The 57,671-nt window shown below is 50.2% G+C and carries 45 protein-coding genes and 1 pseudogene (1 of these 46 running past the window's edge); 23 read left to right on the forward strand and 23 right to left on the reverse strand.

Annotated features, from left to right (window positions below; translation table 11 throughout):
• The 12 genes and pseudogenes from J1778_RS14140 to tssB form a co-directional block, all read right to left on the reverse strand.
• Window positions 1-278, reverse strand: a pseudogene (locus J1778_RS14140) (hypothetical protein); the annotation flags it as partial.
• Between the two features lies 1 nt (window position 279).
• Window positions 280-1,968, reverse strand: coding sequence for a hypothetical protein (locus J1778_RS14145; protein WP_238484728.1), 1,689 nt, complete (start codon window positions 1,966-1,968; stop codon window positions 280-282).
• Between the two features lie 211 nt (window positions 1,969-2,179).
• The gene (locus J1778_RS14150; protein ID WP_217173704.1) at window positions 2,180-2,902 is read right to left on the reverse strand and encodes a hypothetical protein; all 723 of its coding nucleotides are present in this window, start codon (window positions 2,900-2,902) and stop codon (window positions 2,180-2,182) included.
• Entirely contained in the window at window positions 2,889-5,537 is a 2,649-nt protein-coding gene (locus J1778_RS14160) for a glycoside hydrolase family 19 protein (RefSeq protein ID WP_238484729.1), read from the reverse strand. Before J1778_RS14160 ends, J1778_RS14150 begins: the two co-directional genes overlap by 14 nt.
• 16 nt (window positions 5,538-5,553) lie before the next feature.
• A complete protein-coding gene (locus J1778_RS14165; RefSeq protein ID WP_217173705.1) occupies window positions 5,554-7,941 on the reverse strand; it encodes a type VI secretion system Vgr family protein in 2,388 nt (795 codons plus the stop codon).
• On the reverse strand, window positions 7,938-10,592 hold the full coding sequence (gene tssH, locus J1778_RS14170; RefSeq protein ID WP_217173706.1) for a type VI secretion system ATPase TssH: 2,655 nt from the start codon (window positions 10,590-10,592) through the stop codon (window positions 7,938-7,940). Before tssH ends, J1778_RS14165 begins: the two co-directional genes overlap by 4 nt.
• A gap of 162 nt (window positions 10,593-10,754) precedes the next feature.
• Window positions 10,755-11,246: a type VI secretion system effector Hcp gene (hcp, locus tag J1778_RS14175; protein WP_101079103.1), complete on the reverse strand. Its 492-nt coding sequence runs from the start codon at window positions 11,244-11,246 to the stop codon at window positions 10,755-10,757.
• Between the two features lie 32 nt (window positions 11,247-11,278).
• Window positions 11,279-12,820: an OmpA family protein gene (locus tag J1778_RS14180; RefSeq protein WP_238484730.1), complete on the reverse strand. Its 1,542-nt coding sequence runs from the start codon at window positions 12,818-12,820 to the stop codon at window positions 11,279-11,281.
• A 136-nt stretch (window positions 12,821-12,956) separates the two neighbouring features.
• Entirely contained in the window at window positions 12,957-13,631 is a 675-nt protein-coding gene (gene tssL, locus J1778_RS14185) for a type VI secretion system protein TssL, short form (protein ID WP_217173708.1), read from the reverse strand.
• Window positions 13,628-14,977, reverse strand: coding sequence for a type VI secretion system baseplate subunit TssK (gene tssK, locus J1778_RS14190; RefSeq protein ID WP_217173709.1), 1,350 nt, complete (start codon window positions 14,975-14,977; stop codon window positions 13,628-13,630). Before tssK ends, tssL begins: the two co-directional genes overlap by 4 nt.
• A gap of 15 nt (window positions 14,978-14,992) precedes the next feature.
• The gene (tssC, locus tag J1778_RS14195) at window positions 14,993-16,540 is read right to left on the reverse strand and encodes a type VI secretion system contractile sheath large subunit (protein ID WP_217173710.1); all 1,548 of its coding nucleotides are present in this window, start codon (window positions 16,538-16,540) and stop codon (window positions 14,993-14,995) included.
• A 31-nt stretch (window positions 16,541-16,571) separates the two neighbouring features.
• Window positions 16,572-17,066: a type VI secretion system contractile sheath small subunit gene (tssB, locus tag J1778_RS14200; RefSeq protein ID WP_217173711.1), complete on the reverse strand. Its 495-nt coding sequence runs from the start codon at window positions 17,064-17,066 to the stop codon at window positions 16,572-16,574.
• An 864-nt stretch (window positions 17,067-17,930) separates the two neighbouring features.
• On the opposite strand from tssB, the gene J1778_RS14205 reads away from it, so the two are divergent.
• Together J1778_RS14205 and J1778_RS14210 are read left to right on the forward strand one after the other, a co-directional pair.
• Window positions 17,931-19,478 (forward strand): methyl-accepting chemotaxis protein, encoded by a 1,548-nt coding sequence (locus J1778_RS14205; protein WP_217173712.1) that lies wholly within the window; start codon window positions 17,931-17,933, stop codon window positions 19,476-19,478.
• A 206-nt stretch (window positions 19,479-19,684) separates the two neighbouring features.
• Window positions 19,685-20,218, forward strand: coding sequence for a GNAT family N-acetyltransferase (locus tag J1778_RS14210; protein WP_217173713.1), 534 nt, complete (start codon window positions 19,685-19,687; stop codon window positions 20,216-20,218).
• Window positions 20,219-20,282: 64 nt separating this feature from the next.
• Here the strand turns inward: J1778_RS14210 and J1778_RS14215 are convergent, their stop codons facing one another.
• Window positions 20,283-21,830: a methyl-accepting chemotaxis protein gene (locus J1778_RS14215; RefSeq protein WP_217173714.1), complete on the reverse strand. Its 1,548-nt coding sequence runs from the start codon at window positions 21,828-21,830 to the stop codon at window positions 20,283-20,285.
• Window positions 21,831-22,239: 409 nt separating this feature from the next.
• On the opposite strand from J1778_RS14215, the gene J1778_RS14220 reads away from it, so the two are divergent.
• Together J1778_RS14220 and ovoA are read left to right on the forward strand one after the other, a co-directional pair.
• On the forward strand, window positions 22,240-23,364 hold the full coding sequence (locus J1778_RS14220; RefSeq protein ID WP_217173715.1) for a tyrosine-type recombinase/integrase: 1,125 nt from the start codon (window positions 22,240-22,242) through the stop codon (window positions 23,362-23,364).
• Between the two features lie 147 nt (window positions 23,365-23,511).
• Window positions 23,512-25,653 carry a 5-histidylcysteine sulfoxide synthase gene (ovoA, locus tag J1778_RS14225; RefSeq protein ID WP_217173716.1) on the forward strand — a complete coding sequence of 714 codons (2,142 nt, stop codon included), beginning with the start codon at window positions 23,512-23,514 and terminating at the stop codon, window positions 25,651-25,653.
• A 458-nt stretch (window positions 25,654-26,111) separates the two neighbouring features.
• Here ovoA and J1778_RS14230 read toward each other — a convergent pair whose 3' ends face one another.
• Window positions 26,112-26,279, reverse strand: a complete 168-nt coding sequence (locus tag J1778_RS14230; RefSeq protein ID WP_120163809.1) for a YhfL family protein — start codon at window positions 26,277-26,279, stop codon at window positions 26,112-26,114.
• 504 nt (window positions 26,280-26,783) lie between these two features.
• Here J1778_RS14230 and J1778_RS14235 point away from each other — a divergent pair.
• The 4 genes from J1778_RS14235 to J1778_RS14250 all read left to right on the forward strand — a co-directional run bounded on the left by J1778_RS14235 (window position 26,784) and on the right by J1778_RS14250 (window position 30,312).
• Window positions 26,784-28,292: a tannase/feruloyl esterase family alpha/beta hydrolase gene (locus J1778_RS14235; protein ID WP_338019644.1), complete on the forward strand. Its 1,509-nt coding sequence runs from the start codon at window positions 26,784-26,786 to the stop codon at window positions 28,290-28,292.
• 172 nt (window positions 28,293-28,464) lie between these two features.
• Entirely contained in the window at window positions 28,465-29,082 is a 618-nt protein-coding gene (locus J1778_RS14240) for a TetR family transcriptional regulator (RefSeq protein WP_217173718.1), read from the forward strand.
• A complete protein-coding gene (locus tag J1778_RS14245) occupies window positions 29,075-29,410 on the forward strand; it encodes an SMR family transporter (RefSeq protein WP_217173719.1) in 336 nt (111 codons plus the stop codon). Before J1778_RS14240 ends, J1778_RS14245 begins: the two co-directional genes overlap by 8 nt.
• Before the next feature lie 35 nt (window positions 29,411-29,445).
• Window positions 29,446-30,312: a helix-turn-helix domain-containing protein gene (locus J1778_RS14250; RefSeq protein WP_217173720.1), complete on the forward strand. Its 867-nt coding sequence runs from the start codon at window positions 29,446-29,448 to the stop codon at window positions 30,310-30,312.
• 92 nt (window positions 30,313-30,404) lie between these two features.
• On the opposite strand, the gene J1778_RS14255 is transcribed toward J1778_RS14250, so the two are convergent.
• Window positions 30,405-31,184, reverse strand: a complete 780-nt coding sequence (locus tag J1778_RS14255; protein WP_217173721.1) for a (S)-acetoin forming diacetyl reductase — start codon at window positions 31,182-31,184, stop codon at window positions 30,405-30,407.
• Window positions 31,185-31,408: 224 nt separating this feature from the next.
• Between J1778_RS14255 and J1778_RS14260 the strand changes: the two genes are divergently transcribed.
• From J1778_RS14260 to ompC, 3 genes are all read left to right on the forward strand, one after another.
• Window positions 31,409-31,822, forward strand: a complete 414-nt coding sequence (locus J1778_RS14260; RefSeq protein ID WP_217173722.1) for a hypothetical protein — start codon at window positions 31,409-31,411, stop codon at window positions 31,820-31,822.
• Window positions 31,823-31,980: 158 nt separating this feature from the next.
• Window positions 31,981-32,169, forward strand: a complete 189-nt coding sequence (locus J1778_RS14265; RefSeq protein ID WP_217173723.1) for a hypothetical protein — start codon at window positions 31,981-31,983, stop codon at window positions 32,167-32,169.
• Window positions 32,170-32,771: 602 nt separating this feature from the next.
• Window positions 32,772-33,887, forward strand: a complete 1,116-nt coding sequence (gene ompC / locus J1778_RS14270) for a porin OmpC (RefSeq protein ID WP_217173724.1) — start codon at window positions 32,772-32,774, stop codon at window positions 33,885-33,887.
• Window positions 33,888-34,234: 347 nt separating this feature from the next.
• Here ompC and J1778_RS14275 read toward each other — a convergent pair whose 3' ends face one another.
• Window positions 34,235-35,455, reverse strand: a complete 1,221-nt coding sequence (locus J1778_RS14275; RefSeq protein WP_217173725.1) for an amino acid deaminase — start codon at window positions 35,453-35,455, stop codon at window positions 34,235-34,237.
• A gap of 201 nt (window positions 35,456-35,656) precedes the next feature.
• Between J1778_RS14275 and J1778_RS14280 the strand changes: the two genes are divergently transcribed.
• The 5 genes from J1778_RS14280 to J1778_RS14300 all read left to right on the forward strand — a co-directional run bounded on the left by J1778_RS14280 (window position 35,657) and on the right by J1778_RS14300 (window position 40,642).
• Complete coding sequence (locus J1778_RS14280) at window positions 35,657-37,087, forward strand: N-acyl-D-amino-acid deacylase family protein (RefSeq protein ID WP_217173726.1); 1,431 nt, start codon at window positions 35,657-35,659, stop codon at window positions 37,085-37,087.
• Window positions 37,088-37,155: 68 nt separating this feature from the next.
• Complete coding sequence (locus J1778_RS14285; protein ID WP_217173727.1) at window positions 37,156-37,551, forward strand: RidA family protein; 396 nt, start codon at window positions 37,156-37,158, stop codon at window positions 37,549-37,551.
• A gap of 151 nt (window positions 37,552-37,702) precedes the next feature.
• Window positions 37,703-39,193 carry a sodium:solute symporter family protein gene (locus J1778_RS14290; RefSeq protein ID WP_217173728.1) on the forward strand — a complete coding sequence of 497 codons (1,491 nt, stop codon included), beginning with the start codon at window positions 37,703-37,705 and terminating at the stop codon, window positions 39,191-39,193.
• The gene (locus tag J1778_RS14295) at window positions 39,190-40,053 is read left to right on the forward strand and encodes a 2-dehydro-3-deoxygalactonokinase (protein WP_217173729.1); all 864 of its coding nucleotides are present in this window, start codon (window positions 39,190-39,192) and stop codon (window positions 40,051-40,053) included. Before J1778_RS14290 ends, J1778_RS14295 begins: the two co-directional genes overlap by 4 nt.
• Window positions 40,040-40,642 carry a 2-dehydro-3-deoxy-6-phosphogalactonate aldolase gene (locus J1778_RS14300; protein WP_217173730.1) on the forward strand — a complete coding sequence of 201 codons (603 nt, stop codon included), beginning with the start codon at window positions 40,040-40,042 and terminating at the stop codon, window positions 40,640-40,642. Before J1778_RS14295 ends, J1778_RS14300 begins: the two co-directional genes overlap by 14 nt.
• A 28-nt stretch (window positions 40,643-40,670) precedes the next feature.
• On the opposite strand, the gene J1778_RS14305 is transcribed toward J1778_RS14300, so the two are convergent.
• Window positions 40,671-41,534, reverse strand: a complete 864-nt coding sequence (locus tag J1778_RS14305; protein ID WP_217173731.1) for a MurR/RpiR family transcriptional regulator — start codon at window positions 41,532-41,534, stop codon at window positions 40,671-40,673.
• 384 nt (window positions 41,535-41,918) lie between these two features.
• Between J1778_RS14305 and J1778_RS14310 the strand changes: the two genes are divergently transcribed.
• On the forward strand, window positions 41,919-42,404 hold the full coding sequence (locus J1778_RS14310; RefSeq protein ID WP_217173732.1) for an RrF2 family transcriptional regulator: 486 nt from the start codon (window positions 41,919-41,921) through the stop codon (window positions 42,402-42,404).
• Between the two features lie 87 nt (window positions 42,405-42,491).
• Here J1778_RS14310 and oqxB read toward each other — a convergent pair whose 3' ends face one another.
• Window positions 42,492-45,644 (reverse strand): multidrug efflux RND transporter permease subunit OqxB, encoded by a 3,153-nt coding sequence (gene oqxB, locus J1778_RS14315; protein ID WP_217173733.1) that lies wholly within the window; start codon window positions 45,642-45,644, stop codon window positions 42,492-42,494.
• Window positions 45,645-45,660: 16 nt separating this feature from the next.
• The gene (locus tag J1778_RS14320) at window positions 45,661-46,881 is read right to left on the reverse strand and encodes an efflux RND transporter periplasmic adaptor subunit (protein WP_420804085.1); all 1,221 of its coding nucleotides are present in this window, start codon (window positions 46,879-46,881) and stop codon (window positions 45,661-45,663) included.
• 361 nt (window positions 46,882-47,242) lie between these two features.
• On the opposite strand from J1778_RS14320, the gene J1778_RS14325 reads away from it, so the two are divergent.
• The 3 genes from J1778_RS14325 to J1778_RS14335 all read left to right on the forward strand — a co-directional run bounded on the left by J1778_RS14325 (window position 47,243) and on the right by J1778_RS14335 (window position 49,447).
• Entirely contained in the window at window positions 47,243-47,599 is a 357-nt protein-coding gene (locus J1778_RS14325) for a helix-turn-helix domain-containing protein (protein ID WP_217173734.1), read from the forward strand.
• Window positions 47,600-47,978: 379 nt separating this feature from the next.
• On the forward strand, window positions 47,979-48,740 hold the full coding sequence (gene kduD / locus J1778_RS14330; RefSeq protein ID WP_217173735.1) for a 2-dehydro-3-deoxy-D-gluconate 5-dehydrogenase KduD: 762 nt from the start codon (window positions 47,979-47,981) through the stop codon (window positions 48,738-48,740).
• Window positions 48,741-48,808: 68 nt separating this feature from the next.
• Window positions 48,809-49,447 (forward strand): RpiB/LacA/LacB family sugar-phosphate isomerase, encoded by a 639-nt coding sequence (locus tag J1778_RS14335; protein WP_120508856.1) that lies wholly within the window; start codon window positions 48,809-48,811, stop codon window positions 49,445-49,447.
• A gap of 97 nt (window positions 49,448-49,544) precedes the next feature.
• Here J1778_RS14335 and J1778_RS14340 read toward each other — a convergent pair whose 3' ends face one another.
• Both J1778_RS14340 and J1778_RS14345 read right to left on the reverse strand, forming a co-directional pair.
• Window positions 49,545-49,865: a cupin domain-containing protein gene (locus tag J1778_RS14340; RefSeq protein ID WP_217173736.1), complete on the reverse strand. Its 321-nt coding sequence runs from the start codon at window positions 49,863-49,865 to the stop codon at window positions 49,545-49,547.
• Window positions 49,866-49,868: 3 nt separating this feature from the next.
• Window positions 49,869-51,050, reverse strand: coding sequence for an oligogalacturonate lyase family protein (locus tag J1778_RS14345; protein ID WP_217173737.1), 1,182 nt, complete (start codon window positions 51,048-51,050; stop codon window positions 49,869-49,871).
• Window positions 51,051-51,333: 283 nt separating this feature from the next.
• Here J1778_RS14345 and proP point away from each other — a divergent pair, with 283 nt between their 5' ends.
• A complete protein-coding gene (gene proP / locus J1778_RS14350) occupies window positions 51,334-52,836 on the forward strand; it encodes a glycine betaine/L-proline transporter ProP (RefSeq protein ID WP_217173962.1) in 1,503 nt (500 codons plus the stop codon).
• A 122-nt stretch (window positions 52,837-52,958) separates the two neighbouring features.
• On the forward strand, window positions 52,959-54,440 hold the full coding sequence (gene amyA / locus J1778_RS14355; protein WP_217173738.1) for an alpha-amylase: 1,482 nt from the start codon (window positions 52,959-52,961) through the stop codon (window positions 54,438-54,440).
• 68 nt (window positions 54,441-54,508) lie between these two features.
• Here amyA and J1778_RS14360 read toward each other — a convergent pair whose 3' ends face one another.
• On the reverse strand, window positions 54,509-55,696 hold the full coding sequence (locus J1778_RS14360) for an energy-coupling factor transporter transmembrane component T family protein (protein WP_217173739.1): 1,188 nt from the start codon (window positions 55,694-55,696) through the stop codon (window positions 54,509-54,511).
• Between the two features lie 620 nt (window positions 55,697-56,316).
• Here J1778_RS14360 and J1778_RS14365 point away from each other — a divergent pair.
• Window positions 56,317-56,922 (forward strand): helix-turn-helix transcriptional regulator, encoded by a 606-nt coding sequence (locus tag J1778_RS14365; RefSeq protein WP_217173740.1) that lies wholly within the window; start codon window positions 56,317-56,319, stop codon window positions 56,920-56,922.
• 78 nt (window positions 56,923-57,000) lie between these two features.
• Here the strand turns inward: J1778_RS14365 and fbaB are convergent, their stop codons facing one another.
• On the reverse strand, window positions 57,001-57,671 hold the 3' portion of the coding sequence (fbaB, locus tag J1778_RS14370; protein WP_217173741.1) for a class I fructose-bisphosphate aldolase. Its footprint extends 379 nt past the window's final position; only the last 671 of its 1,050 coding nucleotides appear in the window; its start codon lies off the right edge, out of view — the gene reads right to left on this strand; it ends in the stop codon at window positions 57,001-57,003.

Consider the following 57,671-nt stretch of genomic DNA (forward strand, 5'->3'; position numbering starts at 1 on the left):
CTAAATGTGTCGTTAATGTAATTCAGTGTTGCGTATGCTGTATAATCATCTATCGAACGACCAGAGAGAACGATTGACGGACTGCCATTGAAGAAGCTAAACATAACTATTGGATTACCAGTAAAGTTTTCTTCAAAGTACAGCGTTTTTTTATCGTTTCCGATTTTTGCATAAATTTGTTTATTATCTTTATCATAACCATAGGAGACAGTAGATTTCGCAGCATAGGAAAATTGAAAAAACATAATAAAAATTGAACTAATGATTATTTTGAGCATACTAAAACCCTTGTGGAGCAGAAGATGTTTCTTCTAATATAAGTTGAAATTTTTCGGCGTATGAAGCTATTAGTGATTTTTGATCATTTCCATTGATTATTTTCCTAGCATTTAGATAATCAATAGTAGCTTCATTCATGTAATTTGAAAGTTTCCTTCCTGTAAATACACCATTTTCCATACCCCAAATCATTACTGGGACAGCATAGTTAAAATCTCCTGCAAGATCCGGAGTTGCAACGAAATTAACTCCGTATTTAACCATCGCTTTTCGGTAATTTATCTTCCACGTTAAGTGTACACAGCCCCGCCCCCGATATTTAAAGCCATCTCCCTCTACTGTATTCTCATTTGCCTTCGCTGCATCCTTTCTGACTTGTGTATCAGCTCTTACAGGGTCATATTTGTTAAAATATTCTTCATTACCAACCTCTGGTTGCTCACTAAAATATTCCTGGTCTGTAAAGTGGTATGTTTCATGCCTGGTTGTGGCTAGCATGTATGCCAGCTTATATAAGTTAGGTTTATACTCAAGTTGTTCGGCATAAAAGGAATTTAATCGTTTTACTATTTTCCTCAGATTTTCTTTAGAGACTGATTTTAATGGGGGAGTATTAGGGGAGAATGAGGAATGTAACCTTTCATATTCCGCCATAAATTCATCAACTCGAATTAATTCTTGCTTACCAACTAAAGCCCCCATAAACATCACCGGATGCATATGCCAGGGTGTTGGCCCCATGCCTGCGACTTTCTTCATCCAGATCATCTTATCCAGAAAGGCCTCGGTGTATTTTTTCCATTTCGAAGCATCGGGTTCTAGTTTTTCCAGATATCTCGTCCACTTCGCATCCGTTTTCTCGTAATACCATTCGCTGGGATGCTGCACTATCAACTGATAAAGCCGGTCGCGATAGGCCAGGTTATGCACGGCATTGCGGTATTCGTCGACGGAGTAATACCCGTCGTGGTTCTGGTCGATGACATCGAGCAGCTGTTTGTATTTGTGGCTGGCCAGCGCGTTGCTGAACGCCGGGTCATCCTCTGCCGCGGCTTTGAGCTTTTCAAAAATTCCTTTCACCACGTTCTGCGGCTGGTTCTCGGCATCCAGCAACTGAAAACTTTCGGGGTCGTCTTTGATGATAGAAAACCCCAGTTTGCCGAGGTCAAATTGTGACAACTTTTCGACGGAGGATGCGGCCAGGAAGCCGCCTTCCGGGCGTATCTGATAATGTGTTGGTATTCCGTCTGCAGACACGGCCGGTACGTTAGACAATGTCAGTATTCCCGGTGCTTTTGTTTTGCGCGAGCTTTCTGCCATAGCACCTTTTGCATCTTTACTGAAAAGCTTCGCGTCTGCCGGATACTTCAGGAAGGCAGGACTCTCGCGACCGGCGGCTTCCGGATTGGTGAGAAAACTGGCCACTTTGCTGTCGCTCGTCAGGCATTCAATGTGCACCATATACCGCGAACGGAAGCCGGTCTCGGTGGGTATCTGAAAGAACCCCAGGTGACCGAGCGCCGCGCCGGCCTGAATGGCGACTGGCGTGGCCGGTATTACTACTTCATCAAATTTTGGCGCTGCACCCGCTGGCGCGGCAACGGCCTCGAGGTTATCACCGTCGGCGACGACCCAGACGCGCTCACCACGTTTGAGCGGCGTGCCTGCGACATCAGCGGTCATGGTCATCAGTTTGAATATCCGGTTATCCGGTCGGGTTATTGTCTGTGCGGCATTCCGTCGTCAGAAACACCTCATATTATCCTGCAGAGATTGTGAATGAGATAAATTTTAAAACTCCAGTTAACCTAATAATATTATCACAGTTCACTTTCCCTGTTAAATGGATGCTCCTTAATCAGGTTTGTCTATCAGAGCAAACCAAGATGCGGTAGATGCTTTAGTCTTCAATGGAAAAATCATTATAACTTATCCAACCTTCGAGGTTTTTTCCACTTTTCATTAAATAACTTATTTTATAATAATTCCCGTCAGGGCTCATATCTATTAGGTTGAATACATCACCCTTTATAAGATATGACTTTGACTTATTGTTTGGGTTGCTTGTTTTAAAAAGCATAGACTTTTCTGTAGAAATCACTCCAGTAATCTTAATCCGTTTGGTGAAATCATAGCCATCCTTTAGTAGAAGTGTATTTTTGGGTTTATCATTTTCATAAAGCGTTCTTTTGACAATATCGCATCCTATACATTCATCCCGTATAAACAAACTCCAACTTCCATTGTTTACTTCATAAATATCCTCATGCCACTTTGCGCCATCTTTCCAAGAGCTTACAACCTTCCCATTTACAACTGAATAATTGCAAAAAGGATTTTTATGGAAATTAATGGGGTAGTTACTTATCCCTTGCTCACTAATTGGGAAAAGTACTGAGCATTTATTTACGTCATTTGTCGTTGTTGCTACGGCATAGCGTTTATTCAAAATGGTTGTAACTTCTAAGTTTTCATATCCTTCGTTGATAGTGTTTTTAAATGATTCTGGCGTATTAAATCCTGAGCACACTTGTAAATTACAATTTGATGATAATGCAATGGAATAAGATGAATAAATAAATGCGGCCCCAAAAAAAACACGAAAATACTTATTTCTCATCATTCAATCCCCAATGGTTTTTTATTTTTTCGAAATACATTTTTCTTTCCTCCAAGCCGTTGTCACCACCATTTACAGACTTGGTGATTAATGTGACATTGTTTTTTTCATTTGCTATTAATATGTTTATATCGCCTTGAGCATTATACTTTTTATGTATCCCTCCATTTTTTCTCCAGAACCAGCAGGAAGCTCTAATTGCATACTCTTTATTTTTTGCAATATCATCAGGGGAGCTTACAAAATTAATCCCCGCATAATCTGAAAAAATTCGATAATTTTTCTTCCATGTTAATTGAATTAACCCTCTGCCCCTATATTTGGGGCCGTCTCCTACCTCGGTATTCTCATAAGTTGCTGCATCTGGATGTCTTCCCAGATCATAATTACTCCCGGAACCATATTCTAATGTTGTATCGAAGTGAGCAGATTCGTGTAGACACTGGGAAAGAAAATGAGCCTTTTGATATGGTTCGACTATTTGATATTCTGTCATGATTGAGTTTAACGAGGAGATAAATTCATTTTTATCAATCATATACATATCAGGATGATTATTTTTAAAGGATTCGGCGAATACTTTTCCGCCACTCTTACCCGTGAACCATGGATTCTTATGCCCCAATAGTAACTCAACTAATTCCACTGTGATCTGATAGTTCCCAGAGGGCTTCAAAGCACCCATAAACATCACCGGATGCATATGCCAGGGTGCTGGCCCCATGTCGGCGACTTTCTTCATCCAGATCATCTTATCCAGAAAGGCCTCGGTGTATTTCTTCCACTTCGAGGCATCGGGTTCTAGTTTTTCCAGATATTTCGTCCACTTCGCATCCGTTTTCTCGTAATACCATTCGCTGGGGTGCTGCACTATCAGCTGATAAAGCCGGTCGCGATAGGCCGGGTTATGCACGGCATTGCGATATTCGTCGACGGAGTAGTATCCGTCGTGGTTCTGGTCGATGACATCGAGCAGCTGTTTGTATTGGTGGCTGGCCAGCGCGTTGCTGAACGCCGGGTCATCCTCTGCCGCGGCTTTGAGCTTTTCAAAAATTCCTTTCACCACGTTCTGCGGCTGGTTCTCGGCATCCAGCAACTGAAAACTTTCGGGGTCGTCTTTGATGATAGAAAACCCCAGTTTGCCGAGGTCAAATTGTGACAACTTTTCGACAGAGGATGCGGCCAGGAAGCCGCCTTCCGGGCGTATCTGATAATGTGTTGGTATTCCGTCTGCAGACACGGCCGGTACGTTAGACAATGTCAGTATTCCCGGTGCTTTTGTTTTGCGCGAGCTTTCTGCCATAGCACCTTTTGCATCTTTACTGAAAAGCTTCGCATCTGCCGGATATTTCAGGAAGGCAGGACTCTCGCGACCGGCGGCTTCGGGATTGGTGAGAAAACTGGCCACTTTGCTGTCGCTTGTCAGGCATTCAATGTGCACCATATAGCGCGAGCGGAAGCCGGTCTCGGTGGGTATCTGAAAGAACCCCAGGTGACCGAGCGCCGCGCCGGCCTGAATGGCGACTGGCGTGGCCGGTATTACTACTTCATCAAATTTTGGCGCTGCACCCGCTGGCGCGGCAACGGCCTCGAGGTTATCACCGTCGGCGACGACCCAGACGCGCTCACCACGTTTGAGCGGCGTGCCTGCGACATCAGCGGTCATGGTCATCAGTTTGAATATCCGGTTATCCGGTCGGGTCACTGTCTGCGCGGCATTATCGGTTTCCATGGTCATCTGCGTGTTGACAGGCAGCAGCTTACCGGCCGGTTTTCCCCATTTTTTGTTCTGTCCGCTGACGACGGTTTCGAACACCACATCTTCACTGCAGCGGTAGTAATTTAAGGCTGTTTTGTTTTTGTATACCGCCGCCGTGGGAGGCGTCACGTTATAAGCCGGCGAGCACTGGCTCCACCAGGGTGGAGGACTTGCTCCGTTACTTTCGGCCATTTTCAGAAAACCGCCGTCGGAAACGGTCCATACCAGCCTGCCATCCTGCATTTTGACCTGGCTGAACTGATGATTGTCACTGCTCCTGACCATCGTCTCATCACACAGTGTCACGACGTTCCCGGCGGAAAATTTTCCGGCCACCTTGTTTGAGGCAACATCTTCTTTTGTGAGATAGAACTTAACGCCGCCTTTGGTGATGCGCTGCCGCGGGTCGGTCTGCGACGCATAGGCGGAGTAGGGGGCAAGATGCATATACAGCGTATAAAAAGTCAGGCCGCTGTCTGCTGTGGTGCCCGGCTGAACATAATGGCGCACCAGGACAAAAGAGCCGGAGAGATAAAGCGTCCCTTCCTCCCAGGGGATGGTCGGGTACTCCTTGCACACGCGGAACGCGACGATATCACCGTCGGCCATGCAGCGCAGGTGTTGCTCCCCTTTATGGGGGGCGGGTGCATAAGCCAGCTCTGGCGGAGCATTGCCCGTCAGTGCACACCAGGGTGCGGTGGTATCGGTGATATGAATACCGCCGTGCCACATGCCTTTCCCCCCGACCAGGTACAGGCCGGAAGCCTCTCTGTCCAGGCTCTGCAGCAGGTCGGCGGCGGTGGAAAACTCAGTGCCGGTGGCACTGGCAGGAACAGGAAAGCTAGTTTTGGGGATGACGGGCGGTGTTTTTTCAGCCATGTTTAACAGCTCCTTGTTATTCAGAGGCAGGATTGCCGGTATTCTGGCTGTCCTGCTCATTCTGCTCATCCGGGTTGCTCTGATCGTTCGTGGAGTTAAGAGACAAGTTCACTTTACTAAAGCTGGATACGTGATAACCCAGCACAGCCCCCACCATCGGCACCAGGTAGTTCGTGCACTTAATCGTCATATCCCCGGAAGACCCGTGCTCGATTTTACTGGCTTCCAGCGTCAGATAAGAGCCGCCGCCGTTGAGGGTCAGTTTTTTCGGAGTGGTAATGATGATTTCATCGTCCGAGCTGGTGATGGTCAGGGTTTGTCTTGCGGTCAGGGACATGGCGTTGTTTTGTGCCTGGATAGTGACCTGTCCCTGATTGGCAATCAGCGTGGCATCCTGCTTATGTACAAACATGCTTAACGCTTCACCTGCGCCGATGAACAAGTTTTTCATGACGCCAACGTCGGCATTGTTACCGGCGTTCACCATCAGGTTCTGTCGGGCTGCCAGCTGTAAATGCTCACCGCTGGTAAGCGCCACGCCCATCGGGGCGCTGGCTAAAATGGCCGCGGACTGCAACTGCGTCAGGCGGTTATCGACAAAGCTGAGCTGCTTTTTAATATCTGATGCCAGCGCGGTAGCCTGCGTGGCGGCATCACTAAGAGCCTGCATCTCATTGTTGGCCTGATGGATTTGACCGAGGGCCGGATCCATATCCAGCACTTTTCCCTGTGCCTTGAGTTGTTCTTCTGCACTGACAAATATCCCTTTGCCCGCGCGCATCACGCCGTGTTCATCCGTCCTGATTTCAAAACCGGCACCGCGCTGTGCGCGTTCCGCATCCACCAGATGCCCCATGTTCAGCTGCGTTTTGCCAAACTCGGTGGCGAGTTTGATGTGTTCCTCTGAGCGTTTGTCTTCCATCCGAAGCTTGTTGAAAGACGGAGTACGCAGTACGTTGCGCGTATGGTTGTCGTCGGTGACATGGTCACTGTGTGCTGAATCATGGAGGGCATACGCGATATAAGGCCGGTCACAGTCGCCGGAATCGAAAGCGATGGCAACTTCAGTACCATCGAGTAAAGGTGCGTGCCAGCCGTAGGTATCACCGGCGTAAGGTTTTGCCATACGTAGCCACAGATATGCGTAACCCTGTTCCTGTTCGTCGCGGTCAAAATCGAGCTTCACGCGGTATCTGCCCTGATTATCCAGCCAGGAATAGATATCGCCTTTGGTGGCGCTTTCAACCCGGGCAGGAAGGGTACCGGCGATTACCGGGCGTTCTGGCAGAACAGGGCGGAAGCAGAGGGTTTCACTGTAAGGCTGACCGGTCAATTGTGCGGTGAAACGACTTTTGCGCGAACCGTAGGTTTTTATCCCCGTCAGCAGGATGCCTTCATTTAAAACAGAAGGAAGTGTGCCATCGACTTCCAGCACCTGACCCGATGCCAGATGAGGGCAACTGCTGTGGCCGATGACGGTCTTCTGAGCATTCAATATGCGCTCATGACGCAGGCGGGCATAAAATGCACCGGTTTCTACCCCATCTTCTGATCCGGATTGCAGGAAAGGTTCCGCGTACTGATAGACTTCGCCAGTGGTGGTTTCATCACTTCCTGCCGCACTGGCAGTGGTGTTCATCGGACTTAATGCTTCCCGGTAGTTGTAATCACGGGTGGAAACCTGTTGCGTGACGACCTGATGCTGCGTGCTCAGCCCCCAGACGCTTTCGGTACCGCTGTCGCTCATGCCCGCCTGGTTGCGTAAGGGTAAACGGACTCCAAATTTATATTGTTGCTGGCTGTCGGCAAATATGATGACGTCATGCTCAAGGCGGGTGTCCATCTCGAGATGCCAGTAAATTCCGACTTCAGCCAGTAAACGCTGGATGAAAGCTAAATCTGTTTCCCGCCACTGGGTGATAAGCTCACGTGCCGGGTATGATCTGGAAAGCTGGAATTCGAAGTCCGGGCCTTCCAGACCGTGTGCCCGAAGAACCTTTTCAACCACTTCCTGCACTGACTGATTTAGATAAAGTGCGCACTTTGCAGTGTGGTCCAGTAAGGCTACGCGCGGAACCAAAACCAGCCGGTAAATCGTCTGATCCGCAGAGGTAGAGATACGTGAAAAATGTTGAATCACACCGTGTACAGCCCGGACCGGCTCCGCAACGCCTGCAATATCAAACACGGGAGCCTGCATGGTAAAGGTAGCCGGTTTGAGAACCAGTTGTTCAGCGGTTAAATCGGTGGCCGTGCTGGTGACATGAATAATATATTCAAAGGGTTTGCTAAGTTGCTCTTCCCCTTCGAAGCGCAACACGTCGAGAAAGGCCGGACTTTGCAAAACGTCCAGACGATAGCGGGACTGGTTTAGCAATCTGTTGATAACATCGGAGGTGCTCATTTCTGTTCTCCGTCAAATTCCAGTGTGATCCCTTCGTCCTCATCCCAGCCCAGTGCCAGCGCCGTGGTGCGTTGTTGCGCTGCCATGCGTTGCAACAGTTGCTGGCTCAGTACCGGCAGGATTTGCTGATTGAGCAGGCTGTCGATGTTGCGCGCGCCGGTGTCCGGCAGCAGGCAGGCGGCGACCAGCGTGTCGTACAAACTTTCTTCTATGGAGCAGGTCAGGCCGTAATGTTTGTTCAGACGTTTGGCGATTTGTGCCAGTTTCATCTCAACGATAGTGCGCAGGGCAACGGCGTTCAGCGGACGATAAATCAGCGTCTGGAAGCGGGCGAGCAGGGCGGGCTGGAAATGATCGCGCAGGATCGGGCGCAGCAGTTCCTGTAAATCGCCGTCGGTGGCTTCCGGCTGTTCATCCAGCAGTTGCATCAGAGGGTCACTGCCGAGGTTAGCGGTCATCAGGATCACGGTATTACGGAAGTCGATTTCGCGGCCTTCACCGTCGCGCATAAAGCCGCGGTCGAACACCTGATAGAACAGGTTGATGACGTCGCGGTGCGCTTTTTCCACTTCATCGAGCAGGACGACGCTGTACGGACGTTTACGCACGGCTTCAGTCAGAATACCGCCCTGGCCGTAACCGACGTAGCCCGGAGGCGAGCCTTTCAGCTGGGAAACGGTATGCGCTTCCTGGTATTCACTGAGGTTGATGGTGATCAGTGATTTCTCGCCGCCGAACAGGCAGTCGGCAAGGGAAAGGGCAGTCTCGGTTTTGCCTACGCCGCTCGGGCCGACCAGCAGGAATACGCCGAGCGGGCCGTTCTCAGAAGTCAGGCCGGTTTTGGCGGCGCGCAGGCGTTGTGCCATGTCGGTCAGCGCAGGATCCTGCCCGACGACACGTTTGCCCAGATGGTTTTCCAGTTGCAACAGATCCGTCTGTTCGTCTTTCAGCAGACTGGTCAGCGGCACGCCGGTCCAGTCGGCAATGACCGTTGCAACGGTGCGCACGTCTACATCCAGAGACAGCAGCGGCGTGCTGCCCTGCAACTGCGCCAGCTGGTGTTGCAGCGCATGAATCTCTTCCTGACGGCTGATGTCCTGACGGATCTCCAACAGCTGATGGGTCAGGGTTTTTTCGGCTTCGTACTGAGTTTCAAGCGAAGAAAGCTGTGTATTCAGCTCGTGATCCAATTCGCCGATTTTCTCCAGACGGTCGCCGTGGGTCTGACTGCCGAGGGCGATATCTTCCAGTAATGCCTGCTCCTCCATTCCCAGTGCGGCTATCTGCGCCTTAAGGCGGGTCAGCTCTTCCGGCAGGGTATCGAGGCTCATGCGTACACGCGCGGACGCAGTATCGAGCAGATCAACGGCTTTGTCCGGCAACTGACGGCCGGTGATGTAGCGGCGCGAAAGGCTGACGGCGGCTTTGACGGCTTCGTCGGTGATGTGAACGCCGTGGTGCTGCGCGTAGCGGGACTTCAGGCCACGCAGCATCAGGCAGGCCATCTCGTCGTCCGGCTCATCAACTTTCACAATCTGGAAGCGGCGCTCAAGGGCCGCGTCACGTTCAAAATACTGTTTGTACTCAGACCACGTGGTGGCGGCGATGGTGCGCAGTTCGCCACGGGCGAGCGCGGGTTTGAGCAGGTTAGCGGCGTCGGCGCCACCGGCCTGATTACCGGCGCCGATAATGGTGTGGGCCTCGTCGATGAACAGCAGCACCGGCGTCGGCGATTGTTGTACGGCATCGATAACATTTTTCAGACGCTGCTCAAACTCACCTTTCACACCGGCACCGGCCTGTAACAGACCGAGATCTAATGTGCGCAGGCTGACGGTTTTCAGGCTGTCCGGCACGTTGCCTTCGGCAATGCGTAACGCGAGCCCTTCCACCAGCGCAGTTTTCCCCACACCCGGTTCACCGACCAGAATCGGGTTGTTTTTGCGACGACGGGACAGAATATCCACCATCTGGCGGATTTCATTGTCGCGGCCAAATACAGGATCAATCTGACCCGCTTTGGCTCTGGCGGTAACGTCCAGCGTGAATTTATCGAGCGCGGCCTGCAATGCTTCGCTTAACGACTGACCGGTGACATCAGACTCTGCTTTATGTGTCGCTGAGTTTTCAGAAAGCGCGGAAGATGTGCGGCTAAGGCTTTCCTGTTGTTGCAACTCAGGACGCTCTTCTGACAAGTCATCCAGCACTGGTTTGAGGCGACGGATATGTTCTTCGCTCAGGCTGAACAGTGGCCACAAGCCTTCGCAGCGCAGCAGGCGCGGTTGCGCCATTAGCGCTTCCAGCAGATTGACACTGCGAATGCTCTGGTTGTCATCCTGCAGCGATGCGGCCAGCCAGCCCGCTTTCATCAGTGATTGTAAATCCTGAGAAAGTTGCGGTCGCGAATGCACGGAACGTGGCAGAGCGTCGAGGTGTGCCAGCAGACTTTGCCATAAGACATCCATATCCCATTCGTAGCGACGGGCCAGCACGGTAATGTCGCCTTCGCCTAACTCGAGTAACTTCAGTAACCAGTGCTCGACGGTAATTTCTGCATGTGCGCGCGTCTGACACAAGGTAGCGGCGGCTTCCAGCGCTTTGGCACAATACGGGTTGAGACGGCGAAGTAATACGGCTGACTGTTGTTCCATGCTGAATTCCCTTTTTTAGGTACGCTACCGCCCTTAGCCTTTCCCTTTGCAGGATACCCAGGCCCATAAGGTCGATGTCCGGTTGTGTTTTTGTTTGCTCAACCGCCAGGCAGCGGCTCAGGAAACAAAAACAGCAGACGGCGAAACGTCTGCTGTGAGGTCTTAGGCGGTAGTACGTTCGTTCCAGGAATCGGAATGAATGATGTTGCCGTCTTTGTAGGTCCAGGTGATTTTTTCGTAACGCAACTCGATAGCTTCGAGGTGGTTGTGTTTCTCTTTAGCCGGATCTTTGATGTCGTGCATTTTTGGCGCGACTTTTACCAGCTTGACGTTTTCCAGTTTAGTGTTGAAATACTCCACTTCCTGGCCCGCGTCATTGATGCGATACCATTTGAACTCAGCAGATTTCAGGGTCTGGCCAGTGGTCACCGCTTTGTACAGGTACGGGCTGGAGGAATCGATTTCTTTGGTAAACAGGAACGGGGTGTGAATACGAGTACCCGTCAGTTTGCCGGTGTTGTTATCGGTCGGGATATACAGGTTGTGCTCCTGTGCAACCACTTCGATGCTGCCTTCGCGATCTTTAACGTCTACGGAGCCTTTAATGTCCGCACCACCGTCGTCTTTCAGCCACAGATAAACAGGAATTGCCATGGGTAGTTCTCCATTTCTAGGTTAAGCATCCATCAATCATTTGATGAACTTGAGGTTGCTGTTGCCTTGCAGGCGTCTGCCTGTGGCACCAGACTGATTTCGACACGACGGTTAGCCGCACGGCCTTCCGGTGTATCGTTTGTTGCAATAGGGCGTGTTGCGCCGTAGCCCTGTACGGCAAAGCATGTCGGGGAGACATCGCTGGTTGAGAGCATCCAGTCACGTAATGACTCGGCACGTTTGAGCGACAATGTCTGGTTGGCTTTCGCGTCACCGGTAATGTCCGTGTGTCCGGCCACCACAATCAGCCAGCCTGGCCTGGCCTTGATATCCACAAGCGCATTCACCAGCATTTTGAGTGAGCCCGGTTTAAGCTCGTACTGGCCCGTGTCAAATAGTGACAAGGCGTCGAGACGCACGGTTTTAGCTGTGTGTTTCTCAGCCGGTGGCGGCGGTGGAGGGGGAGGAATGTAACGATCAATTTCCTGCTGCAGAGCCAGCCAGAGTCGTTCACCCTGATAAAGTCCTAAACCCAGCCGTAAAGGCTCGCCCTGGCGGTGATAACGCTCAAGCAACTGAGCATCCAGTTTCAACACGGCAACGGCTTGTGCTTTCGGAACGTAATTGTTCATAGGAATGATCAGATAGCGCTTCAGATCCATACCGATACGCGTAATGAGCCGGTGGTTGTTGTTAACTACAAAACCAATGGCCGTTACCGCAAAACACATCATGAGAATGACGGCGATTACCGGTGCCAGTCCGGCCCTGATATGTCGGGTAGTGCCGGACAGCAGCGGTAACAAGGGATCGGGAAAAGGCAGAGTTGCCACGCTCTCTGATTGCAAGGGCATCAGCGCATTCAGTGTGGTACGCCGCGTCAATGCTGCAGACCAAAGGTTATCGGGCACACCCGACACGGCGTCAAACCTGACACCCACGGCCACGGGAAGAACCGGCGTGCTCAGGGTTTGAGGATGCTGCATTTCATCAAGCACAACGTCCCGAAGCCATGAACAGGCTGCCTCAAGACAGATAGCCTGAGACTGGCGAGCGGGCTGCATATTGATGTCTGACGAACTCAACCAGTCACTCAGCAGTGTTGCGCCTTCATCGTCGTCCCTGACGATCATTTTTCCGTCGGCAGCGCCCACAAACCAGGGCGATGCCGTTCCGTTCAGCCAGCAACTGACCAGCACGGGAATGCGGCATCCGATGCGCTTTTGCAAACGATAAAACTGCTGACGCCAGCTTTTAATCGCGGCACGGCAGACAGCTTCATCGGCATGAATTTCCGGCGAAACGCTGTACAGTACGGCCATCTGGCGGATCCAGCCGGGACGTTGCGATAGCACCGCATCAACGAAAATGGATAACGGTTTTGCGATGTCTGTTTTGACATAACAGGCAAGTGGGGTAATCCGTACCGTAGTTTCACCAAACAGCGCATCCAGCTTGTCACCGCAAACAAGAACGACCGGCTGCGAAAACGATATCTCTGGCAGGTTTTCCAGTCGTGTCGTCTCATCGATGAACACATCATGGCGCCTTCCCCACAGCATCAGTCCAGCCATTAAGGTCACTGTGATGAGGGTAATGACTGATTTTGTGGAGGCGCCAAATGGGCTGAATCCCCAGCACAACAGAAGTGCCAGACCCCCCGTCATCCCAGTCAGGCAGTAAACTGATAAACGAGAACCGATGCGCATATCAGAACTGCCCCGGCAATTGCTGATGAAACAGATGTTGCAGCCAGACATGCCCACCCCACCAGACACCGGACACAACCACAATAGCAACCAGAACCCAGAACCAGAGTGAGCGTAATATTGCCCCGCCACGTACCCGTCCTGTTTTACTCAGCAATGCTCCCGGGAGCATCACGTTGAAGGGAGTGACCCGCCCGGCAAGTGCGGCGAGGGTTTGCTCACGTTGATGAGGGTTGATGGTTTGAGCGCTATATTGCCCCTGAAAACCCAGCAATAAGATCCGATGAAAACAGGTCAGCACGGTGATATCGGGTGCCGGTTGACGCAGCACAGAGCGGATACGTTCATATAACGCTTCACCTGCCTGAAGAGAGCCAAAGAAACGCGCCTGTAACGGTGCCCGCTGCCAGGCAATATGTCCGTTATCAGGCGCCTTGTCCTCGCCCTGTCGACCGAGTGCGGTTTCATCCAGCAATGCACATTGGGCATAAGTGATATGTTCAACGCTTTCGCTATCGTAACCTGCCAGCTGTAATTGGTCCTGAACTCGCTCTACCTGTGCGCGGCAGCGCTCGTATAAAGCCTCGCCTTCTTCTGCAACCACTCCATTACGTAATTGCACAACGGACAGCCAGGTATCGGCCAGCAACTCATCAATATCTATTTCATTTCTCATGACCGAAGCACCGCATAGAGTTCCAGTTGCAGTTCACCGAGAAGTTCCGGTACATAGAACATGCACGTACCCGAATCCAGCATGGCCTGCGCAGAGGGATGTTTGAGATCCAGGGCGAAATATTGATTTTCCAGCCGGAGAGGGATTGCCGCAGGGACATGGCTTAACGCGATCAGCGGCACGCCATTAAGTGCGATATTGACAATATTATTGACATCGTCCGGTGCCCCGACTTTACACAAGGCAGGAAACTGGGAAATCAGCTGATAAGCGGGCAGTGTTGAGCGCACTGACAGGTAGAAGTCAGCGTCTTCACGCAGGCGACTGTCATTAAGAGGCGCTTTCCACTGCTGGCCATTGATCTTGTGCATTTCCAGCGAGATAACGCGTGAAGGAAGGCTGGCTTCCAGTAGCTCCCCGATCAGGTCAAGTAAAGGCGGGAAAACGGTCTCTGGTGACGCATGGTCGTATGCCGGTATCGCTTCGATATCATGTTCCAGGGAAAACGTCAGAAGGCTCCCCGCCAGTTTCGATAATTCAAACCAGACTTGTTCAGGGTGTCGCGCCGGGTTTTTAACCAGTTCAGATAATGCTGAAACATGCGTATTGAGGGCATTAAGCAGCCAGAACAATGACACATCTGCGACGGCGAAATCGGCCATACGCTGATTGCTCTCACGACGCATCCCCATCAGGCGGCGGCGTTTAGCCTGCAATTGTGTGAGAATTTGCTCCATGTCCAGGACCAGCCCGTGATGAGCGGACATTGCCAGCAACGGAGGAATAAATGTACTGTCATTTCTCCAGCCGCCTTGACCGTCGCGAACCAGACGTAATACAGGACAGATCAGGTATTCCTCGTTTTGTTCTGTGTCAAAGCGCAGAGACAAAGCATAACGGGCCACAGCCATGGACTCTTCTTCCAGACCGAATGCATCCTGAACATTTACCCATTCCTGACGATAACGGAGCGGGCGATCCCCCGCATTGTCAGTGAGTTGTACGTTGCTGCTGTTTGCCTGCAATAACGGCATCGCCAGCATCACCGTTAGCTCATTGACTTGTGCCGGAATATCCTGAGATAAATCCCGGGCAGGGGGGAGAAGATCGCTGCTCCTGGTATCTATCAGAGAACCGTCAGGCAGACGCACGGTCAGCTGTAGTGCTTGCAGGCGTCTGACACTTAGCAAGCCTTCATCAAATTCAGCTGTGGCTACGCCCCAGGGATTAACAACGGACAGGTGGGCAACACATTGATTACTATGTGCTTCCCATAAAGCCTGCTGCTGGAACTGCTGAGGGGACAGCAATGCCCCCTCACTCCATAGTGGTCGATAAATTTTCATTACCACTCCGGCCTCTTACGCTTTCGCTTTAGGCATCTGAGAAACCAGAGACAGGTTCACGTCCATGCCTTCGACCTGGAAGTGCGGTACGGCGTACAGTTTCACGCGGAAGAAGCCCGGATTGTCTTCGATATCTTCAACGGTCACTTTTGCGTCACGCAGCGGATGAGAAGCCTGAAGGTCATCGCCAGGATCGGTCATTTCAGTGACCAACGTGCGGATCCAGGTGTTCAGTTCCAGTTCCAGCAGACGACGGTCTTTGGTGGTACCGATGTTTTCACGCTGAATCAGCTTCAGGTAGTGTGCGATACGTGACAGCAGGAAGATGTACGGCAGACGCGCATTGATGCGGCTGTTTGCGGTGGCATCGGCAGTGTCATACAACGCCGGTTTCTGCGCGGAGTTGGCGGAGAAGAAGCAGGAGTAATCGCGGTTTTTGTAGTAAGACAACGGGATGAAGCCCAGGTTGGCAAATTCAAACTCGCGGGTTTCAGGGATCATCACTTCTGACGGGATTTTCACCTGATTGCCGGTGCCGAGGTCATACAGGTGAATGGGCAGGTCAGTCACCGCACCGCCAGCCTGCGGGCCACGGATTTGCACGCACCAGCCATTTTTGATGAAGCTTTTCACCATGTTGGCAGCGAACGCGAACGCAGCATTGGTCCACAAGTATTTCTCGTGATCCGGGCCTTTCACTTCTTCGACATAGTTGAAACTGCGAACCGGAACGGTATCCGGGCCATACGGTAAACGACCCAGTACGCGCGGCATGGTCAGACCGATATAGCGGGAATCGTCGGAATCCCGGAAGGATTTCCACTTGATGTATTCGGCACGGTCAAAGTAGTTACCGATATCTTTAATCGCGGCCACTTCTTCCATGGAATCTTTCAGGAAGAATTTAGGACCCACAGCGCCAACGAATGGCATATGTGCGGCAGCGGACACTTTTGAAATGTTACGCAGTAATGCGACATCCTGAGCTGACGCATCAAACTCGTAGTTGGAAATTACAGAACCAATTGGTTCGCCGCCCGGTGTGTCATATTCCTGAATGTAAGTGTGACGATACAGGCCGCTCTGGATGATTTCAGGGCAATCTTCGAAATCCTGACGCAGATCTTCTTTTGAAACGTCCAGTACTTCGATTTTCACGTTCTGGCGGAAATCGGTGCGGTCAACCAGGAACTTCAGACCACGCCAGCCGGATTCCACGCGCTGAAAATCAGGGTGATGCATCACAGCGTCGAGCTGACGGCTGATCTGATTGTCCAGTTCTGCAATATGGTGATCGAGCAGCGTTTTATCCAGACGCTCAACGGTATGGCCAGATTGTTTCAGACGCTCAAGGAAGACCTGAACGGCTGCCGTCACGCGCTGATCGGCGGTCACATCAGCCAGGGCAGCGGTGTCCTGGTAATCATTCAGGTCGCCCAGTGAAGTCACCGGCGTCAGATTGATTTTATCAAACAGGGAAGCGTAAACGGTGCCCGCTTCAGGGCGTTCAAGAACAGTAGTCTGGCTTGTAGAAGAGTTTTCAGTATTGACTGACATAAGCATTTTCTCGCATTAATCCGTTAAGTGGAGGCTGTTATGCCTTAGGTGCCAGAGCGTTCAGTTCACTGCGAAGCTCATTGCTCAGGGACGGATCTTTAAGAATGGTTTCGAGTTCTTTGCGGAACGTTGCGTTGTCCAGAAGATTGGATTTGAGATCGCGCAGCAGATTGCGCATGGCCAGCATGGCACGCAGTTGAGGGATCTGACGGGCAACCTGCTCTGGCTCGAAATCTTTCATTTCGTTGAAATTCAGAGAAACGTTTTCTTCGCTATGATCGCCAGCCAGCGTGTTTTCAACGGTCAGATTCAGGGAGGGGCTAAACTCGGCCAGAACGCTGTTAAAGTTATTTTTATTAATGTTAACTTTTTCGCGTTCAGACAAAGGTCGGTCTTCTTTGCCGTTGCTGTAGTCACCCATCACCATTAATTTTAAAGGTAATTCGACTTTCTTCTGCGCGCCGCCGGTATGGAGATCTAATTTAATATTAACGCGGGCTTTGGGTATTTCTTCCTGAAAACTATTAGACATGCCTATCCCTTACTGTGGAGTGATAAACGCTGCCAATGAATCTGAAAAATACATTGAAGCTGGCAACCCTGCCATAAAATGTGTCCATGTCGCATCATAATGTGCGAATAATCTAGGGTCACAAGCGAGTCGATATTTTCCGAAGCATTTCGCAGTGTGTTTTGAATTTACCTGAAAAGTAAAATTTCAGATAAGTACCTGTCATTGGTATTTTAGAAACATTAGTGATTCCATTGAAAACCATACTTTGTAACTAAGTGTTACTTATATGGTGGTTATAACTTACAGATCATCATATTGAAATATAGGAATTTTCTACTCATACCCGCGCGGGCCGCATGGGATAAGGGCTTGAGCCAGATCGCTTTGCAGAAATAATTTTAGAAGTGCGGATTTCTTTAGGATTAATAACGAAAAAAATGCAGGAAATATCTGAGAGAATTTTCTCTCATGAAAGATTTTGCATTTTACAACACGAATGACTCATAGGATTTTTCATCTTTTTTTACAGTGTAATTCATGAAATGAATAAATTTTAATTTTGTGAAAAAATCGGCATGAGTCTGGTGTAATTATATTTGATATTTAATTAAGAATTTTCCTGTGATAATGAATACCTCACAGTTTTAATGCGAGAAATTTGGAGCCATTTTCATTTACGCAAAAGTGTTTAAAAAATTTTAGTTTTGTGCTCTGCGGATAGCAGAACCCGCCTCTTGAGTGGAAAGAACTATTAGATATGACTAAAAATTTGATGGCAGGATGATCATCATTGGTCAAATTTCTGATAGGACGAAGCAGTTATTAAACCTTTTAAGCCAAATGCCGATAAACAGATCCTTGCCCTGTTTTGAGAATCTATCGATGTCGCTTAAAAAGTCCTCCTTACTTGTTCTTGTAGTTCTTTTTGCTTTATTTTTCACCAGTATGTTGTCAAATATCTGGTTGTTGACCCAAAGTAATCATTCTCTGGATGACGTCAACAAAGAGATCCGGGTCGTCCTGTCTGTGATTGATCCCATTAATCATAGCCGTACCTCACGCGTACGCGTAATGGAGTACATGAAGGAAATCGAGAACAGCGATGGTCAGCAAAATGGCGCAGCACTTGATAGTGTCAGTGAAGTTATCGCGAAGGCCGATGCTGCATTTCAGGCTTATATCGAGGCACCGAAACTGCCCGGCGAGGATCAACTGGCACTGGTGTATCGCACCACGTATATGGAGTATCGTCAGAATGGTATACAGCTGCTGATTGATGCTGCGAAAGCGGGTGACCAGGCGCGGTTTAAAGCACAAATCCCGACAGTGGTGAAACTCGACCGCCAGTACGAGATTGTACTGGATAAAGTGCTGGCGCTACACGAGCAGTACGCAAGAAATCTCAACAATGATGCGCAGGACAATTTTAAATTTGGTATCGGGTTAACCATCGGGTTTGGTTTGCTATTCCTGATCATCATTATTGGTGTGGTGATATTGCTTAAGCGCTTCGTCCTGACGCCACTTCTGAATTCACGCGACCATTGCCGCCAGATTGCTGAAGGCTATCTCGACACTCCCGTGCCGGTTAATGCCCGTTCACGCAGCGAAATTGAAGAACTGATGCAGTCCATTGAGCACATGCGACAGTCGCTAACGCGCATTATCGGGCAGGTGCGGGATACCAGTCATACTGTTGCCCATGCGTCGCAGGAGATTTCCGCCGGTAACATTGATCTGGCTTCCCGTACTGAGCAACAGGCAGCAGCACTGACCCAAACCGCGGCCAGCATGGAAGAACTTGGTGCGACCGTAAAACAAAATACCGAGAATGTTACCCGCGCCAGTGGACTGACGCGTGAAGCAGTTAAAAATGCGCGTGCGGGTGAAAAGGTGGCACAGGATGTGATCGGAACGATGAGTCGTATTAACAGCAGCTCTAAGAAAATCGAAGACATAACAGGCGTCATCAACAGCATTGCATTCCAGACCAACATTCTGGCACTCAATGCAGCGGTTGAGGCGGCTCGTGCCGGTGAGCAGGGGCGTGGATTTGCGGTGGTTGCCAGCGAAGTGCGCAGCCTGGCGCAGCGGAGTGCAGTTGCGGCGAAGGAAATTGAAAGCCTGATCTCTGAATCTGTTGCCAATATAAAGGAAGGATCTGAGCAGGTATCGCGTACCGGTGATTCTATCTCGGCAATCATTTCTTCCGTGACGCAGGTTGATGTGCTGATGGAACATATCTCGACCGCATCCGATGAGCAGAGCCGCGGGATAAGCCAGATTGAGCAGGCTGTGACCGAAATCGACGGCGTCACTCAGCAGAATGCGGCGCTGGTGCAGGAGTCCGCAGCAGCAGCGGCCTCGCTTGAAGAGCAAGTTCTCTATCTGACGCAGTCCGTTTCGGCCTTCAGGCTGGCGAGCGCGTAAGCGCATAACAGACACTATCAGTCACTGACCAGGCCGGACACTGTTAAACAGTATCCGGCCTTTTTATTTACTTTCGCTGGATAATTTTCAATAAATTAACTGAAAAGGCAAAAAGTGTCAGGTAGTATCAGTTATTCACCTGTAAAGGCGTGGAGTAATTACTTCCAGCCAGGCGCTTATTGAGAGAACTTATAAAGAGCCCGGTCATGACATTAATCTCATCCTCAACAATAACTCTGCGTCACTTAAATATTGCCGACCTTCCGGTATTAACCCGCTACCGGCAAAATCCCGACGTTGCCCGATATCAGAGCTGGGATGCCTTTACGCAAGATCAGGCGAAAGCAATGTTTGGGGAAATGCAGACTCTTACTTTTGGTACCCCGGATAACTGGTTTCAGGTCGCCATCGAACACCGTGAATTCGGTATGGTGGGTGACTTCGGGTTGCACTTTGTTGATGATTTTCAGGTGGAAATTGGCGTAACGATAGACCCGAAATGGCAGGGAAAAGGGATTGGGAAAATGGCCCTGAAGCTGCTGCTGGAGTATTTATTTGATACACTCGGAAAGCATCGGGTATATGCCATCGCTGATGTAAGAAATGAAGTCAGCAGTCGTTTGTTCTTAGCGGCAAATTTCAGACGCGAAGGATCCTTTATCGAAAACTGTTTTCTGAAAGGTGAATGGTGCAGTGAATATTTGTACGCTATGCTGAATCAGGAATGGAAAAGCCAATAATTTCATTATTCATCCTGTGCCATAAATAAAGGCGGCTGATATCCGCCTTTATTATTTTCAAATATTAGCGGAATATCCCAACCGCCTCTACCAGTCTTTCGGCTTGTCGTTTCAGCCCGGAAGAAGCACTGGCGCCTTCCTGAACCTGAACCGAATTCTGATGCGTGATGCGGTCAAGTTCTTCAATGGCTTTGGCGATATCAAGCAGGCCGAGATTTTGTTCGCTGGTGGCACTGCGGATCTGGCCAATCAGGGAAGAAACATTTTGTACCTGAGATACTATGTCAGCCATCGTTTTACCTGCCTGATCTACCTGTTTCGATCCCGATAACACCGTTTCCACGCTGGTGTCGATCAGTCGTTTGATCTCACTGGCCGCACTGGCGCTTCTTTGTGCAAGACTACGGACTTCACCGGCAACCACCGCAAATCCTTTACCCTGTTCTCCGGCGCGGGCGGCTTCGACGGCGGCATTGAGTGCCAGAATGTTAGTCTGAAAAGCAATGCCATCAATGACATTGGTGATGGTTGCGATCTTGCGAGAACTGTCGGTGATTTCCTGCATGGTGCCGACCACTCCCTGCATCGCATTACTGCCTTTTTCCGCTGCCTCACTGGCAGTCAGTGATAACTTGTCCGCTTCGGCGGCAGTTTGCGTATTGCTCTCAACGGTCGCACTCATTTCATTCATCGCCGCCGCGGTTTCCCCGACATTAGCCGCGGTCTGTTCTGTTCGCTGACTCAACGCTTCGTTACCGCTGGCCAGTGATTCACTTGCAGTGCGAACCTTATGCGCCTGCTCGCTAACATCATCAACCATCCACCGGCAGATCAATCCGAGCTGTCCGACCGAGCGTAGTGTCATTCCAATTTCATCGACACGTTCCATCGGGGTGATCGTATGACTCGCACCGCTGGCAACAAGCAATGTCTGATTGCAAAGTTGTTCAACCGGACGTGTTATCTGACATTCCAGCCAGAAACCCAGGAGCAAAATGAAAAGCGCGTTCAGGGCATATGCGATGCTCAGCTGCATGGCTGGCAATATAGCTAAAGAAGAAATGGCTACAGAGTTGAGGATGAGCAAAGCGATCAGTCCGCTGCGGATCCGCCAGCGAACCGAAAGTGTTTTTAGTAGCGACAGGCCACGTGTCAGACCGGTGCGGATGAGCAATCCGCGATGCAACCGCCGGTTGTTCAGTTCGCCACGATTCATTTTGTCGTAAAGCGATTGTGTGTCTTTGATTTCGGCGGCGGTGGGTTTGGTGCGAACTGAAAGATAACCTTTGGTTTTCCCGGCACGAATAACAGGAACGACATTGGCGCGAACCCAGTAATGGTCACCGTTACGACGACGGTTTTTTACCAGCGCAGTCCACGGAAAACCTTGCTGAAGTGTGGCCCACATATCCTTAAAAGCGGAAGGAGGCATGTCGGGATGACGAACAATATTATGAGGTTGCCCGATAATATCTTCACTGGCAAAGCCGCTGACCTCAATAAAAGCATCATTGGCGTAGGTGATATGGCTTTCGGCATCCGTTGTCGACATTAGTGTAGCGTCGTCAGGATACTGATATTCCTGTTGTGAAACGGGTTGGTTATTGCGCATGGTGACATTTCCGTAGTCAGACTGCGAATTGAAAGAGATAAAGGATCCTTAACTATTAACATGTCGGCACGAGAAAAATTTTCTTTAGGGAAACCTGTATTCTCCTTTCAGGTTGTTCAAAGTCAGCCGCCTGAACTTAGCCCTGCAAGACCATGTGTATGGATTGATTTATCGACAATACGTACCCTGTAACGACGATTAAACATGCGTGCATCCCTAAAATTGTCCATTTTGCTGGTTTTATTACCCGCCAGTGACACCATTATCGTTCTGCTAAGTCCTTTATTTTTCTTTATAGATTGTCAGTGTGACTCCAGACTTAATAGGTCTGGAGTCATAAACCTTTTGCCTAAGATCCTGTGACTTGTTATAAAACCGCCCTGTGACTTTTTCAGGTGAAATAGGGCTAATGAGCAACGCGCTATCCGGAACGATCAACGAAACACATTTTGCTGCCGAGAATGTTGGCCGGCATGTGCTTGCCTATCTTCAGAATGTGAAAATGACGCCGCTCGCAAAGCTGGATGATTTTGACGAAGAGGGTAACGCGACAGTCGGGCAGGTGATCAATGTCTGGATCCGGCTTTCATTGATCCTGACACGCCGTCGCCCGGAAATTGCCGTTTCCTCTTTAATGAAACATGTCCTGCCGGTGATTGGCGATGTGCCACTCAACAAAATTAGCCGCCTGCGTCTGAATCGTTTATTCAATGTGTTGTTAGCGGACGGAAAAATTTCCGAAGCCAAAAGGGTATTTGCCCTGTGTAAGCAATTTTTTGGCTGGGCGGAAACGCAGGGATATCTCGCCCATTCGCCCTTGAGTTCCATGAAACGCCGTGACGTCGGGGGAAGAAATACGCCGCCGCGCGAGCGGGCATTAACCGATGCTGAAATCTGGATTTTCTGGCATGGTCTTGATTTATGGGATATTTCGGAACAATGTCGATGGGCGTTACGCCTTTGTTTGTTGACCGCAAGGCGTCCGGATGAAATTGTACGCGCCAGAAAAGAGGAGTTTCATCTGCGGATTGGCGTCTGGCGGCAGGGTACACGTAACAAATCAGCTCGCGATCACAGCCTGCCCCTGACATCTTTAATGGTGACCTGTGTGGAAGCATTGTTGGCGGCCAGTCCAATAAATAGTCCGTGGCTGGTTCCGTCTCCGCTCGATGCACAAAAACCGTTATCCCGCGGCGCGGTCACTCAGGTGATCCGGCGTATGTTACGTGCGGAAAGAGGGCTGGGGATTGAACCTTTTGCGACCCGCGACTTGCGAAGGACGGCCAGATCTAAATTATCCTCCCTGAATGTCCCTAACGATGTTGCCCGCAAAATTATGAACCATTCCCTCGAAGGCATCGACCGTGTTTACGATACTCACGACTATCTGTCGCAAATGAAACAGGCGCTGGAAGCATTTTCTGACAATATTCAGGGCATTATTAGCGCGCCGGATTACTTCGATTTGCGCCATAAATTCGAAGGTGAATCGCTGCAAGTTCCGCGAATATCGTTACTGTATATGGAAAGATAAGCTTTTTTCAACGCTTTTCAAACACCTTCTACTTTGGACAGTTTCACGACTAACAGACCGGCCAGCGCGCTGCGGAAAAGAGCCGCTGATGTCAGCTGCTACACTTGAATATTGATTTGGCGTTGCCAGAAGACAGAGGAATTAATGATGCTTTCACAACCAGAGAACGCTAACGGCCTGCCGGAACCGACGCAGACAATTTTACTGAGTACCGGAACGGCGGAACAAAAACGTCAGGAAATACGTGATTATTTTATTCAGACCTGGGAACTGTATGAGAGCCTGTTTGATTGTCTGGCGGACGAACGCGCTTATTTCAACAAAGCGATTTCCCTTCGCCATCCGCTGATTTTCTATTTTGGCCATACCGCCACTTTTTATATCAATAAGCTGATGGCTGCCGGCCTCATTCCGGAGCGTATTGATTCCCACATCGAGGCGATGCTGGCGATTGGCGTGGATGAAATGAGCTGGGACGATCTCGACGATCAGAACTATAACTGGCCATCGGTTGCCAATCTCAGAACATATCGCAACAAAGTTCGTGAAGAAGTACTGGGCATTATCGATACCATACCGCTGAGTTTACCGATCGACTGGAACAGCCCGGCCTGGGTGATCCTGATGGGTATCGAGCATGAACGTATTCATCTGGAAACGTCCAGCGTACTGATCCGCCAGTTACCTGTGGAGTGGGTTAAACCTCAGGCACATTGGCCTGCCTGTGAACTGGCAAGACATGACAGAAAAACAGTGCCAGAAAACGAAACCGTCGCGGTAAAAGGTGACGTTGTCACGCTTGGCAAGCAGGATGACACATACGGTTGGGACAACGAATACGGCACTTCAGAACATAAAATTCAGGCATTTAAGGCCAGTAAAATGCTGGTGAGCAACGCCGAATTCTATACTTTCATCGAGGCAGGGGGCTATCAGGACGCTCAGTGGTGGGATGAGGAAGGTGATGGATGGCGTGAGTTTGCGCAGGCAGACATGCCGACATTTTGGGTCGGTTCGCCGCGTGAACCTGAGCAACTGAAATTACGTCTGATGACTGAAGAAGTGCCGATGCCGTGGGACTGGCCTGCTGAAGTCAATCAGCTGGAAGCAGCGGCTTTTTGCCGCTGGAAAGCGAAACAAACCGGTGAGTCTGTTCAGTTGCCAACCGAAGCAGAATGGATGATTTTACGTAATCAGTTGCCTGGCGATCAACCAGACTGGCAGACTGCGCCGGGGAATATCAATCTGGCCTGGTGGGCGTCATCTTGTCCGGTAGATCACTTCGCTCAGGGCGATTTTTACGATGTGGTTGGGAACGTCTGGCAATGGGCGTCAACTCCAATCAGCGGGTTTGATGGTTTTCGCGTCCACCCGTTATATGACGATTTTTCAACGCCGACCTTCGATGGTAAACATTCTATGATCAAAGGCGGAAGCTGGATTTCAACCGGTAATGAGGCGCTGAAATCTTCGCGTTATGCATTCCGCCGTCACTTCTTCCAGCATGCAGGTTTTCGGTATGTGGTGTCCAGTCATCAGGAAGTCGTGACAGTAAATCCTTATGAAACCGATGGTCTGGTGGCTCAGTATCTGGACTTTCAGTACGGTCCAGTTCACTTTAACGTGCCAAATTACGCCGAACAACTGGTTGATATAGCGGTGGAAAATGTCAGTCAGAAAGGCAGGGCACTGGATATCGGTTGTGCGACGGGTCGTGCCAGTTTTGAACTCGCCCGTCATTTTGATGCCGTCGTGGGCATGGATTATTCCGCCCGGTTTATTGATGTCGCTCTGGCTTTGGCACGCGGTGAAGCATGTCGATATGTGATCCCGGAAGAGGGCGAACTGGTCGATTATTGTCAGGCGACGCTGGCGGATGTGGGAATAGAGACGAAACAGACAGAGCGAGTCAATTTTGTGCAGGGTGATGCCTGTAACCTTAAACCTCAGCCCGAATTGTACGATCTGGTTCTGGCTGCAAACCTGATCGACCGCCTGCGTGAACCGGAACGTTTCCTGAAAGATATCGCACCAATGATTCGTTCTGGCGGACTGCTGATGTTGTCATCTCCCTATACCTGGCTGGAAGAATTCACGCCAAAAGAGAACTGGTTAGGCGGTTTTCGTGAGAACGGAGAGGCGGTGACCACTTATCAGGCTTTGCGCCGTTTGCTGGCCAGTGATTTTGCGGAAGTTCAGCAACCACACAATGTGCCGTTCGTTATCCGTGAAACTGCCCGAAAATTCCAGCACACCGTCGCGCAATTAACGCTATGGCGTAAACGATAAAACGTTACTTTAGAGAACTGAGGCGGTCGCTTTGCGGCCGCTTTTTTATGCCTTCGTAGATCGTATTGATATTAACGGGTGCTGATTTCCTGAAAGACTGAAACGATCACTGATGTTTAGCTTGTCACCGTTGTTGATGTTTTAAGCATTTTGAATGTTGTAACTAAATGCATAGGGTTATAATCATATATACTCTCGCCACAATGCCGCCGTAATTTATGTCACCGGTAAGTTGACTCAGATTATTCCACTGAACTCCTGAGCAACAGTCACTTTTAATAAGTGATGGGGCACCGTATGCCGAAGTGGGATATCGTTAAAAATAAACGACAACGGTCTAAAAGACAGGATTTACAAGCGGTATCTGTTGGATGTTTTAAGAAAGTATTAAGAAACAGACGTGTTATTAAATAAATGCCGGACATCATCGCCCGGCATATTTTACACTGAAAATAACATTATTTTTCAGTTGGGCCGCAACCACCAATCATTTTAGAAATTGAAATGGCGGGGTGAAGTAAGTACATGTAATCGCAATTTTTTTCTTTATTATAGACGCTGCCTGTACAACCAGAAAGCGTAGAGACCACAGCAGCCAGGACAAACAACTTGACTAAAGACTTCATGTAAATTCCTTTTCAAAAAGTTGATTAATATTAATCGCACCCGCAACCAGGCAGGCGGAAGCAATATACCTTTAATTACCGATGAGAGACAAATTAAAAATTAGATTTATTTCATTCACCATGCCAATATTAAACACCCAGGCATTTATATCATTCATTAAAATGATAGTTCACAATGGGGATATTATTTTAATTGCATAAGGCCTGGTGTAAAAATATAAAAACCAGTTCTACTCATAAATAAGGAGGCTATTAAACCTGAGTTCATTTATTTGCGTGATGAGATGCGTATGCCATATCCATAATGTCGTGAGTGACTAATTCCTGCACGGAGGGCTGTTTTCGCAGATCATTTAATGACAAACTGCCACTTTTACGCAACGGGATGACAGTTGTCTGATGAATGCGCGTTTTTGTACTTTTTGTTTTGCGTTGTTCTTCGCTAATTTGTTCTCAGAAAATTTAGCCGACGCGTCCCCGGCAGGTATAACCGAGGCGCAATGTGTGGCCCTGAAAAATACCCGCATCGACGCTGCCAGAATTGGTTTGCCCACACGAGGCGCGGTGGTGACTAATGTTGCAATGGCCGGGCATCCTGGTAATCAGCACTGCAAACTGGAAGGGCTAATTAAACCTGTAGATGTGAAAGCCCCCGACATTAATTTTCAGCTTTACCTGCCCCTCATCTGGAATGGTAAGGCCCTGCAGCTCGGCGGCAGCGGATTTGATGGTGCCGTGAAAGATGCCGATACTGCACGGCTGGCTCCAGCGGCTACACCCGGCGCGCTGAAACAAGGTTACGCGACTTTTGGCAGCGATTCCGGCCATCAGGGCGGCGTATCCGATGCATCTTTTGCGCTCAGCCAGGAAGCCTGGGACAATTTTGCCGGTGCTCAGATTAAGAAAACTCACGATGCCGCGGTTGCACTCATCACACAAGCTTACGGTAAAAAACCGTCGCGCCTTTATTTTCAGGGCAATTCTCAGGGTGGACACGAAGCCCTTGCTGCAATTCAGCGCTTCCCGCTCGACTATGACGGCGCGATAGCCATTCATCCGGTATACAACGTCGTCGAACTGCACATGGCAGGTATCCGTATCGGACAAGCCATTTACAACACGCCGGGCGCGTGGATCTCTCCGGCCAAAGCCGCGCTGATTACCAATGCTGTAACCGGTGCCTGCGACAAACTGGACGGTCTGGCCGACGGCGTTGTCGCTAACCCTAATGCCTGCAGCGCCACATTTAAAATAGCGCATCTGCGTTGTCCGCAGGGCAAAGATACCGGCGCAAATTGTCTTTCAGATACGCAAATTGCTCTGGTCGGAATGCTGAGTCAGCCGGTGCCGCTGGGAATCAAGCTGCCTACCGGCGATCACTTTGCGCCCTGGCCGATACTACGTGGCGCTGACGCTTCCGCGCTGGTCAGCGTATTCGGTTCCGGCGCAGACAAGCCAAAACCCGAAGCCACAAATATCATTATTTCCTTTCCTTACATGATGGGCGATCAGGCCGTTCGCTATGAAGTCATGCGTGATGCAGATTATGACTCCCTGGGATTCGATCCGGCTGCTCACCAGGCGCGCCTCAAAGAACTGGCCTCGCAGGTTGATAACGCCGATGCGAACCTCCGCGCATTTGTACAGCACGGCGGTAAGTTGCTGATGATGCACGGAACCGCAGATATGGCGGTTCCGCCGGGCAATACCGTGGCGTATTACGAAAAGCTCAAAGCCGAGTTTGGCGAGAAAGAACTCCGTCAGTTTGCCCGTTTCTATCTGGCTCCCGGCTTTACGCACAGCAGCGGGACTTTTCGCGCGAGCTGGGATTCGCTCGGTACGCTGGATAAGTGGGTTGATCATGGGATCCCTCCCGGGCAACAGATCATGATTGATGTCAACAAAGCGACGGCTGGGCGGGAAATGCCCTTATGTGATTACCCGTTGTACCCGAAATATAACGGGCAGGGTGACATCAGGTCAGCGTCCAGTTTCGTCTGTACAGCTCAATAAGCGGTCAGAGAACATCAGGCTGATGTCATTCGCAGCGGGTACACTTTTCACCGAAGGTGCAAGTCATTCACCTATATAAAATCACAGGTGAATGAACGTTCTCAAAAAATCTTGAACATCCGTCCAAGTCTTGGCATTATCCACATCTGCCTACTCTGCTTCGGATGTTTCATTGGTCTACCTGTGTAAAGAAGCGCGCCGCAATACCATTCTGGAAGCTGCTGCGCGAATTGCCCGCCGTGAAGGACTGGCCGCGACCACCGTTCGTCGTGTCGCGCAAGAAGCCGGTGCGGCCACCGGTCAGGTTCATCATCACTTTTCCAGCGCCGCTCAGTTACGGGCTCAGGCCTATACGCAGGTGATGAAAATTCTCAAAGCCCAGCTTGAGGAAAAATCTCTGACGCTGACAGCCCGCGAACGGTTAAACCTGTTGCTGGTTGATCCGCAAGACGAAGAATCCCTGATCGCCATCCCTCTGTGGCACCAGGCCATGTTGCTGACCGAGCAGGAGCCGCTGATGAAAGCCGCATTTGCGCTTTCAGTGGCTGACTGGCATGAGCTGGTTTCCGATGCCATTCGCTTTGGCAGGCAGAAAGGGGAGTTTGTGCAGGGCGAATCACCTGAGCATATTTCCTGGCGACTGATTGGCCTGAGCAGCAGTATGGATGCCATGTCGCGACTGGAAACTATCGGACTTAGTTCGACCTGCGCGCAATACAACCTCAGCCGCGCCATTGAGAATGAGCTGTATGCTCATCACTCTTGCAGTAAGGAAACGACCGATGTTTAAAACCTATTTGCTTCTCGGGCTGGCTATTGTGGCCGAAGTTATTGCGACCAGCAGTCTGAAAAGCTCGGAAGGATTCACCCGTTTATGGCCAAGCGTCGTCACGCTGATGGGCTATACGATTGCCATCTTCTTATTATCTCTGACGCTCAAAACCCTCCCGACCGGTATTGCTTACGCCATCTGGTCCGGTGTCGGTATTGTTCTGGTCTCTGCTATTGGTTGGTTTGGTTACGGACAAAAGCTGGATACTCCGGCGATTATCGGCCTGGGGTTAATCATCGCAGGTGTCATCGTAGTGAACGTGTTTTCAAAATCTGTTGCGCACTAAGTCGCGCGACGTTATAGCAGCACAGGGAGTTCATTTTGCAGAGCGAACAAAAACCTGATTTTCACGATGACCTGATCACAGAGTTACTCTACTGGATCGAGGTCAACTTAAGTGACCGTCTGACCATGGAAAAAGCCTCGAAAAAAACCGGCTATTCTCCGTGGTATCTTCAGCGTTTGTTTAAAAGTAAAACGGGTTACGCACTGGGCAAATACATCCGGGACCGCCGTCTGACCATGGCGGCGATCGCGTTACGTCTTACCAATATGCCAATCCTCGATATTTCGTTGTATTACTCTTATGACTCGCAGCAAACATTCACCCGTTCATTCAAAAAGAACTTTGCAGAAACACCGGGAATGTATCGCCGCAATGCGTCATGGACAATGAACGGGATCACCGCACCGCTGACCGTCGACGAGTTTCCTCAACCGAAATATGAAATTGTCGATTTGCCGGAAATGGCGTTCGAAGGGGAAACAGTCGTCCATTCTTACCCGATAGAAGCTTTGTTCAACAGTAAAAACCACGTTCATCGTGCCGAATTACTGCGCTATCTGGAAACGCCGGAATCCCTTCTGGCGCCGGTTTGGGGGCTTTCAGATTGCCGCCCTGACACTCACGACGAAGTCGCCAATGCCCTGCAGATGGAATACACCGTGGCACATCAGGTCAAACTGAGTGACAGCCATACCATTCTGATTCCGGCCAGCCGTTATCTGAAGATCAATTATCCGTACGATCTCAGCCGGCTGAATGATTTTATCCTATATCTGTATTCGGTATTTTTACCGACGCTGGGTCTGGAGTTCATCATGCAGCCCGATCTCGAAAAGTATTCGCGTGAATCCGCGCTGAACGGTGTGACCTGCGAATACTATATTCCGCTGGCACAGCAATGAGTGGATCTGCAGCAGACTAATCAGGTTGTACTGAAGGTATGTTGCAAATAGAAAAGCCTCCCGGAACGAGAGGCTGGCGGGCGGGAAGGGGATCAGTTAAAGACCATACCGCCGTCAATCAACAGTGACTGACCGGTCATATAATCTGAATCCGGGCCTGCGAGATAGGAAACACAGGCGGCCACATCTTCTGGTTCTGAAAGACGTTTGAGCGTGATGTTTTTTGCAAACTCCTGCGTACCATAACCCGCCGGTTTACCGGCTGCGGCAGAAACCTGACGGTCAATTTCTTCCCACATCGGGGTTTTGACGATCCCCGGACAATACGCATTCACGGTAACTCCAAGATAAGCCAGATCGCGTGCAGCAGTTTGCGTCAGGCCACGTACCGCAAATTTACTCGAGCTGTAAATCGCCAGTTCAGGATTGCCTACATGTCCGGCCTGCGAACAGGCATTGATAATTTTGCCACCATGTCCGGCAGCTTTGAACGCTTTCACCGCTGCCTGAATCCCCCAGATCACACCTTTCACATTGATATTATAAACTTTGTCTACAATTTCAGGCGTGATGTCTTCGATGAGAGTGGTCGGCGCAATACCGGCGTTATTGACGATAACGTCGAATCCGCCGAGCTGTTGAGTTGCAGCTTCTACCGCAGCAAAAACTTGTTCGCGGTCTGACACATCGGCAAGCAAGGCAACCGCTTTGCCACCGGCATGGTTAATTTCTCCGGCGACTTTTTCCGCCGTCTCTGCATTGTAATCCACGACAGCGACGGCAAAACCATCCTTCGCCAGACGCAGCGCAATTGCCCGGCCAATCCCCTGACCACCACCTGTCACTAAAGCCACTTTTCCATTTTTAGACATACCACTATCCTCTATGTATTCGGTATCTTTCAGGTGCTGCGCGCAAGGCACGGTCTGACCGACCCGATTCCCTTACGTGAGCTGCTTACTGGTTTACGCCAGAGCGCCGGGATGTGCAATTGTTAGCCACGGTCATTAACTTATAGAATTCAAATAGGTAGCCAGGTACATTTACGCAAATAAACCAGAAACGCACTGGAATGGGAAATACCCGGGATAGAGAAATGAGCCATACCGATGTTATTGCTTTTCACGAGCGTCTGACCGCGCTTGTACGCTCTTTACAAATTGCGCCGCAGGTTGCGGAGAATCAGGTGCTTGACCGGATGGCGTTAAGCTTCCGAAAACTGCTTAACTTTTTAGCAGAAGATGATGCAAGCACCCAGCAGGCCTTTTTATTGCCTCCTCAGGCACAGGAAACGCAACGATTACTGTGTGACCTGATGGCTGAAAATCTTTCAGCAAGTCAGGAGAATAAGCTGTTTCGTGAGGATATTTCCGCCGAGCTGATGGCACAATGTTTTACCGGCATTCTGGTGCAACTGGCACAAAGGCCGGGAGATCCACAAACACGTCATCAGCAGAGTCTGGCGTGTGCGAAGCTGTTCTGCGAGGGTGTCTGGCCCGGGAAGTTATAGTTCAAAAATTCATAAAGAAAGCATAAATCGTTGGTTCTGTTTGCAGGAAGAAAAGGGTTAACTGAGGTCATTCCAGCAAAAGATACTGTCTGCTACGAGTCTGAAAAGCTAGTTGCATAAAAGCTTTAATCAGAAACCGTGAATAACCGGAGGCCTGTATGTCAACGACTGCTCAAACTGCTGAACATCGTTCCTTATGGCAGCGTATTACTCAAAGTAAGCCGCGCCACCAGACTGAAGAAATGGCGCAAGATACATCGCGTCTGCTGGAGAGTTTTCTGGCAACAGGTTGCCTGTACGGTATTGATGTGGGGAACAGTGACCCGGCCTGGTTTCGCCGCCCCTGACCGCTACACCCGTTTAATGCGTTTCAGCTACTGGAACGAGCTGTGCGATTAACCTTACTTTCTCCTGATAGTGCTTGTTGTACCCTAAATGACGGGTGTTGCCCTTGTGTCTTGCACAATGCCAGCCTCCGTTATGAAGGTTGTTGTGGAAAGTCTCTCTGACCTCGTCGTAGAAATTTTAGTTCTCTCTCAATTGTTGAGCCCATAACTTTCGCCGGTTATGGGTTTTTTTATGCAAAAAAAACCCCGCAGTCAGGCGGGGTAAATTATAAAGCCGCTAAAGGGGATACGGCGCGTTCTGTGAAGTTAAAACCAAGGAAGGGTAAATCGAATTCCAGTGATGATGCCGGAACCCAAAATTAAATTATCACACTCCATTGCCTGACTATAAATATAAATTTTGTATGTGTTTTAATGTATTATTCACGATGGATATTAAAAAACCATTCAGAAATAATTAGCAATAAATAATAAAACCAAAAGAGATAATTTATCTACTGAGCAACGGAACTCTGTGGGTAGTATTAACACGAGCTAAGACTCATTGATAATGTATATATAATAAATTCAAACATTCAATTAAATGATAAAGGAATGACATCATGAAATTAAAAGCATTGGCAATTATCATCCCGGCATTACTGGTTGCAGGCGCAGCTCATTCAGCAGAAGTTTATAACAAAGATGGCAACAAATTAGATCTGTACGGTAAAGTTGATGCCCGTCATCAATTCTCCGACAACGTTGGCGATGATGGCGATCAAACCTACGTTCGTGTCGGCTTTAAAGGCGAAACTCAAATATCTGATTTAATGACCGGCTATGGCCAGTGGGAATATAACGTCCAGGCAAATAATTCTGAAAGTAATGGCAATGGTACTGCAGGCAACGCTACCCGTCTGGGCTTTGCGGGTCTAAATTTTGGTGAGTATGGTTCCTTTGACTACGGCCGTAACTACGGTGTTGTATACGACGTTGAAGCATGGACTGATATGCTGCCTGTTTTCGGCGGTGATACTTATACAACTTCCGATAACTTCATGGTCGGTCGTACCAATGGGGTGGCAACCTACCGAAATACTGATTTCTTTGGCGAAGTGAAAGGCTGGAACTTTGCACTGCAGTATCAGGGTGCAAATGACGGTGAAAATGATTCTGAAGGGACGAATAACCATCGCGATGTAGGTCACCAGAATGGCGACGGTTATGGTTTATCCACCACTTATGACTTTGGTATGGGTGCCAGCATAGGTGCAGCTTATGCATCTTCCGACCGTACAAATGATCAGTCAGCAGATAACCGTGGAGACAAAGCAGATGTCTGGACCATCGGTGCAAAATACGATGCAAACAATGTTTATCTTGCCACCATGTATGCTGAAACTCGTAATATGACAATGTATGGTGACTCTGCAATTGCAAATAAAACTCAGAACTTTGAAGTAACTGCGCAATATCAGTTTGACTTCGGTCTGCGTCCTGAGGTTTCTTATCTGCAATCGAAAGGCAAAGACCTGAATAACGGAAATGGTGGTAACGATAACGACAAAGACCTCGTTAAGTATGTTTCTGTAGGTGCTAATTATTACTTCAACAAAAACATGTCGACTTACGTTGATTACAAAATTAACCTTCTTGACAACGATGATGAGTTCTACAGTAATCAAGGTATCTCTACTGATGACGTCGTAGGCGTAGGCTTACAATATCAGTTCTAATCTCTGAAATTTATTATCGAACAAAATAACGAGCAAAGCCCATCTTCGGATGGGCTTTTTTTCGCATTACTGATTTTTATGAACAGTTTGTTAATATTATATTGATAAGTTTAATCGCAAAAGCATTCTTCTGTTTCCCCTTTATCCGCACTGAAAAAACTCTAAAGTGGGGGCCATTTTTGTTGATCGCTACAGTCTTGACTGGATCATCCTCGGTACCTTCTTCTACTGGCGTCTGGCCCACGGAAAGTGGCTCTGGGAATACCGCTAAGCGCATAACGCTAAAAAGCCCGCCGGCGTTTGTCTCAGGCGGGCTTGTTGATCACGCAGCACAACCTGGGCTCCCGTCAGAATGCGGTCTCCAGTGTCTCCAGCACGTTGTAATCCTCATCGACCAGCAGCAGCGCTTTCCATTTGTCAAAGGTCAGACAGGGATGGGAGGTGCTGAAGACCAGAATATCTTCCACCTGCACGTCGGCCTCAGGAGTCAGTTCGAGCATCGCGTGCTGGTCCATAATACCCGTGGTTTTGATGCTTCTTGCCGTCAACGGAAGTGCTTTACCCTGACGGTAATGCGCCACCGGCTGCGGCAGACCTGCGTCGAAGGCGCAGTCGCGCTTGCCGAAGTTCACAATCGCTCGGCCACTTTCCGGCACCGATTGCACCATTGCAACCAGTTCCAGCGCTGAAACCAAATCACCCCCCAAATCACAGGCCACGCGGTCGCGGGCCATCAGATCCTCTTGTGCCAGCTGATAAATGCCTGCGTCGTGGGTGATGTAGCAGCCGGGGCGAATTACCACGCGGCAGTTTGCCGGTTTTTGTGCTTCCAGCCAGACGTTACACACTACGTCATACCAGACTGTTCCTGCGCCCGTGAGGATAAATTCCCCTTCGACATACCGCTCAAGCTGGCAGGCAAGGGCTGCGGCATCACGTAACAATGCTTCCACTTTGGGCCGCGGATTTTCTCCGTGCAGCACCCCCTCGTAAAGTTCGAGACCGCGTAAATGTAAGCCCGGCAAACCTGAAATCTCTTCTGCCAGCAGCAAGGCCTGCGCTGTGGTACGGCAGCCGCAGCGCCCGCCGGGTACGCCGAGCTCGATCAAAATATCCAGCTGCTGGTTTTGCGCGCTGAAAAATGCCGAAAGGGTTTTGGCATTGGCAAGGCTGTCAACGCAGCAGAGGTAATCGACGTCCTGATATTCATGTTTTAGCGCTGAAATAAGCTGCATATTGGCTTTACCCACCAGCTGGTTAACCATCAATACCCGCTTTATGCCGCTTACCATCGCGATACTGGCTTGCCAGGCGCTGCCCACGCCAACGGCCCAGGCGCCAGCACGCTGCTGTTGCTGAAAAATCCACGGAGTCATGGTGGTTTTGCCATGAGGTGCCAGCGATACGCCACGGATATCGGCATAGCGTTGCATCCACTCAATGTTATTTTCCAGAGCGGATTGTTTGATCACAGCGGCGGGCAGGCAGACGTCTTCATTCAGTATGTTGGCTGGAGAAAAAAGGATCGCTGACTTGTGCGGAACGAGGTTATCTTGGTGGTATTTCATAACATAATTCCTTTCATTTTCTTAGTCTTTTATTATAAATACCAATTCTAATTTAATGATAAATAAGTATTTTTATTTTAATCACTCAAATTTATGAATAAAAGTATCAGATTAGTGTGTGCGTTTTGTGTAGTCTTCCACTGTTTTTCATCCTTGTAAATGGTTAAATTTAACCCAGAACACTATGAAGGGCAGGAACGTATGAAGTTTGATTATCTGTTCAGAAACGTTACGGTCATTGATGGCAGCGGAGGGGAACAATACCGCGCCGATGTTGCAGTGCAGGGTGACCGTATCGCTGAAATTGCGCCGGCAATCCGTGGTCAGGCTGTGCATGAAATCGACGGTACCGGCCGCGTGCTGGCGCCGGGATTTATTGACGTGCATACACACGACGACATCAATGTGATCCGGCTGCCGGAGTATCTGCCTAAGATCAGTCAGGGCATTACTACGGTGATTGTTGGCAACTGCGGTATCAGTGCAGCCACGGCGACCATTAAAGGCCACGTGCCAGACCCGATGAATTTACTCGGTGAGGCGAAGCATTTTATCTACCCGACGGTAAGCGCTTACGCTCAGGCCGTTGAGCAGGCGAGACCGGCGATTAACGTCGGTACGCTTATCGGCCACACGGCATTGCGTAATAACCATATGGATGACCTGTTACGCACCGCGACGGCAGAAGAAATAAGCGGGATGCGCGCAGAGCTCAGACTGGCGTTGCAGCAGGGTGCTTTGGGGCTGAGCACCGGCCTGGCTTATTCTTCGGCATTTCACTCTTCGACGGAAGAAGTGATGGCGCTGGCAGAGGAACTCGCTGCACAGAAGGGCATCTATACCACGCATTTGCGTTCCGAGTTTGAGCCGATTCTTGAGGCACTCGATGAGGCGTTTCGCATTGGTCGTCACGGCAACGTGCCGGTGGTGGTGTCCCACCACAAATGTGCCGGAGCGAAGAACTGGGGCCGTACGGTGGAAACTCTGAAGCTGTTCGATAAAGTGCGCGAAACGCAGGATGTCTCCTGCGATTGCTACCCGTATTCGGCCAGCTCTTCTACGCTGGATCTCAAACAAATCACCGACGAGTTTGAAATAGTTATCACCTGGTCAGAGCCGCATCCGGAAGTGGCCGGGCAGTCGTTACAGCAGATTGCGCAAAGCTGGTCGATGTCACTACACGACGCTGGAAAATTACTGATGCCCGCCGGAGCCATTTACTACAACATGGACGAGCGCGATGTCCGGCGCGTGCTGAGTTATCCGGTCACGATGGTGGGTTCCGACGGACTGCCAAACGACCCGATGCCGCATCCACGTCTGTGGGGCGCATTTCCCCGGGTGCTTGGCCATTACAGCCGCGACGAGAAACTTTTCCCGCTGACGGTGGCGATTCACAAGATGACGGGCATGTCCGCGGCGCGTTTCCAGCTTGCTGAACGCGGGCTGGTCAGACAGGGCTATTTCGCCGATCTGGTGATGTTCGACCCGCAAACCGTGCGCGATGTGGCCAGTTTTAGCGATCCCCAGCAGCCTGCGGCGGGTATCGAAGCGGTGCTGGTCAACGGCGTAATGAGTTATGGACTGGATAAACAGGTTATCGGTCGCGCCGGGCGTTTTTTACGCCGGTAGAATTTTGCGGGGAGAGCCAGACGCTGTTCCCTGAGCACGCATTTATACAGTATGCATAAGGAGCAATGATGAGTATTAAACGTTACGGAGTGGGCGGGAGTAAGGGAACGGGCGGTCAGTCATTGCCGTTTGCCAAAGCCGTAGAGGCGGGCGGCTGGCTTTATGTTTCCGGGCAAACACCGATGAAAGATGGCGAAGTAGTGGAAGGGGGCATTATCGAGCAGTCGCGCCTGGCTATCCAAAACTGCGTGGACATCATGGAGAGCGCCGGCTACACCCTGGCGGATGTGGTGCATGTGAAGGTGTTCCTGACCGATGCGCGTTATTTCCAGTCCTTTAACAAAGTGTTCAGCGAGTTTTTTTCCGCCCATCCTCCGGCCCGCGTCTGCTGTGTTGCGGATCTGGTGGTGGATTGCAAAGTGGAAGTGGACCTGACCTGTTATAACGCTGAACGCGTGAAGTAATTATTCCGTAATCAGGCCGGATGTCCTCTGCGTGCATCCGGCCTAATAAAAGATATTTATAAATAATTCAGGTGCGCTACGAACGTGCCAACGGGCTTTCTTTGTCTTTTTTCAGGGAGCCATTGCAACTTAATTAATCTGGAAGTGAGCCATGAATAATTATTCTTTTCTTATTTGGTTTGCAATATATGCATGCGCCATGATTACACTAGGCTGGTATGTGTCACGTAATCAGAAAAATGGCGATGACTTTTTATTAGGCGGACGTTCATTACCCTTAATTTTGACGCTGGGATCCACCGTAGGCACGATGGTCGGTACGGGGTCGAGCGTCGGCGCGGTGGGCTTCGGTTACACCAACGGCTGGGCCGGCATGCTGTATGGTCTGGGCGGCGCGGTAGGTATTCTGCTGCTGGCCTGGTTGTTTGCGCCGGTGCGTAAAATGCGTTTTATGACTATGAGCGAAGAGATCTCTTATTACACTGGCGGCAATAGAATCATTAAGAATGTCGTGGCGATATTAATCTTTATTGCATCTATTGGCTGGCTTGGGGCGCATATTCTTGGCGGCGGATTATATCTGTCATGGGCAAGCGGAATTGATATTAATACGGCGAAAATTATTATTGCAGCAGCCTTTGTGGTTTATGTCGGTATTGGTGGATATTCCGCAGTGGTATGGATTGATACCGTGCAGTCGTTAATTCTGTTTATCGGTTTTATCCTGATGGCAGCGCTGGCGGTACATCACGTTGGTGGCTGGAGCCATATCCAGCAGGCCGTCGATCCGGCAAAACAAAGTCTGTTCGGGGTGGATAAACTCGGCATCCTGCCTGCTTTTTCTCTGGCAATGGTAATTGGCGTCGGGGTACTGGCCACGCCTTCCTACCGCCAGCGTATTTATTCCGCCAAAAACGTGGGCACGGTGCGTAAATCCTTTGTGATCACCGGTTTGCTCTATCTGGGCTTCTCCTTCCTGCCCGCGATCATTGGTATGGCCGCTTACACGATGAATCCGGCACTGGCAAACAGCGGCTTTGCCTTCCTGTTCGCCACCCAAGTTTTGCCACCTGTGCTGGGAATGGCAGTGCTGATTGCGGGAATGTCAGCCAACATGTCTTCGGGCAGTTCTGACGCGATTGCCGCCGTCTCTATCATGCTGCGTGACCTTTACACTCTGATCACCGGTCATATGCCTGCACCAGAAAAGGCCATCCGCATGTCGCGTATTTCCCTCGTGCTGGTGATCGGGCTGGCACTGATCTTCGCGCTGACCTCCAACGACATCATCAGCTACATCACCAAAATGATTTCGATGATCATGTCCGGCCTGTTTATCTGCTCAATACTGGGGCGATTCTGGATACGTTTTAACTGGCAGGGTGCGATAGCTGCGCTGATTGGCGGCGCCGGGACCTCACTGGCGATGCTGGTAAACGACAGCTGGATGAGTTTCTGGGGTAACCCGGTGGTGCCGTCTGTGTTGATGAGTCTGGGCTGCGCGCTGGTCGTGACGCTGGTAACACCGGCCAACAAAATGAGCCGCGAAGAGGCACTGGAGATGATAACCCGCGAACGCGAAAGCCAGCCTGAGCCGGTACCGGTGCCGTTGGGCAAACACGCGACCGGGAGTGCACGATGAGCGGGGATTATATTGCCGTTGACTGGGGATCATCGCATCTGCGCGCCTGGTTATACCTGGACGGGCAGTGCGCGGATAGCCTGCAACTACCTTATGGCATCAGCCGGCTGGTGGATCAAACCGTCCGTGAGGTATTCGCGCAATATATCCAGCCGTGGCGTGGTAAGGAAGTTCTTCCCGTGCTAATGGCCGGCATGGTCGGCAGCGATGCAGGCTGGCACACGGTGCCTTATCTGGCTTGCCCGGTGTCGTTACAAACATTGAGCGCGCAACTTTTTGAGGTCGCCCCGCAGATCTGGATTGTGCCGGGCCTGAATACGCCGCACAACGTCATGCGCGGTGAAGAAACACAGTTGCTCGGCGCGATGCAGTTGGCGCCTGACACCTGTTACGTTCTGCCCGGTACGCACAGCAAATGGGTGCAGGTAGCAGAGGGGGCGCTCAGCGGGTTCACCACGGCGATGACGGGCGAACTGTATCACCTGCTGATGCAGCATTCCCTGATTGGCAGAGGCTTAACTTCACAGCACGATGATGACCGGGCGTTTGAAGCTGGCCTGCAACGCGGGCTGGAATCGCCCGCATTAGTGAACAGGCTGTTTGAAGCGCGTGCGCGGCGGGTACTTGGGGAACTGGATCCGGGATCGGTCGGCGACTGGTTGTCCGGGCTGCTGATTGGTGCGGAAGTGGAGGCAATGCGCAGTGAATTATCCGTCAGTCAGGTCACTCTGGTCGGGAGTGAATCGCTGTGTCGTCGTTACTGGCTGGCCTGTGAGCAGGCGGGCATAACGGTGAATGAAATTGCGGGTGACACCGCTTTCCAGCAGGGAATAAGGAGCATTCTTGATGCACGACGCTAAACTTTTGGTCGCGATTTTGCGCGGCATTTATCCTCACGAGACCATTGATCATGTCGGCGCACTGATTGAAGAGGGCTTCCGCTACATTGAGATCCCGCTGAACTCGCCGGACTGGCAGAAAAGTATCGCTGAAATGGTCACGCGTTACGGCGACTCGGCGTGCATCGGAGCGGGAACGGTGCTGAAGGTTGAACAGGTTGATTTTCTGGCAAAGATCGGGGCAAAGCTGGTGGTGACGCCGAATACGCAGCCCAGGGTGATCCGTCGGGCTGTCGATGCCGGAATGTGGGTTTGTGCCGGTTGCGCCACCGCTACCGAAGCGTTTACCGCTCTGGAAGCCGGGGCACAATGGCTGAAGATTTTCCCCTCGGCGGCATTCGGACCGGCGTACATTTCCTCCCTGAAGGCGGTGTTACCGCCGGAAGTCCCGGTGCTGGCGGTGGGAGGGGTCACGCCGGAAAATCTGGCGGAATATTTACGTGCCGGTTGTGCCGGGGCAGGGCTCGGCGGCGATCTGTATCGTGCTGGTCAGGATGTCGAAACCACCCGCCTTCAGGCACGGCGGTTTATGGCAGCATGGCGTAGTTAAAACCCTGATAAGCGCACGTCACCTTTTCCTAATCCCCCAACGGCTGGCGGTCCACGCCGCCCCGATGCCCGTCAAGCGCAAGCTTAATGCGTCTCAGACGGTCTTTTGCCTGTGTTTTGTTGGCCATCGCCAGTTCGGTGGCCAGCACATCAATCATCGCCAGCATGGCGTAGCGTGAAGTACTTGGCTTAAAAATGTAGTCATTTTCCCGCACGATCAGCGGCAGCACGATGTCGGCATTGGCCCCCAGGGGGGAATCCTGCGTAGTAATGGCGATGACTTTGGCCCCGTACTGCCGGGCTATCGCCACACTCTCAATGATTTCCGGGGTGTAACCTCCCAGCGAGAGCGCAAGTACCACATCGTTTGGCGCAACGGCTGAGCACATCATACGCACCAGCAGGCCATCGCTCTGGCTCACCACCGGCAGGCCAAGGCGGAACAGGCGGTACTGGACTTCCTGAGCGCAAATCGTTGAGCCACCGCCCATGCCAATTGCCAGAATTTGCCGGGCATTACTGAGCCATCCGACCACTTTTTTGAGTGAATCCGGGTTGAGTGCGCGCCGGTTGATGTCAAGCACATTAATGATTGTTTCGTAGATCCCCTGAACGCCGTCCAAATCCGGCACGTCCAGAATAAAACGCTGACCTACCGCCAGTGACTGCGCGAGTTTTACTTTCAGTTCACGCACATCTTTGCAGCCGATAGCGCGCGCAAAGCGGGTGACCGACGCCTGGCTTGTCCCGGTAAGATGCGCCATTTCTGCAATCGGCAGCGTGGAGGCAAACTGCACGTCATCCAGAATAAATTGCGCGATACGCTTTTCCGTCGCGGTAAGCTCCACAAAGCGGTCGGTGATGCAGGAAATAATGTCGATGGAGAAGGCCATTGCGCGTCTCTGAAGGGTAAGTGAATAGCTGATACTTTGTACCATAAATACGCATACAGGAGTATCGCGGCAGCCAGAAAGGGGTGTGATGAACGTGGTGATATATTTTGGTTAAGTAGCAGAGACTATTTCCGCTTAAAAATCCCACAAACTCTTGCCTGATCCTACTGGATTTTCTTACAAGCGCTTGAATTTAAAGAGGTGAAAAGGGGAATTTAACAGGGCTATTTATTAAGCGATTCGTGCCCTACATGATTGAAATGTATTGATAAATCGCATGTACAACGGCGTGTGTTTTTGTTATATTATTGACCAGATCACGGACAGGGTAATTCCTCTGTGATAGGGTGCTTAACCTAAGACTTGGTTTCTCAGGACAATGACATGTTAGATTATCGCTTTCCGACAGCAATGCAGATGGTGTTTTGTATCGCTCAGTCCCAAAAGGCTGAACAGCGCTGCACCAGTGCGATTTTAGCAACGGGTCTGGAAGCCAACTCCAGTTTTATCCGCAAACTGATGGTGCCGCTGACGCAACACGGCATTATCGTTTCCACGCTTGGCCGCACTGGCTCGATCACTCTGGGTCGTCCGGCAGAAGAAATTTCCCTGCGTGATATTTATTGCGCGGTGATAGAAGACAAGCGCCTGTGGGCCGCTCGTCCTGATGTTCCTGCCCGTTGTGTTGTCAGTGCCAATGCTTGTACGTATTTCAAAAATATCGTTAACGAAGCAGAAGAAGCCTCCTTTCAGGTTCTGGCGCGCCACACGGTCGCAGATGCTTTGGCGGAATTTGAGCGCGGTGGCAAATACAAATGCACCAAGGACTTAGCCGCGGAGTATTCAGAAGGTTCGGCCTGCTCTAAATAGCGTTCAACGTTTCTTCCGCGAAAACCAAAAACAAGCACAAAAAAAAGCCGGGATATTTTCCCGGCTTTTTGCATTCTGATTTTCAGATCAGGCAGTTTGTGTTTCCACGACGACTTTCTTACGCGTCACCAGCTTTCGCAGCGCCACATAGAATACCGGCGTCAGGAACAGCCCGAACAACGTTACGCCCAGCATACCGGAGAACACGGTAATCCCCGTCACTCCGCGTACTTCCGCGCCGGCACCGTGTCCCAGGATCAGCGGTATGGTCCCTGCGATGAACGCAATTGACGTCATCACGATAGGTCGCAGACGCAGACGACATGCCTCAAGGGCCGATTCAATAATCCCTTTGCCCTGTATTTCCAGCTCACGGGCGAATTCGACGATAAGAATCGCGTTCTTACAGGCAAGCCCCATCAGCACCACCAGCCCGACCTGCACGAACACGTTGTTATCGCCACCGGTCAGCCAGACGCCGAACAGCGCAGACAGCATGGTCATCGGAACAATCAGAATGACCGCCAGCGGCAGCGTCCAGCTTTCATACAAGGCCGCCAGCACCAGAAACGCCAGCAATACCGACATCGGGAACACGATCAGCGCCGCATTTCCTTGTGTCGATTGCTGATAACTCAGATCGGTCCACTCGATATTCATCCCGTTCGGCAGCAAATTTTTAGACATCGCGGTCAGCTCCGTCATCGCCTGTGCAGAAGACAGCACGCGCGGATCAGCGTCGCCAATCAGGTCTGCCGCCGGGTAACCGTTATAGCGGATCACCGGATCAGGTCCGTACGTGGTGGTGATATTCAGCATACTGCCGATTGGCACCATTTCGCCTTTATCGTTACGTGTACGCAGATTGGCGATATCTTCCACGCTGTCACGGAACTGACCATCGGCCTGCGCCATGACTTTCCAGGTACGTCCAAAACGGTTGAAGTCATTGATATACGACGACCCGAGATAAACCTGCAACGTGCTGAACAGATCATCAAGGGATACGCCCTGAGCCTTAGCCTTATCGCGGTCAATATGCGCATCCAGCTGAGGCACGTTGGCCTGGTAAGAGGAAATCGGATAACCCATTCCAGGCGTCTGCATAATCGCACCGGACATCGTATTGATCGCCGTCTGCAACGCGCCATAGCCTAGTCCTGCGCGATCCTGCACATACAGTGAATAACCTGAACCCTGACCTAATCCGAGGATTGGCGGTGGCATAATCGAGAAGGCAAAACCTTCCTGAATCTGCGAGATCTTGGCGTTGATTTCCGCGTTAATCTCCGCCGCCGTTCGGGTACGTTCGCTCAGTGGCTTAAGCGCGAAGAACACCGTGCCGGTATTTGGCGTGTTAGTGAACTGCAGCGCATTCAGACCGGGGAAGGCCACCGCATCAATCACCCCGTCAGTACTCAGTCCCAGGGCGCTGATTTTGCGGATCACCGCGTCAGTGCGCGACAGCGAAGCTCCTTCAGGCATCTTCACACCGGCGATCAGATACAGTTTATCCTGCGTCGGAATAAAGCCGCCCGGCACCGCTTTGAACATAAACGCTGCCGCACACAACAGCAGAACGTAAACACCAAAGACAGCACCACGACGCCCAAGCGTTTTTGACACCGCATTCTGATAACGATGAGAACTGGCATTAAAGAAACGGTTGAACGGACGGAAAATCCAGCCGAACAGACGGTCGATCAAACGTGACGGCATGTCTTTCGGCGCGCCATGCGCTTTGAGCAACAGTGCCGCCAGCGCAGGGGAGAGCGTCAGCGAGTTGATGGCGGAAATCACGGTAGAAATCGCGATAGTCACCGCAAATTGCTTGTAGAACTGGCCGGTTACGCCGGAGAGAAACGCCATTGGCACAAAGACTGCACACAACACCAGCGCAATCGCAATGATCGGTCCGGAAACTTCCCGCATCGCCTGATGCGCGGCGTCACGCGGAGCAAGTCCTTCCTCGATATTTCGCTCGACGTTTTCCACCACCACAATGGCGTCATCGACGACTATCCCTATCGCCAGCACCAGCCCGAACAGGCTTAACGTATTGAGCGAGAATCCGAGCAGATACAAAATACTGAACGTCCCGATGACTGAAATCGGTACGGCCAGTAATGGAATGATCGACGCGCGCCAGGTTTGCAGGAATAAGATAACCACCAGCACCACCAGCACCACGGCTTCGAGCAGCGTATGGACAACGGCGCTGATCGAATCACGCACAAACACCGTCGGATCATACGGCGCCCGCCAGGTCATGCCTTCCGGGAAGCGGGTGGCCAGTTCGTTCATCTTGGCGCGCACCGCGTCAGACAAATCAATGGCGTTGGCGCCAGGTGACTGGAAAATACCAATGCCCACAGCATCTTTATTATTCAGCTGCGAGCGCAGCGCATAACTGCCGGAGCCCATTTCGATACGCGCGACATCCCTCAGACGAACGATTTCACCATTATCACCGCTTTTCAGGATGATTTTGCCGAACTCGTCTTCGTCTTTAAGACGCCCCTGCGCATTGATAGACAGCAGATAATCACTGTCTTTTGGCATTGGCTCTGCGCCAAGCTGACCGGCAGAAACCTGCACGTTCTGCTCCTGCATGGCTTTCACCACATCCGACGCCGTCAGGCCACGGGCCGCAACTTTGTTCGGGTCAAGCCATACTCGCATGGCATATTCGCCGGCACCAAAAATCTGGATCTGCCCGACACCCGGTAAACGCGCCAGCTCATCTTTCACCTTCAGCGTGGCGTAGTTGCTCAGATACAGGGAATCATATTTGCCGGAAGGGGACACCAGATGCACCACCAGCGTTAATGTCGGCGATTGTTTCTGAGTGGTCACTCCCTGGCGACGCACATCTTCAGGAAGACGTGCTTCCGCCTGCGCCACACGGTTTTGTACCTGAACCTGTGCCTGATCCGGATCGGTACCCGGACGGAAGGTGACTGTCGTCACCAGCACGCCGTCAGAACCGGCGACAGATTTCATGTACACCATGTTTTCTACGCCGTTGATGGCTTCTTCCAGCGGCGTCGCCACGGTTTCAGCAATCACTTTCGGGTTGGCACCCGGATATTCGGCGCGCACCTGCACGCTTGGTGGAACGACATTGGGATATTCACTGACCGGCAGCAACGGGATTGCAATTGCGCCGGTGACCAAAATCAAAATCGACAAAACAGCCGCAAAAATAGGCCGGTCGATGAAAAAACGGGAAAAGTCCATGAGTCAGGATTCTCTTTTATTGAACGGCAGCAGGAGAAGGAGCGGCAACATTGGCGGCCATGCTGACCGTTTTGGCATTCACCGGCATTCCCGGCATAAAGACTTTCTGCACACCATCGATGATCACCCGGTCACCGGCTTGCAGACCTTTTTGCACAATGCGCAATCCACCTGACATCCTGCCGACTTCCACATCGCGACGCTGGGCTTTACCGTCTTTATCGACCACATACACAAACTTGCGATCCTGATCGGTCAGCACGGCTTTATCATCCACCAGCACGGCGCTGAACTGCGCGCTGCCCGGCATCTGAACACGTGCGAATAATCCCGGTGTGAAAGTACGGTCACGGTTATCAAGCAGGGCGCGCATGCGGATGGTGCCGGTACCGGAATTGAGCTGGTTATCGGTGAAATCCACCACACCCTGATGCGGATAACCGTTTTCGCCGACTAAACCCACATGAACCGGCAAACGATTTTGCGGGTTATCATTGAATTTTCCATCGCGGGCCAGAGCCTGATAACGCAGGAAAGTGCCTTCATCTACATCGAAATAGACATAAACGGTATCGAGCGAAACCAGCGTCGTCAGCACACTGGCGCTGTCTCCAGCGGTCACCAGATTTCCTGATGTGATCATCGCGCGGCTGGCGCGACCATCAATAGGCGAAATTACGCGGGTGAAATCAAGATTAAGCTGTGCCATGTCCAGCTGTGCCTGAGCAGCCAGTACATCTGACTGCGCCTGAGATGCGGCGGAGCGGCGCTGCTCGGCGATTTCTTTTGATACCGCCTGAGTGCCCATCAGCGCTTCGGTACGCGCCGATTCACTTCTCGCCAGACTGGCCTGATTACGCGCACGAACCAGTTCTGCCTTAGCCTGTTCCTGTGCGGCGCGGTAAGTGCGGTCATCAATGGTGAATAACACCTGACCCTTTTTCACTTCCTGACCTTCCTGATAATTCACCTTATCGATGTAACCGGACACCCGCGGGCGCAGTTGCACACTTTGTACCGCTTCCACCCGTCCGTTAAATGCATCCCACTGGCTTATAGATTTAATCAAAACATCGGCGGCACTGACCTGCGGGGCAGGCGGAGCCGAATTTTGTGCCACGCTGTTATCACACCCGGCAAGCAGGGCAACCATCAGCGCGATCCCTGAAAGACGCAACGTCAAATGCGTGCCACCGGAGCGGCCGCGTGCAACAACCTGTGATTTTTGCAGGTTCATCATTATTTTTATTTCCAGTGAGTAAGTGCCGCCAGGCAATACACCGGCCTGTCCGCCGGGTAACGTCCTTTGCCTGATCTGACTTTTTTGGGACTTGTGCCGTTCATCAGCACAATAATGTATCAAATACTGATACAATTGATTCGAGGGGATTGTAGGGATGCGCCTACTAAAGTGCAAGAATTACTGTTACACTTTCTGTGCTGTTTTACAGAATGTTTACTTCGGGGTGGGTGACTATCAGGTAATGGCAAATTAAATGCAATAGTAAAACTTGCATTTAATCGAAAACTAGGTCAGTTTATAAAAAGACGAGTCGCCCTCGGGGCGCACAAACAAAAAAATAAGCAGGAGATGGCCCATGAGAACCGAGGATTTCATTCACGACCTGATCGACTGGATCGATCACAATCTGGAAGAGCGACTGGATATTAAAACCGTTGCCAAACGTGCAGGCTATTCGCGCTGGTATCTCCAGCGGATGTTCAAAGAGCACACAGGTTTACCGATGGGTGAGTTCATTCGTGAGAAAAAACTGAAGAAATCTGCTGATATGCTGGCCAGCAGCGGTGAGCCAATTGTCAGCGTGGCGATTTCGCTGGGCTTTGATTCACAACAGTCTTTCACACGCAGTTTCAAACGTCAGTTCGGTCAGACCCCAGGTGACTGGCGCCGCGGCCTGAATATGGGCACGGAATGTCAGGGCTGTCTGCACTGATTCTTCTCTCCACTTACTCCCGGTAAGTGTGTACCGCTGGCCCGGCTTCCTGCCGGGCAGTGAACTCTTTTTTGTCCCCCCCGGCTTTGTACTCTCTCTTTATTATTCCCGTGACGCATTCAGAAGCCTTTCTCTCTGCTTTTCCCCTCACGTTATGATCTGCATTTCAGGCATCCGCACAGCAGCATTTCTCAGGACGTGATCAACCCAACAAAAAACGACATCAAAGTTCATCTAAATTGAAATGATGTTTCATTTTGTTGAGTTGCGCGGATTTTCTCGCTAGACTCCCTTCATGACTCTGGAGCCGGGCGCAGCCCGACAACCAAAAATCCTACGGAAAAGCGCATTCGCCTCCGTTTTATGAAAAGGAAACATCATGATTCTGGATAATTTTTCTCTGAAGGGTAAAGTCGCGGTCGTCACCGGCTGTGATACCGGTTTGGGACAAGGTATGGCCATTGGCCTTGCTGAAGCAGGCTGTGACATTGTCGGCATCAACATTGTTGAACCCACCGAAACCATCGAACGCGTAGGTGCGACAGGACGTCGTTTCCTGAGCCTGACTGCCGATCTTAGCGATACCAAAGTGATCCCTGCGCTGCTAGAACGTGCTGTGGCAGAAATGGGCCATATCGACATTCTGGTCAATAACGCCGGGATTATCCGCCGTGAAGACGCCATTGAGTTCAGCGAAAAGAACTGGGATGACGTGATGAACCTGAACATCAAATCGGTATTTTTCATGTCACAAGCGGTGGCAAAACAATTCATCGCGCAGGGCACGGGCGGCAAAATCATCAACATAGCGTCGATGCTTTCTTATCAGGGTGGCATCCGCGTACCTTCCTACACTGCATCGAAAAGCGCCGTGATGGGCGTCACCCGTCTGCTGGCGAACGAATGGGCGAAACACAATATCAATGTGAACGCCATTGCACCGGGCTACATGGCCACCAACAACACCCAGCAACTCCGTGCCGATGAAGCGCGCAGCGAAGAAATTCTGGGGCGTATTCCTGCGGGTCGCTGGGGCTTGCCATCTGATCTGATGGGGCCGGTTGTTTTCCTGTCTTCTCCGGCATCCGACTATATTAATGGCTACACGATTGCCGTTGACGGCGGCTGGCTGGCACGTTAATTACGCCAATTATTGCTAAATAATCACCGACAGCAGCGGGTCACGCCGCTGCCCAAAGAGGAAATCTCATGAAAATTGCATTGATGATGGAAAACAGTCAGGCCGCTAAAAACGCGATTATCCTGAAAGAACTGAACGCGGTGGCATCTGAGAAAGAATATCCGGTGTACAACGTAGGCATGTCTGATGAGCAGGATCACCACCTGACTTACATCCATCTGGGTATCATGGCCAGCATTTTGCTCAACTCTAAAGCGGTAGATTTTGTTGTAGCAGGTTGCGGCACCGGACAGGGCGCACTGATGTCATTGAACATTCATCCGGGCGTTAACTGCGGTTACTGTATTGATCCGGCTGATGCTTTCCTGTTCGCGCAAATCAACAACGGCAACGCATTGTCACTGCCATTCGCCAAAGGTTTTGGCTGGGGCGCTGAACTCAATGTGCGTTTCATCTTCGAGAAAGCCTTTACCGGCGAGAAAGGCCAGGGCTACCCGGCTGACCGCAAAGAACCTCAGGTGCGGAATGCCGGTATTCTGAACCAGGTGAAAGCTGCGGTTGTGAAAGAAAACTATCTCGACACGCTGCGCGCTATCGATCCGGAACTGGTGAAAACCGCCGTGACCGGTGAGCGTTTCCAGAAATGTTTCTTCGAGAACTGCCAGAACAAAGAGATCGAAAACTTCGTGCGTGAAATCCTCGCCTAAGATTTCATTTTCTTGATGACAAAAAAACCGGTGCCCATGTGGCACCGGTTTTTTTATGCAGCTCTATTCGGTTAACCCTTAATAAAAAGATGACGGGTTACAGAAAATCCTGTCGTTGCGGTGTGAAGGTATCGAGAAGTACGCCTTTCTCCAGACACACGCAGCCGTGCATGATGTACGGTTTTTTGTATAACGTGTCGCCCGCGGTCACTTCGTGAGTTTCCTCGCCGATAGTGAATTTAAAGCGACCGGAAAGCACGTACGTCAGTTGCTCATGCACATGGTTATGCATCGGCCCGACCGCACCTTCCTCAAAATACACTTCGACGGCCATCATGCTGCCGTCATGGGCCAGAACGCGGCGGCTTACACCGCCGCCTAAATCCTGTAAGGGGATCTCTTTTTTGAATACAAACATCGGTTAGTCCTTTCTTAACGAGCTGAGCAGGGCATCCGGAATTTCTGCCAGATACAGCGCCGGCAGGCCTTCGTAATCGGTGGTAAAGAGCACGTGACGATCGTCCGGCGAGAAAGAAGGGTGCGGATGCGTCACCTGACGGTCGCCATCCAGCACACGCCATGAACTGTTATGGGCGGCAAGCGGGGCATGCTGGCGGGTTTTGGCGTCAAAAATATACAGCCATGGATCGTTTTCAATCGTATGGCTGGCGGTATCTTTCACATCTACCGGCGTGCCGGAACCGTCGCCGACCAGCAGCGTTCCGTTTTCATTGCTCATCAGGTGTGAACACGCGGGCATGGTCATCAGACAAATATCTTCACCGGTCTGCGGATCAAAGCGGCGGATATGACGGTCGTGCTGGCCTTTCAGATAAGACACATACATCAGCGCGGAGCCGTCCGGCACCCAGAATTCGTGCGTACAGCTTTCACCTGGTGCATGCTCCTTCACCTTGCGCACATTGCTGCCATCCTCATTTACCAGCCACATGCGGGCATCTACCAGATCATGCGGGCCTTCATGACAGAACGCGACGGTATTATCATCAAAAGGTCGGTATATCGGATGACCGAGCCATTCATTCTTTTCGTGTATCACGCGGGACTTACCATTAATGAGATCGACACGCAGCAGGCGGCAGTGGGGATGACTATGATAAAACTCCTGAAAGATTTTCCAGTCAGATAACGGTGTCCAGTCTTCACGACTGATCTCAATGCCCACCAGACTGGTGCATTCACTGTTCGCGACCCAGGTGCCGTATCCGACCCAATCTTCCGGTACGGTATAAACGGTTTGCTCGCTGAAGTCGGCGAGTTTTACACGCTGCAAACTGCGCTCATTTTTCACGTAATACAGAAACTGATCGTCGGGCGAAAGGAAGCCACCGAAGGTATTGTCACCTTCGCCTTCCGTTAACTGAACCGCCTTTTGGGTCTGAAGATCCAGCAGATAGTAATTGCGGTTGCCATCAAACTCACCGGCAAACAGCAGCCTGCCGCCGTCGCGGGTAAAGCATTTCTGATAGAAATAGTTGCGATGGCAAAGCACATCGGGCGGTGTCAGACGCGTCACGCGCGCGCCGGTCTGTGCGTCCTGAACGGTGTGGAAATTGAATTGAATCTGAGAACCTTTCGCCATGATTCACCTCATAAGTGGCAATAAAATCAGCCGTGTGTGGGCTTCCATTCATTAATTGAAATGCAATTTCATTAAATTGAAAACACATTACCACTTACTGATGAGCTCTGGCGGCGATCGCTGACGAAAATGCAACATCGATCACGTTTTTCCCTTCTGTAAAAAACATTCTATAATGTCATGGTTTCGTAAATAACAATTGATACCCAAAATAGATTAAGGGTACTGAACACATACCTCACGCTTTACACAGTGAAGTTATTTTAGAAAAGGGATGTACATGATTAGATTGAGAAAGAAACGCGTTAAACCGATGCAAATCAACGACATTACTATCATTGATGATTCCAAGCTCAAGAAGGCGATCACTGCAGCTGCGTTAGGTAACGCGATGGAGTGGTTCGACTTCGGTGTGTACGGCTTCGTCGCCTTTGCACTGGGTCAGGTTTTCTTCCCGGGTGCCGATCCGGGCATTCAGATGATTGCCGCACTGGCTACCTTCTCCGTTCCGTTCCTCGTCAGGCCTCTGGGCGGCCTGTTCTTTGGCGCGCTGGGCGATAAGTTTGGCCGTCAGAAAGTATTATCCGTCACCATCATTATCATGTCGGTCAGTACCTTCTGTATCGGCCTGATCCCCGGTTACGCCACCATCGGCATCTGGGCTCCGATTTTGCTGTTACTGGCTAAACTGGCGCAGGGCTTCTCGGTCGGGGGTGAATATACCGGCGCAGCGATTTTCGTTGCCGAATATTCTCCTGACAGAAAACGTGGCTTCCTCGGCAGCTGGCTGGACTTCGGCTCTATCGCCGGTTTTATCCTCGGCGCGGGTGTGGTTGTTCTGATTTCCAGCATTGTCGGTGAAACCAACTTCCTCGAATGGGGCTGGCGTATTCCGTTCTTCATCGCCGCACCGCTGGGCCTGATCGGTATCTACCTGCGTCATGCGCTGGAAGAGACCCCGACGTTCCAGCAGCACGTTGATAAAATCGACAGCGATTCCCGTAAGGACATTGCAGAGCCGCCGAAAGTCTCTTTCCGTGAAATTCTGACCAAGCAGTGGAAACCGCTGATCGTCTGCGTCGGGATGGTGATTGCGACTAACGTCACTTACTACATGTTGCTGACGTACATGCCGAGCTACCTGTCGCACAGCCTGCATTACTCTGAAGATCACGGTGTACTGATTATCATCGCCATCATGGTCGGTATGCTGTTCGTCCAGCCGTTTATGGGCCTGCTGAGTGACCGCTTTGGCCGTAAGCCGTTCGTTCTCATCGGCAGCGTGGGCTTGTTCATTCTGGCTATTCCATGCTTCATACTGATTAACAGCGGCGTCGTCGGTCTTATCTTCGCAGGGCTTCTGATCCTCGCGGTATTGCTGAACTGCTTCATCGGTGTCATGGCGTCGACCCTGCCGGCCATGTTCCCGACGCACATCCGCTACAGCGCGCTGGCGATTGCTTTCAACATCTCCGTGTTGATTGCCGGTCTGACACCGACCATCGCCGCCTGGCTGGTCGAATCTACCGGTAACCTGTATATGCCAGCCTACTACCTGATGGTCGTGGCTATCATCGGTCTGGTGACGGGTATCTTCATGAAAGAAACCGCTAACCGTCCGCTGAAAGGCGCGACGCCGGCCGCATCGGACCGCGCAGAAGCGAAAGAAATCCTTCAGGAACATCACGACAATATCGAACAGAAAATCGAAGATATTGACGCGCAGATTGCTGAACTTGAATCAAAAAGAAAGAACCTGATTGCGCAGCATCCAGACATCAACTGATCATTGCCCCGCGTAATCTCAAAGCCGGTCACCTCGCTGACCGGCTTTTTTTTGCTCCGTGCCGCATTTTTCCCATTCCTGCTCCATACTTCATTTCCCGGTTATTTGAATGGAAAGCCTGTATGCAGAATCCTACGTTGTTTCAGTTCTTTCACTGGTATTACCCGGACGGTGGACAACTCTGGCCGGAAGTCGCCGAAAAGGCCGCATGGCTGGCACAAACCGGTATCACCGCAGTGTGGCTCCCGCCTGCGTATAAAGGAGATTCCGGGGGTTACTCGGTCGGTTATGACACCTACGATTTATTTGATTTGGGTGAGTTTGAACAGAAGGGAAGCCGCGCGACTAAATATGGTGACAAAGAGGGTTTACTCGCCGCCATCGACGCGCTGAAGTCTAACGGGCTTGGCGTTATCCTCGATGTGGTGCTCAATCATAAAATGGGCGCGGATGAGAAAGAACGCGTACAGGTAAACCGCGTCAATATTGATAATCGTGAAGAAATCAGTGACGACATTATTGAGGCCGATGCCTGGACTCGCTTTATTTTCGCCGCACGTAACGGCCAGTATTCGAAATTCATCTGGGATTATCACTGCTTCAGCGGTGTCGATCACATTGAAAACCCTGATGAGCAGGGCATTTTCAAAATCGTCAACGATTACACTGGCGGCGGCTGGAACGACCAGGTCGATGATGAATTCGGTAATTACGATTATCTGATGGGCGCCAACGTCGATTTTCGCAACAACGCCGTCAGCGAGGAGCTTAAATACTGGGCACGCTGGCTGCTGGAACAAACCGGTTGCACCGGATTTCGTCTGGATGCGGTCAAACACATACCGGCATGGTTCTATAAAGACTGGATCGACCATGTTCAGAATGAGGCTGAAGACCCGATTTATATCGTGGCGGAATACTGGTCGCATGATGTTCCGACGCTGCAAAATTATATCGAGCAGGTCGAAGGCAAAACCATGCTGTTTGATGCGCCGTTACAGCTGAACTTCCATCACGCATCAAAGCAGGGCGCAGATTACAACCTGAGCCAGATTTTCGACAATACGCTGGTAGCCGCCGATCCGGCGCACGCCGTCACACTGGTTGCTAACCACGACACCCAGCCGTTGCAGTCACTGGAAGCGCCTATTGAACCCTGGTTCAAACCGCTGGCCTACGCGCTGATCTTGTTGCGTGAGCAGGGCGTGCCGATCGTCTTTTATCCGGACTTGTGCGGCGCGAATTACGAAGATGAAGGCGATGACGGCAACAGTTACACCATCGACATGCCGGTGATCCCTGGACTCGAAACGCTGATCAAGGCGCGGCAAACCCACGCATGGGGCGTTCAGACCGACTATTTTGATCACCCGAATTGTCTGGCCTTCAGCCGCAGCGGTACCGCCGAACATCCGGGCTGTGTCGTCGTGATGTCAAACAGCGAAGCCGGTGAAAAAGCCATCGAACTGGGTGATAATTTCGGCCATAAAAAATGGCATGATCTGCTGGGTAACCGCGAAGAGATCATCGAAACTGACGAAAAAGGATCGGCAGTATTCTTCTGTGCCGGGGGCAGTGTCAGCGTCTGGGTACTGACGGAGTAAATACCCGGGCGTATGGGTGCTTTAATGCCCACACGCCCGATAATTAAACAGCATTCAGGGATAACAGATCACTGCTTTATGACTGGTTTTTCTACCGACTTGGTCATCAAAGTATTACTGAATGTTGTATCTGATTGTTTTACCTCACGACTGCTGAAAACAAAGCATTTTTGCGCCATGTCTTTTAGCAAAAATTTGTGGTTTTCTTCACTGAGTTTTTCTTCATCTAAATCTTCCTTAAAAGTCATATCTCGCATTTCAATTAAATATGTCGGACATAACAATACACTGTCTCCCAAAGCAAATGGTTTAACCGCGGTAATAAAAAAACCGCCTTTGAAAAATTCTTTCGTATCCCAATATTGAGCCGGGAACATCGCATGATCGTATAGAGACGAGTTAATGTAATAAGCATGTGGCCGCCAGTCAGAAACACCAATATTACTCATGGCTTTATTTATAGAGTAACTTAAAAGATTATCTATCATCAACATAGGGATGGCCAATGCAAATACAAAAGTACCAATCAAAATATTTTTGTTTATTACCTTGTAGTTGATTTTCTGATACAGGCAATAGGACACAGGAGTAAACCCTGACAAAATCATTACTAGAATATAGATGCATGCATAAAAGACAGATTGATTTGTACTAGCTTCATAATAGGTAATCAAAATACCAAGAGGTATACTTGAATACAACATTGAAAACAAAAACAAAGCAAAAACCGCCAGCCTAATCGAAATTAATTTCTTTATCCCAGGTGAGTTATTAACAGAAAGCAATGTAAGGAAGAAACATAAAATTAAAATCGACAACCAAATGAATAACGGAACATTCTTAGGGAGAAAAATAACTAATGTAAAAAAAATAAAAATAAAGCATGCCATTCCAAAAACAAGTGTTAGTAAAAGTGCTAGTGGGCTTTTGATATTTTTAAAAATATCAGAATCCATTGATATATAATATACATAGAATGGCATGCTCGGCACCAGCATAATTAAAAGAAAAATACCTGCGAATAAGATAAAAGAAGCAATAAGTGGAAGTAAATTAGTTGGGTTTGTCAAACTCTGAGTGAAAAGGTCTAAGCGACCGATGCTATTCAAATAACTCCAGAGTAAAATACATGAAGGTATGATCATTAGTGGAGACATCTGTACGATTTTTTTGAGAAACTCATAAGCCTTATTATACAGATTCATGTGATTTACAACCTTATTAGGATTATGGTTCGCTTTAAATTTTTCGTACATGGCTAGTCCCTAAGGTAAGTATGTTTAAAACAGTCAGTAAAAGCATCAGTTTTACCATAATAATTGTCAAGCATATACTTGCATTCGTGGAAATATACCACACCTCAACTTTACGCATTCATACCTGTTCCCTTCACATATCATTACTTCTGATATAAAGAAGGCGAGTCAGCAGGTAGAACTTACATCGGCGGAATTATGAAATAAATTAGCAAATCTACGCATTCATGCATTTATTCTTCGTAAAGATGGGCTCAAAAAGTTGGGTGGTCTTTCTTCTGAAAGTATCGCAGAATGATCTATCAACTTATAACAAAGTGTCGCGAGGCAGACGTGATACAGTGCTTCCTACTGAATAAAGTGGCTGATAATTACAAAAAACATATAAAACAAGAAATTAAGAAGAGACTGCAAATTCTCAACATCGTTTGACGCACAACAACTGCCTCTCGATTAGACAAACAACCGCCAGATAATAAAAATCATAAAATCAACCCTTTTTAGGGTGTAAAAGTAGACTCGAAAAATGTTGAGCACTGCCCGTAACTGAGTAATATCAGCCGCAAGCCTGCAAGAGGATAACAGGAGCTATTTATTATCTTAATAAGCTGAAGCCCGTCATGTTAAATATTATTTTTGATGATCCCAATGCGGCATATCGTTATGGTATGGAGAATTTCCTTACGCAGATATTTTCTCTGGAAAAGAAAATTCCGGTACAAATGTCAGATCTGACTGCAAACAACATATCCACGGCTGATATTATCGTGAAAAGATTCAGCGCCGGTGAGAGTACGGTTTGCCAGCCATTATTTCAGCTGCGTAATCCGCAAAGCCTGATTATTGCAGTATATGACTGCCGGACAGTGCCATTCGTGACGGACCTGCCCTTGTGTATTACTAACATTCTTTTTTTAAACCGTAAAAGCTCTCTGGAACACATCAGAAAACGGGTGTTCAGCGGCTGGGCCAACCACACGACGGGTGTCCCTGATCAGCTGCCGCGTGATTGTGCCAACTGCAGACAACCGAAGCTGTCTGCAACAGAGGCCAGTGTTGCTGCGTTGATTCATGCTGGAAATGATGTGGGATACATTGCCAGAGAATTACAGATACCAGAGAAATCCGTCAGTGTGCACAAAAGAAAAATCATGTCGAAATTCAATGTGATATCGAATTCCGAACTCCACAGTTGCCTGAAGTTAATTAAAAACAAAATATTCTAAATATGATACACAGAAAAGCCGGAAGGCGTCTTCCGGCAAGCAGGCTTAAATTGCTAAATTGATATGACTAAAACAACATCAGGCAATAGTGACTTTTTTATCCAGATAAACATCCTGCACGGCGTTTATTAACGCAACGCCTTCTTTCATGGATTTCTTGAAGGCCTTGCGCCCCAGAATCAGACCCATGCCACCCGCACGTTTATTGATAACTGCCGTACGCACAGATTCCTGAATATCATTTTCGCCGGCCGCACCGCCGGAATTAATTAAACCTGCGCGCCCCATATAACAGTTCGCCAGCTGATAACGCACCAGATCGATAGGGTGATCGGTAGTCAGTGTGGAATACACGCGCTCATCGGTATAACCAAATTTCACCGCTTTATAGCCGCCGTTATTTTCCGCCATTTTCTGCTTCACGATATCCGCGCCAATGGTCGCAGCCAGATGGTTGGCTTGTCCGGTCAAATCGGCGCTGGAATGATAATCCTTGCCGTCTTTCACAAACGCCGGATTACGCAGATACGCCCACAAAACAGTGACCATACCCAGTTCATGCGCACGCTCGAAAGCGGCTGAAATTTCTTCAATCTGGCGGCGAGATTGTTCAGAGCCAAAATAAATCGTCGCACCCACCGCCTGCGCTCCAAGATTGAACGCCTGTTCCACGCTTGCATACAATGTCTGGTCGTACTGCGTCGGATAACTCAGGGTTTCGTTATGATTGAGTTTGACCAGGAACGGGA

Source organism: Rahnella bonaserana, from assembly GCF_019049675.1.
Taxonomy (GTDB): Bacteria; Pseudomonadota; Gammaproteobacteria; order Enterobacterales; family Enterobacteriaceae; genus Rahnella; species Rahnella bonaserana.

Excerpts from the sequence above, each read along its gene's own strand:
- J1778_RS14345 (WP_217173737.1), bottom strand. The coding sequence starts at position 51,050 with ATGGCGAAAGGTTCTCAGATTCAATTCAATTTCCACACCGTTCAGGAC.
- J1778_RS14265 (WP_217173723.1), top strand. The coding sequence starts at position 31,981 with ATGTCAACGACTGCTCAAACTGCTGAACATCGTTCCTTATGGCAGCGT.
- J1778_RS14340 (WP_217173736.1), bottom strand. The coding sequence starts at position 49,865 with ATGTTTGTATTCAAAAAAGAGATCCCCTTACAGGATTTAGGCGGCGGT.
- J1778_RS14150 (WP_217173704.1), bottom strand. The coding sequence starts at position 2,902 with ATGATGAGAAATAAGTATTTTCGTGTTTTTTTTGGGGCCGCATTTATT.
- J1778_RS14145 (WP_238484728.1), bottom strand. The coding sequence starts at position 1,968 with ATGACCATGACCGCTGATGTCGCAGGCACGCCGCTCAAACGTGGTGAG.
- J1778_RS14160 (WP_238484729.1), bottom strand. The coding sequence starts at position 5,537 with ATGGCTGAAAAAACACCGCCCGTCATCCCCAAAACTAGCTTTCCTGTT.
- J1778_RS14365 (WP_217173740.1), top strand. The coding sequence starts at position 56,317 with ATGTTAAATATTATTTTTGATGATCCCAATGCGGCATATCGTTATGGT.
- J1778_RS14360 (WP_217173739.1), bottom strand. The coding sequence starts at position 55,696 with ATGTACGAAAAATTTAAAGCGAACCATAATCCTAATAAGGTTGTAAAT.
- amyA (WP_217173738.1), top strand. The coding sequence starts at position 52,959 with ATGCAGAATCCTACGTTGTTTCAGTTCTTTCACTGGTATTACCCGGAC.
- J1778_RS14310 (WP_217173732.1), top strand. The coding sequence starts at position 41,919 with ATGTTAGATTATCGCTTTCCGACAGCAATGCAGATGGTGTTTTGTATC.
- hcp (WP_101079103.1), bottom strand. The coding sequence starts at position 11,246 with ATGGCAATTCCTGTTTATCTGTGGCTGAAAGACGACGGTGGTGCGGAC.
- tssC (WP_217173710.1), bottom strand. The coding sequence starts at position 16,540 with ATGCTTATGTCAGTCAATACTGAAAACTCTTCTACAAGCCAGACTACT.
- J1778_RS14165 (WP_217173705.1), bottom strand. The coding sequence starts at position 7,941 with ATGAGCACCTCCGATGTTATCAACAGATTGCTAAACCAGTCCCGCTAT.
- ovoA (WP_217173716.1), top strand. The coding sequence starts at position 23,512 with ATGCTTTCACAACCAGAGAACGCTAACGGCCTGCCGGAACCGACGCAG.
- J1778_RS14220 (WP_217173715.1), top strand. The coding sequence starts at position 22,240 with ATGAGCAACGCGCTATCCGGAACGATCAACGAAACACATTTTGCTGCC.
- J1778_RS14285 (WP_217173727.1), top strand. The coding sequence starts at position 37,156 with ATGAGTATTAAACGTTACGGAGTGGGCGGGAGTAAGGGAACGGGCGGT.
- J1778_RS14245 (WP_217173719.1), top strand. The coding sequence starts at position 29,075 with ATGTTTAAAACCTATTTGCTTCTCGGGCTGGCTATTGTGGCCGAAGTT.
- J1778_RS14215 (WP_217173714.1), bottom strand. The coding sequence starts at position 21,830 with ATGCGCAATAACCAACCCGTTTCACAACAGGAATATCAGTATCCTGAC.
- J1778_RS14255 (WP_217173721.1), bottom strand. The coding sequence starts at position 31,184 with ATGTCTAAAAATGGAAAAGTGGCTTTAGTGACAGGTGGTGGTCAGGGG.
- J1778_RS14325 (WP_217173734.1), top strand. The coding sequence starts at position 47,243 with ATGAGAACCGAGGATTTCATTCACGACCTGATCGACTGGATCGATCAC.
- J1778_RS14305 (WP_217173731.1), bottom strand. The coding sequence starts at position 41,534 with ATGGCCTTCTCCATCGACATTATTTCCTGCATCACCGACCGCTTTGTG.
- J1778_RS14260 (WP_217173722.1), top strand. The coding sequence starts at position 31,409 with ATGAGCCATACCGATGTTATTGCTTTTCACGAGCGTCTGACCGCGCTT.
- J1778_RS14295 (WP_217173729.1), top strand. The coding sequence starts at position 39,190 with ATGAGCGGGGATTATATTGCCGTTGACTGGGGATCATCGCATCTGCGC.
- oqxB (WP_217173733.1), bottom strand. The coding sequence starts at position 45,644 with ATGGACTTTTCCCGTTTTTTCATCGACCGGCCTATTTTTGCGGCTGTT.
- tssL (WP_217173708.1), bottom strand. The coding sequence starts at position 13,631 with ATGAGAAATGAAATAGATATTGATGAGTTGCTGGCCGATACCTGGCTG.
- J1778_RS14280 (WP_217173726.1), top strand. The coding sequence starts at position 35,657 with ATGAAGTTTGATTATCTGTTCAGAAACGTTACGGTCATTGATGGCAGC.
- J1778_RS14300 (WP_217173730.1), top strand. The coding sequence starts at position 40,040 with ATGCACGACGCTAAACTTTTGGTCGCGATTTTGCGCGGCATTTATCCT.
- J1778_RS14205 (WP_217173712.1), top strand. The coding sequence starts at position 17,931 with ATGTCGCTTAAAAAGTCCTCCTTACTTGTTCTTGTAGTTCTTTTTGCT.
- tssB (WP_217173711.1), bottom strand. The coding sequence starts at position 17,066 with ATGTCTAATAGTTTTCAGGAAGAAATACCCAAAGCCCGCGTTAATATT.
- J1778_RS14320 (WP_420804085.1), bottom strand. The coding sequence starts at position 46,881 with ATGAACCTGCAAAAATCACAGGTTGTTGCACGCGGCCGCTCCGGTGGC.
- kduD (WP_217173735.1), top strand. The coding sequence starts at position 47,979 with ATGATTCTGGATAATTTTTCTCTGAAGGGTAAAGTCGCGGTCGTCACC.
- J1778_RS14230 (WP_120163809.1), bottom strand. The coding sequence starts at position 26,279 with ATGAAGTCTTTAGTCAAGTTGTTTGTCCTGGCTGCTGTGGTCTCTACG.
- tssK (WP_217173709.1), bottom strand. The coding sequence starts at position 14,977 with ATGAAAATTTATCGACCACTATGGAGTGAGGGGGCATTGCTGTCCCCT.
- J1778_RS14335 (WP_120508856.1), top strand. The coding sequence starts at position 48,809 with ATGAAAATTGCATTGATGATGGAAAACAGTCAGGCCGCTAAAAACGCG.
- J1778_RS14275 (WP_217173725.1), bottom strand. The coding sequence starts at position 35,455 with ATGAAATACCACCAAGATAACCTCGTTCCGCACAAGTCAGCGATCCTT.
- J1778_RS14210 (WP_217173713.1), top strand. The coding sequence starts at position 19,685 with ATGACATTAATCTCATCCTCAACAATAACTCTGCGTCACTTAAATATT.
- J1778_RS14180 (WP_238484730.1), bottom strand. The coding sequence starts at position 12,820 with ATGGCTGGACTGATGCTGTGGGGAAGGCGCCATGATGTGTTCATCGAT.
- J1778_RS14290 (WP_217173728.1), top strand. The coding sequence starts at position 37,703 with ATGAATAATTATTCTTTTCTTATTTGGTTTGCAATATATGCATGCGCC.
- tssH (WP_217173706.1), bottom strand. The coding sequence starts at position 10,592 with ATGGAACAACAGTCAGCCGTATTACTTCGCCGTCTCAACCCGTATTGT.
- ompC (WP_217173724.1), top strand. The coding sequence starts at position 32,772 with ATGAAATTAAAAGCATTGGCAATTATCATCCCGGCATTACTGGTTGCA.